The organism is Kiloniellales bacterium (assembly GCA_030064845.1).
Taxonomy (GTDB): domain Bacteria; phylum Pseudomonadota; class Alphaproteobacteria; order Kiloniellales; family JAKSDN01; genus JASJEC01.
Genome location: JASJEC010000090.1, coordinates 1 through 46,544 on the forward strand (window position 1 = coordinate 1; position 46,544 = coordinate 46,544).

Genomic DNA, 46,544 nt, shown 5'->3' on the forward strand with positions numbered 1-46,544 from the left:
GCGGCAGCGGGCCGATTTCGCCGGATCCCTTCGGGACGGGGCGCATTTGCGCCGGGGCGGCGTCGCGGAAGGCCTTGTGGGGCCCCACCCCACGGCGCCTCCCGCTCCTAGCCCCGGCGCAAATCCGCTCCCGCCAGGAGCGCGCCGTGAATGTCAACAGGCCCTAGAACGGATTCGCCGCTCCGGAACAAGTCCGGGCTAGTTCAGGCCGAGCATGGCGGCGCCCAGAACCCGTCCCTGGACGCCTTGCTGGACGATGACGGCGCAGCCATCACGGCCCTCGGCGGCGGATGCCGCCATATCGAGCGGGATTTCCATCGCCTCGCCGTTCCACGCGCCGATGCGGGTCATGCTCCGCACCACATTGTGGTACTTGAGGGTGCGGCCGGCGTTCTCGCCGCGCGGGATCGAGGTTTCGTGCGCGCTGTCGAAGGCGGCGAGCCACACCGTGGCACCGTCGGCCGGCGCCTGCCCCGCGGGGATCACCACGCTGCCGCGCTCCCGGTCGAAACGAACCTCGACGCCCTTGCGCTGCCGCGCCGACCTTTCGATCGTGTCGAGCACGGCGCTGCGCCTGAGACCGACGACGTCGTAGCGGCCGTCGACCACCATCTGGGGCGTGTAGACGTAGCGCAGTCCGAGACGTTTCGCGTAGTCGCGCTGCCGGCGCGTCAGATCGGGGTCGGCGTAGGGATCTTTCCAGCCGATGTAGTCCCAGTAGTCGACGTGCATGGAGAGCGCGAGCACACCGGGATGCTGGGCGAGCTCGCCCAGCAGCGCGTCGGCCGGCGGGCAGGAGCTGCAGCCCTGGGAGGTGAAAAGCTCGACGACGATCGGCGCGCCCGGCGACTCGAGCGGCAGGTCCACCTCGGCGACGGCGCGGCCGGGCAGGATCGCGTCGGGGGCGACCAGAAGGGCGATCGCCACGCCGATAAGCGCCGCCAGGCACCAGTGCTTCAATCTATTCATGGTGAGGAAGCTGCCCATGCGACCGATCAATAGCGAATCACTTTCGGGTGAGAGAGGAATCAGGAGCCGGCGGTAACCTTAACCTGGACCGCCATCTCGACGAAGTCGTCGGCGGCGCCGAAATAGCTCCCCTGAAGCGGCAGCGCCTGGGCCGGATCGCGCGCCACGGCGACGCGGATCAGGTTGGCGCCGCCGACCAGGCCGTTGGTCGGGTCGAACTCGACCCAGCCGGCGCCCGGCAGATAGACCTGAACCCAGGCGTGGGTCTCGCCGGCGCCCTTCAGGGCGCGGTCCTCCGGCGCGCTGTCCAGCGTGGGGTCGTAGAGGTAGCCCGAGACGAAACGCGCCGCGAGGCCGAGCGAACGCACCGCCTCCATCATCAGCAGCGTCAGGTCGCGGCAGGTGCCCGCACCGAGATCGAGGGTCTCGACCGGAGTCTGCACGCCGACGGCGTAGCGCCGGTTGTAGGCGAAGTCCTCGTTGATCGCCCGGGTCATGCAGGCCAGCAGGGCGGCGCTCTCCACCTCGCCCGCGCCGCCGTTCACGAAGCGCCTGGCCCAGGCGTCGACCTTGCCTTCGGGGTCCGGATAGTGGCGTTCGATCGTCCGGCCGAGGTCCGGCACCTCGTCGCTCGAGTAGCTGAAGGGATAGCGCCGCGCCGAGGCTTCGACCGGAAAGTCCGGATCGGAAAGCCCGTAGTGCTCGATCTCGATCTCGCTCTGGAAACGCAAAGTCTCGGCCTTGTCTTCGAAGCTGGCGATCGCGATGGAGTTGGAGAAGACGTCGTGCATCCAGCGGACCTGGGCCGAGGGCTCGATCACCAGCGTGGCGCTGAGGAGCCGCAGGTCGTGGGAATCCCGCGGCCGGAACATCAGACGATGCTCGCCGAACCCGACCGGCTGGCGATAGCGGTAGGTCGTGACGTGGCTGACGTGCAAGCGAGTCATGGCGGGGGTGTTATCGGGGATCCGCGGTTGCCCGAAACTTAACGTAGCGAAAACCCGCAACCCGAAACAGAGGCAAGCTTGTGGTAGCAAGCGGCGTGACAGTGTCCCGTGGCGGACCTATGCTCGCGCTCCCTTCGACCGGGACACCTGAAAGCCGCCGCCCCATGATCTACCTGCTGCGCCACGGCGAGACCCATTGGAACCGCGCCGGCCGCCTTCAGGGCCAGCAGGATTCGCCGCTCACCCTGAGAGGCATCGAGCAGGCGCGGGCCAACGGCGAGCGGCTTCGCGCCCTGCTCGGCGATCCGGAGGGCTACGAGATGGTCGCCAGCCCCCTGGGCCGCGCCTGGCAGAGCGCCGCCATCATCGCCGAGGTGCTCGGCCTGGCGGACGGGGCGATCCGCCGGGAACCGCGCCTCAAGGAGATCGGCTTCGGCGCCTGGGAGGGGCTCACCGTGGCCGAGATCGAGACGCGCCACGGCGGCGAATGGGCGCGGCGGCGCCGAGACCGGTGGAACCACGTGCCGCCGGGCGGCGAGAGCTTCGCCCGGCTGGCCGCGCGGTCGGGCGCCTGGCTGGCCGAGCTGAAGCCCCAGAGCCGGGTCATCGCGGTCTGCCACGGCGGCACGAGCCGCGTGCTGCGGGGCCGCTACGCCGGCCTGCCGCCCGAGGAGACGATCGACCTGGCTGACGATCACTCGAGCTTCTGGCGGCTCACCGAAGGGGTGGTGCAGGAATTCGACGACACCTCGGCTCCGCCTTGACCCTGGCGGGCCGGATCGCAATCTAGGAAGATCCCGTGAGCGTAGACTCGCCAACGCCAACAGAGACCCGCTTGCCGTTCATGTTCCGCCGTTTCGCTCCCGCCCTTCTTCTCACCCTGGTGAGCCTCGTGGTTCTCGCCCCGCCCGCGGCGGCGGAGCAGCCGGTGAGGCTGCTGGCCTTCGGCGACAGCCTGATCCACGGCTACGGCCTGCATCAGGGCGACACCTTCCCCGAGCAACTCGAGGCGGCGCTTCGCGCGCGCGGCCACGCGGTCGAGGTCATCAACGGCGGCAACTCCGGCGACACCACGGCGGCGGGCCGGGCGCGGCTCGACTGGGCTCTGGCGGATCGTCCGGACGTCGTCCTGGTCGAACTGGGCGGCAACGACATGCTGCGCGGGATCGACCCGGTCGAGACGCGGCGCAACCTCGATCATATCCTGGGCCGCCTGAAGGCCGAGGGGCTGCCCGTGCTCTTCGCCGGCATGCGCGCGCCGACCAACATGGGTCCGGCCTATATCGAGGCCTTCGACAGCATCTTCCCGGACCTCGCCGAGAAGTACGGCGTGGCGTTCTACCCCTTCTTTCTCGATGGGGTCGCCCTGGAGCGGGACCTCAACCTGCCCGACGGCCTGCATCCCAACGCGGCCGGTGTCGCGGTCATCGTCGAACGCATCCTGCCGGCCGTCGAAACCCTGATCCGACCGCTGTTGGCGGCCCGCAACGGCTGACGGCGCCATGACGGCGGACCAGGAGACCTTCAAGGCGGCCTGCGCGACCGGCGCGGATTGGACCGGCGCCGCGCAGCGTTGCATCGAGCGGCTCTTGCCCGCGCCACCGGGCGCGAACCTGGGCTTCCTCTACGCGACCAGCGAATTGGCCGACGACCTCGGCGAGCTCGTTGCATTCCTGCGCGAGCGCAGTGGGATCGCAAACTGGGTCGGTACGGTCGGCGCTGGCGTGGCGGCCAACGGGGTCGAGCATCATCACGAACCGGCGCTCTCGGTCCTGGTCGGCCGTTTTCCCGACGAGAGCTTCCGCGTCTTCGCGCCGGTCCATGACAGCCTGGAGGAGTTCCGGCGCGACCATAAAGCCTGGGTCGAGCGGGAGGCGCCCCTGTTCGGCGTGGTGCACGGCGACCCGCGCAATCCGCACCTGGTCGAGATCCTGGAAGGTGTCGCCGCCGAGGCCTCGGCCTTCCTGGTCGGCGGCCTCTCTGCCGCCGAAGGCAGCTTCCCGCAGATCGCGGGCGCCGTCACCGAAGGCGGCCTGTCGGGCGTCCTGTTCCAGGGCGCGCTGCCGGTCGCGGTCGGCCTGTCCCAGGGCTGCACGCCGATCGGCGCGGTGCGCGAGATCACCGAGGCGGAAGGCAACGTCATCAAGCAGATCGACGGGCGCCCGGCGCTCGAGGTCTTTAAGGAGGACATCGGCGAGCTCCTGGCCCGCGACCTGCGCCGGATCGGCGGCTACATCTACGTCGCCTTCCCCATCGCCGGCACGGACACGGGCGACTACCTGGTGCGCAACCTGACCGGGATCGACCCGGAGCGCGGCTGGATCGCGGTGGGCGAGATGGTCGAAGCCGGCCGGACCCTGATGTTCTGCCGGCGCGACCACGAGGCGGCGACCCAGGACCTGCGGCGTATGCTGAACGATCTCAAGCGGCGCGGCGGCGAGCATCCCAAGGCGGCGGTCTACTATTCCTGCATCGCCCGCGGCCCGAATCTCTTCGGCTCTGATTCCGAGGAGCTCAAGATCATCCGCGAGGAACTGGGCGACCTTCCCCTGGCCGGCTTCTACGCCAACGGCGAGATCTCGAACAACCGGCTCTACGGCTATACCGGCGTCCTGGCGCTGTTTCTCTGATCTTTATGAGCCGTCCGCTCCGGGACGGCTCTCGAAAATTCCTCGAGGGGGACCAATGGAATTCCGCAGGCTCGGCCGCACCGACATGACGGTCAGCACCATTTGCCTGGGCAGCATGACCTGGGGCGAGCAGAACACGCCGGAGGAGGGCTTCGCCCAGATGGACTACGCGCTCGACCAGGGCGTCAACTTCATCGACACGGCGGAGATGTACGCGGTGCCGCCGCGGGCCGAGACCTACGGCCGCAGCGAGGAGATCATCGGCGACTGGCTGGCGGCCCGCGGCGGCCGCGACAAGCTGGTGATCGCCACCAAGGTGGTCGGCCCGAGCGCGCGCTTCGCCTACATCAGGGACGGCGAGGCCAGGCTCGACAGGGCCAACATCACGGCCGCCCTCGAAGCCTCGCTCAAGCGGCTCAAGACCGACTACGTCGACCTCTACCAGCTGCACTGGCCGGAACGGCCGATGAACGTCTTCGGCGAGCTGAGCTACAGCCATCAGCCCGAGGCGCCGGGGGCCACGCCGATCGAAGAGACCCTGGCCGCGCTGGAGGACCTGGTGGCGGCCGGTAAGGTGCGGGCGATCGGCCTGTCCAACGAGACGCCCTGGGGCGCCATGAAGTTCCTCCAGCTGGCCGAGGCCGGACAGGGCCCGCGGGTCGCCTCGATCCAGAATCCCTACAGTCTGCTCAACCGCTCCTACGAGGCGCGCCTCGCCGAGGTCTCGCTGCGCGAGGACTGCGGGCTTCTGGCCTACGCGCCCCTCGCCGCCGGCACGCTGACCGGGAAGTACCTGGACGGCCGGAAGCCGGCCGGGGCGCGCCTGACCCTGTTTCCGCAGAACACCCGCTACAGCGGCCCGCGGGCCGACGCGGCGATCGCCGCCTACGTGGCGCTGGCCCGCGATCACGGCCTCGACCCCGCGCAGATGGCCCTCGCCTATGTGCTGTCGCGGCCCTTCCTGACCTCGGCGATCATCGGCGCAACCAGTCTCGAGCAGCTGCGCAACAATCTGCCGTCGAAGGACCTCCGCCTGACGGAGAGCGTCCTTGACGAACTGGAGCAAATCCACAAAAGCTACACCTACCCCTGTCCCTGAGCGGCGTCCCGCAGCCGAGAAGAACAAGGCGGGTCTGATCATGCGCCTCTTCGTCGCCATCGCGCTTCCCGAGCCGCTCCGCGCCGACCTGGCGATGCTGGCGAACGGCCTCCCCGGCGCGCGCTGGGTCAGCGAGGACAACTTTCATCTGACCCTGCGGTTCCTCGGCGAGCTCGATGGCGCCCAGGCGGCCGACGTAGACGAGGCGCTGGCCGGCCTGCGCATGCCGGCCTTCGATCTCGAGCTGGCCGGCGTCGACCAGTTTTCGGAGGGCCGCAAGGTGCGCAGCCTCTGGGCCGGGGTGCGCAGCAATCCCGCGCTGGTCCGGCTGCACGACAAGGTCGAGCAGGCGGTGATCCGGACCGGCCTGCCGCCGGACAAGCGCAAGTTCCGGCCCCACGTGACCCTGGCGCGCTTCAAGTCCGACCCCGGCACCAAGCTGCACGACTACCTGGCGCACCACGCCCTGTTCAAGGCGCCGAGCTTCTGCGTCGAGAAGTTCTGCCTATTCTCCAGCTTTCTTTCCGGCGAGGGCGCGATCTACCAGATCGAGGCCGAGTATCCCCTGGAAGGCGGGCCGGGTCTCTCCTGACCGGGCCGTGGCGGCGCAGGGTGGGCCATGGAACACGATGCGCGCAAGTTGACCCCCGACGAGGCGTTGCTGGCCCACTATCTGGCCGGAGCGCCCTGCGCGGGCTTTGCTCGTCCGGGCGCAGGTCCTATCATCGAACGGTCATGTCTCAACCGCACCGCTCGGATCATCCGAGCATCGTCATCCTGACCGGCGCCGGAATCTCCAAGGAGTCCGGCCTCGACACCTTCCGCGACGCCGACGGCATCTGGGCCCAGGTCGACCTGGAGGACGTCGCGACACCCCAGGGCTTTGCGCGCAACCCCGGCCTGGTGCACGACTTCTACAACGCACGGCGCGCCGGCCTGCTGGACCGGACAGTGGCGCCCAATGCCGCTCACCGGGCTCTGGCCCGGCTCGAGGAAGCCTGGCCGGGCGATGTCCTGCTGGTGACCCAGAACATCGACGACCTGCACGAGCGGGCCGGCTCGCGCCGCCTCCTGCACATGCACGGCGAGATCCTGAAAGCCCGCTGCATGGCCTGCGGCAACGTCTGCCATTGGGACGAGGACATGAGCCTGTCCAGCGTGTGCCTCGCCTGCGGCGAGATCGGCCGGCTGCGCGTCCACGTCGTCTGGTTCGGCGAGATCCCCTTCGAGATGGACCGGATCGAGGAGGCGCTGCTGCGATGCGGGCTCTTCGTCTCGGTCGGCACTTCGGGCAACGTCTATCCGGCCGCGGGTTTCGTCGAGCAGGCGCGCCTGCTCGGCCGGGCCCACACCGTCGAGCTCAACCTCGAGCCCTCGGAGGGCCACAGCCTCTTCGCCGAGCGGCTCTATGGGCCCGCCACCGAGGTGGTCCCGGGCTTCGTCGAGCGTATCCTGAACGAGGGATGGTAGCGGCGGACGACCTGGACGCGCTGCTGACCCGGGTACGGGAGTGCCGGACCTGCGAGGCCCACCTGCCGCTCGGGCCGCGCCCCGTTGTCCGCGCCGCGCCGAGCGCGCGCCTGCTGATCGTCGGCCAGGCGCCGGGCACGCGGGTGCACGAGACGGGCATCCCGTGGAACGACCGCAGCGGCGAGCGTCTGCGGGACTGGCTGGGGCTCGAGCGCGACCTCTTTTACGACCAGACCCGCGTCGCGATCGTGCCCATGGGCTTCTGCTATCCGGGGCGCGATCCGCGCGGCGGCGACAACCCGCCGCGGCCGGAATGCGCGCCGCTTTGGCACGACCCGATCTTGGAGGCCCTGCCCGATCTCGGGCTGACGCTGTTGGTCGGGCTCTACGCCCAGGCGCGCTATCTCGGCGACCGCCGCAAGGGGTCGCTGACCGAGACGGTGCGGGCCTGGCGCGACTACGCCCCGGCGTTCCTCCCCCTGCCGCACCCGAGCTGGCGCAACACCGCCTGGCTCAAGAAGAATCCCTGGTTCAAGAAGGACCTGCTGCCGGATCTGCGGCAGAGGGTGCGGGCGATGGTCACGCCCGCCCACTGACGCGGACGACCCGGGTCACCCCCTGTGGTTGGCCATGAACGAGACCAGCAGTTCGCTGATCCGCTCGGGTTGGTCTTCCATGGCGAAGTGGCCGCAGCGGGGCAGCACATGAAGCACGGAGCCCGGGATAGCCGCATGCAGCCGCCGCGCCCAATCGACGACCTGCCAGGCGTCGTTCTCGCCCCAGAGGATCTGCACCGGCAGGGCCGACAGTTCCGCCAGCCGGCCGCTGATCCCGGAGGTGTGCCGGTGATCGTAGTGCGCGACCTGGTGCTGAAACAGGCTGGCCTGACCGATCGGCCCGGAGATCAGGTCGAGATAGCTCTCCAGGGGACCGGACTCGAAGGCCTCCTTCTGCTCGACGGCGCTCAGGAGCCACGCACGGAAGTGGGCTCGATGCTCGGCATCGGGCTTCTTGATCAGGGCTTCAAGCCCGGCCCTCATCTGTTCGTTGGTTCGCTTCGACGGCCAGGAGTCGAAGCTCACGGTGTCGATCAGGGTGAGGCTCTTGACCAGCTTCGGATGAAAGAGGCTAAGGCGTTGCGCGACGGCGCCGCCGATATCATGGGCCACGATGTGAGCGCGCTCCAGCGCCCAGTGGGTCATCAAGTCCTTCAGGATCGGGACCTGGCCGGAGACGGAGGTGTCGACGGCTCGGTCGGAGGGGCGTTCCGAAGCGCCAAACCCCAAGAGGTCGAACAGGTGGACCTTGTGGCCCGCCTCCACCAGTCCCGGCACGACGTTACGCCAGATGTAGGACGAGGACGGCGTGCCGTGAACCAGCACCACGGGCTCTCCGGAACCGAAGGCGGCCCAGGCGATGCGCCGCCCGGCGACGAGCACGTTTTCAGTCGCGAGGCTGGCCTGCATTTCTCAACACTCCCCGGTTTCGCGAAGCAGTTTGAGCGCGGCCTCCCGCGCCGTGCAGATCGACTCGCCGCGGCCGGAATGCGCGCCGCTGCGGCACGACCAGATCCTGGAAGCCCTGCCCAATCTCGGGCTGACGCTGCTGGTCGGGCTCTATGCCCAGGCGCGCTATCTCGGCGACCGCCGCAAGGGGTCGCTGACCGAGACGGTGCGCGCCTGGCGCGACTACGCCCCGGCGTTCCTCCCCCTGCCGCACCCGAGCTGGCGCAACACCGCCTGGCTCAAGAAGAACCCCCGGTTCGAGACTGACCTGCTGCCGGACCTGCGGCGGAAGGCGCGGGCGATGGTCAAGCCCGCCAGCTAGAGGGCAAGAAGGCAAGGGAAAAGTCCCTGCTCGGCGGATGGGACCGGGCCCGATTCGAACCGCAATTCAGACGCTCTTCACAAGCCAGTGTAAGACCGTTCGACCTTCTTACAAATGCGATCTCACAAAATGCGATCCATCGGGGCCACTCCGGAGAAAGCTGGGTTATGACCTAGAGGGGTTTCATGTGGGCGGCGGAACGGGGATGTTTGCCAGAAGTCGCGGTTCAGCGAGGGCTAGTGGGATGTTGGGCGCTGGGCGCATTGGCATCCTGTGCCGCCAACCGGGCGACGAGCGGGTTTGCACTCAGCCCATGGGCGATGACACTGAGGGCGATCGCCAAGGTCGCCGTCGTCGCGATGATACCGCCGCCGGGCAGATCCTCGCCAAGCACGATGACCGCGAAGACGATACTCGCCAAGCCGCGCGGGCCAAACCAGCCGATGAAGAGCTTCTCCCCGGACTTGAGCCCCGTTCCTGTAAGAACAAGAACCACTGGCAGCATGCGGATCACGGTGAGGCTGAGGACCGCATAGAGCAGAGTGTCCCAGGTGAAGGTGTGCGCTTGGCGGCTAATCACGGCGGCACCGAAAGCGACCCAGGTTAGCAATGACAGAGTATCGCCCAGTCCTTCGCCAGCGAGCAGTAGCGAGTGTTTGTGCTTGCGCGTCATCCAGCCGAACAGCAGGCCACCAACGAAGGATGCAATGAAGCCGCTGCCGCCAAACGTCTGTGCCGCCGCAAAACAAGAAACAGCCAGCGAGAAAACAAGCATAAGACGCCAAGTCTCGGTGAGCCAGCCTTGGGCCGAACAGATCCGAAAAAGCCAGCTGCCGAATAGGGTCAGCCCGATGCCGACAAGGGCGCCGATGCCGATTTCCTCGGCCACCAGCTCCAGCGCTAAAATGGTCGGGCTGCCTTCTTGGTGGCCGGTGCTTGCTGCCAGGGCGAGAAAGACGAAGAGCACCGGCACGCAGATGCCGTCGTTTAGGCCGCTCTCGACGTTGAGCCCCTGGCGTATGTTGGCGGGCACCCGCCTGTCCGCGACCACAGCCTTGCCTAGGGCGGCATCGGTTGGTGCCAGCAAGGTCGCGAGAACGGCGACTTCCAGCAGCGTCAAGTCGTCGAAAATCAGAACACCAGCCGCGAAGCCAAGCAGAATGGTCAAGGGCAGGCCGATGAGCAAGAGTCGCTGGGGTATGCGAATGCTGCGTTTGAGGACAGCGAGATCGGCGTTCGAAGCGTCGGTGAAGAGCACGAGAGCCAGGGTCAATTCTGCAATGGTGCGAATGCCTTCCGCGTCGATCCTGAGGTTGAGGAATCCGAGTCCGAGTGGGCCAAAGGCGAGGCCGAAGGCGGCAAAGACGAACGCACCGTTGATCGGTGTGCGTTCCAGTCGGCCTGCAACGATGCTGTAGAGAAAGACAAACGCGGCCAGAATGAAGATGTTCTGATACATCATGTCTCCTCAGGTGAACCGCGCCGACTTGTAGCCCTATGAAAAGCGTCCGGCTTTCCACGCTTATCTATCGGACAGCCGCCGAGTCGGAGTATGCCAAGGGGGCCAGTTTGCAACAAATTGTTGCATTGAGACCAATGAGCGACAGATGGCGGCGTCGGCACACAGGGGGGAACGAGAGCCGAAGCTAGCCGCGGCGGTGATTGCTTTCATCCGGTCTGGGTGACCCGGTAGGCGCAGCGCCTGGCGCCGGCCAGGATATGGTCCGTGCGCTCGATACAGACGTCGGGGCCAAGGACGGCGCGGAAGACCGCCATCTCGGCGGCGCAGAGTCCCGTGCATGCCGCCGCCGCGCGGCAGATCGGGCAGTGGTTCTCGACCAGGAGGTAGCGGCCCGGGCCGAGCTTCTCGACCTCGGCCATGTAGCCCTCCTCGGTGCGGATCTCGGCCAGCGCGGCCAGCCGCTTGGGCAGGGAGGCCTGCTTGCCGATCCGCGCGCGGTAGGCCTCGGTCTGGGTCCGGCTGCGCTGCTCGAGGATCTTCTCCAGGCCCGCCGGGCCGAAGGCCGCCTTCATGTCTTCCACCAGGCCGAGGGTGAGCTCGGCATAGCCGTCGGGGAAGAAGCGCTCGGCCGCCGGCGTCAGGCGCCACAGCTTGGCCGGTCGTCCGAGCGGGCGCGGCGCCTCGTCGTAGCCGACCAGGCCCTCGGCCTGCATGGCATAGAGGTGCTGACGCACCGCCATGGCGGAAATGCCGAGCGGCTGCGATAATTGTTCCGCGTCCTGGGCCCCGCCGCGCTTCAGGAGATCGAGAACGGCCTCGCGGGTGCGCGTCTTGGCGGGGGAGCGGGGGTCGGCGGTCGCTGCGGGCATGGGAGATTTCTAAAGATTTTCCTTGAAAAACACAAGCGGCACGCCCTAGGCTTGGATTTGTAAAGAAGAGGGTTTCGAAACCCGGGAACCGGAGGCGCACGATGAAACCGCGGAGCGAGGGCGATTGGGTCAAGGTCGCGTCGCTGGGCGAGGTCCGGCGGTCGGGACGCAAGGTCATCAAGCTCGGCGCCAAGCAGATCGCCCTGTTCCATGGCGAGAAGGGCCTCTACGCCTGCAACAACCGCTGTCCCCACGAGGGCTACCCACTGATGGAGGGCTCGCTCGCCGAGGGCTGCGTCCTGACCTGCAACTGGCACAATTGGAAGTTCGACCTGGAGAGCGGCGAGACCCTGGTCGGCGGCGACAAGCTGCGCCGCTATCCCGTCGCCCTCGAGGGCGACGAGGTCTGGCTCGACGTGGCCGACCCGCCGGCCGACGAGCAGGCGGCGGCGGCGCTGGAGAACCTGCGCGATTCCTTCCGCCAGCACGAGTACGACCGCATGGGCCGGGAGATCTCCCGCCTGCAGAAGAGCGGCGCCGATCCGCTCGACGCGGTGCGCGCGGCGATCGTCTGGACCCACGACCGCATGGAGTTCGGCATGACCCATGCCCACGCCGCCGCGCCCGACTGGCTGACCCTGCGCGCCGCGCGCCGCAACGGCGACGAGGCGCTGCGTTTGGTGCCGTTGATGGAGATCGTCGGCCACCTCGCCTGGGACAGCCTGCGCGAGCCGGCCTACCCCTTCCCGGCGGGCGCGGCCTCCTTCGATCCGGTCCGCCTGGTGGCCGCGATCGAGGCGGAGGACGAGCCGGCGGCGGCGGCCCAGGTGCGCGGCGCCCTGGCCGAAGGCCTCGGCTTCGCCGAGCTCGAGGCGCCGCTCGCCGAGGCGGCTCTGGCGCACTACGCCGACTTTGGCCACTCGGCGATCTACGTCCTGAAAACAGGCCAGCTGATCGAACACCTGGGTCCCGAGGTCGCCGAGCCGCTCCTGCTCGCGCTGGTGCGGTCGCTGGTCTACGCCTCGCGCGAGGACCTGATTCCCGAGTTCCGCGACTATCGCCTGGCCGTCGAGGCCTGGGACGGCGAGGGTTCCGAGCCGGCGCGAGCAGAGGACTTCCGCCAGCTCGGCGTCCGGCAGGCGCTTCGGCGCACCCTCGAGTCCTCGGGCGACATTCCCGGCCTCTACGACGCCTTGCTCGATGCCAGCGCCTGGCAGATGCTGCATTTCGATCTGCCGCGGCAGGGCCGGACCGACATCCCGGTCTCGCAGAACGTCGGCTGGTTGGACTTCACCCACATGCTGACCTTCGGCAACGCGGCGCGGACCCTGTGCCAACGCCATCCGAAGCTCTGGCCTCAGGCCTTGCTGCAGATGGCCTGTTTCCTCGGCCGCAATGCCGGGCACGTCGACGCGGATCTCCCGGTCGGCGAATGGCGGGTGCCCGATGCGGAGCGCTTCTTTCGGAAAACCTTCGAGGCCGTGCTCGACCACAGCCAGTTCGAGTACATCGTCTCTTCGCACCTGATCAAGGTTGCCACGGCGGTGCGGGACGAGGTCGCGGCCGCGCCCCAGGCTCCCTGGGCGCCGACGATCCTGGCGGCGACCAACCGCTTCCTCCATTCGCCGCTGAAGCGCAAGCACACGCTGAGGACCGCGCGCCAGGCGCTCTCCTTCGTCGCAGCGGAGGGGTGAGCGTAGGGCAAAGGGGGTCCCCAACTCCTTCGGGTCATGGCCGGACTTGATCCGGCCATCCAGGGGCCAACGCCCGTTCCTTCCGGTGATACTGGATGCCCGGGTCAAGCCCGGGCATGACAGAAAAGGAAACGGATCTTACGCCGAGGCCTCGATCCGCTCCATATCGTCGTCGGACAGGCCGAAGTGGTGGCCGATCTCGTGGATCAGCACGTGGCGCACGAGATGCTCCAGGTCCTCGCCCTCGGCGCACCAGTAGTCGAGCAGGGGACGCCGGTAGAGAAAGATCATGTCCGGCGCATTTGGCGCGTCGAGCACGCTCTTGCTGGCGAGATCGACGCCCCGGTAGAGGCCGAGCAGGTCGAAGGGCGATTCCAGGTCGAGGTCCTCCAGGGTCTCGTCGTCGGGAAACTCCTCGACCTGGATGACGATATCCCGGGTGAAGCGCCGCAGCTCGCTTGGGATCCGGGCATAGGCCTCGCGCGCCACCGCCTCGAGGTCGGCCAGGCTGGGCGGCGTGCGGAAGCGCTCGATGTCGTGCTTCTGGGCCATGACTCCCTACTTGAGAGCGCCGGGCGCCTACTGCATGCGCATCGCGCCGTCGAGGCGGATGCATTCCGCGTTCAGCATGGGATTGGCGACGATGTGCATGACCAGCGCGGCGAATTCCTCGGTCTTGCCGAAGCGATGGGGGAAGGGCACCTGGGACGCCAAGTTGTCCTGCACCTCTTGCGGCATGTTGAGCAGCAGGGGCGTGGCGATCAGGCCCGGCGCGATGGTCAGCACCCGCACGCCGACCTTGGCGAACTCTCGGGCCGCCGGCAGCATCATGCCGTTGATGCCGGCCTTGGAGGCGGCGTAGGCGGCCTGGCCGAGCTGGCCCTCGCCCGCCGCGATCGAGGAGGTCGATACGATCACGCCCCGCTCGCCCTCGGCCAGGGGCTCGGCGCCGACCATGTCGGCCGCCGCGAGCCGCAGGAGATTGAAGCTGCCGACCAGGTTGACCCTGATCACGGTCTCGAAGTCCTCCAGCGGCATCGGCCCGTTGCGGCCGACGATCCGCTTGGCCGGGGCGATGCCGGCGCAGTTGACCAGGACGCGCGCCGGTCCGTGGGCCTCGCGGGCCTGGGCCATGGCCGCCTCGGCCTGCTCGGCGCTGGCCACGTCGCAGGCGATGCCGAGCCCGTCGACCTCGGCGCCCACGGCCGCCGCGGCATCCGCCGAGAGGTCCAGCACCGTGACCTTGGCGCCCGCCGCCGCCAGATGGCGCGCCGTTTCCGCCCCGAGCCCGGAGCCGCCCCCGGTCACGACCGCGCTCAATCCATTGACATCCATGTTCCCCATCCCTCGACTGCTGCGTCCTGAAACCGGCGCTCTATAGCAGACGGTTCCGGGGCTGGCGAGAGCCCTGTGCCGTGCGCGGGACCAGGGGTCCGATTGCAGATCCGCGCCGCCCTGCCCATATCTACGAAATGGCAGGCTCACCCCCAGGCAAGGACCTGGTTCCCGTCGACCAGGCCCGCTACCGGCGCGACCGGGCGCGGGTCGAAAAGGGGTTCTGGGACAAGGTCAGGCAGGTCATCGACCAGGTGCCCTTCGTCGAGGACGCCGTGGCTGCCTACCATTGCGCCCGCGACCCCCTGACACCATTCCACGTCAAGGCGGTGCTGTTCGGCGCCCTAGCCTACTTCGTCCTGCCGACGGACACGGTCCCGGATTTCATGGCGGGACTGGGCTTTACCGACGACGCGGCCGTCATGGCGATCGCCATCCGGACGGTCGCCTCGGCGATCACCGACGAGCATCGCGAGAGGGCCCGCGAGTCGCTCAAACGGCCACCGGCCGCCTAGTCCCCCCCGACGGTCTGGACCGCCGACTGGGTGCCGCTTGACACAGCTTTGCCCCAGACCCGGCCCGAGAACTTAAAGAGCCCTTAACTCTCGCCCTCCTATTCTGGCGGCCAACTCGGCGAACTAAAGCCGGATTTCTTGTCGGAGGAGCGATGCGCCTCGGTTTCCTGGCGTTGGGCATTCTGTCACTCACCCTGGGCTCCGCCCCGGTCGCCTTCGCGCAGCCGGAACTCTACAGCGGACTCAACGAGGGCGAAGCGGTCCTTAAGACCATCAAGGATGAGCAGAGGCTGTCCGGCGAAGGACTCGGCGCGGCCACCTTTCCCGGTCACCTGCTGAGCGGCGCCGCCGGCGTCGATCTCGGCCCCCTGCGTTTCGAGGGAGAACTGCTCTACAACCGCGCGATGGTCGACAACCTCTCGCTGACCGAGCCGGCCGGCGGCGCCTCCAGCGTCTCGACCCTGGCCGGGATGGCCAACGCCCTGGTCGAGCTGCCGGCCACGGAGGGAATCACGCCCTTCATCGGCGGCGGTCTCGGGTACGGCGTGCCGACCAGCGGCAACATGACCCTGCGCAACCTCGATTTCTCGAGCCGCGACGAGGGCACCATGATCTATCAGGTGCGCGCCGGCCTGGACTTTAGTTTGATGCCCGAGTCGAAGATGTCCCTGGGCTACCGCTACCTCATGGCCCGAGACATGGAGACCGGCGCCTCGTCGCGCCGCCGCATCGACGCCAACCAGACCGCTTCCCACGTGATCGAGCTCGGCTTCCGCTTCGCCTTCTAGCTTATCGATCTTTCAAGGTCGCCCCTCGGCGGCGTGGCTTGCCGCCTTGCTGGCCGTCCGCTCGCGCGCGACCTGCGCCTCGCGGCGGGCGATGTAGATCGCCGAGGCCGTGATGACGCCGGCCCCGACCCAGGTCCAGAGGTCGGGCTGCTCGCCGAACAAGAAGTAGGCGAAAATCGCGACGAAGGGCAGGCGCGCGTAGTCGAAGGGGACCACCGCCGAGGCGTCAGCCTTCTGGTAGGAGCGGGTCAGCGCCAGGTGCGCCAGGGTCGCCAGCAGCCCCACTGCCAATAGCAGCAGGAGCGCCTCACCGTCGGGCCAGCGCCAGACGAAGAGCGCCGGCACCAGCGACAGCGGCGTCAGGAAGAGGTTCATGTAGAACACCACGACCTGAGGCGAATCGCTTCGCGACAGCGACTTCACGACCAACACCGAGATGGCCATGAAGAGCGCGGCCGCGACCGGCAGGGCGGTGACCGGCGTGAGCTCGGCGAAGCCGGGGCGCAGGATGATAAGGACGCCGAGGAAGCCGATCGCGGTCGCGCTCCAGCGCCGGGCGCGCACCACCTCGCCGAGGAAGAGCGCCGCGCCGGCGGTGGCGAAGAGCGGCACGGTGAAGTTCAGTGCGACCGCCTCGGCCAACGGCAGCAGCGCGACCGAGTAGAACCAGCAGACCATGGCCAGCATGGCGATGCCCGCGCGCAGCATGTGGTGCTTCAGGCGCTCGGTCTTGATTCCGGCAAGTCCGGCGCTGGCCAGCCAGGGCAGCATGAACATGAGGGCGAAGAGGTTGCGGAAGAAGGCAATCTGCAGCGGGTCCATGCCTTCCGAGACCGCGCGGATCGCGATGTTCATCCAGGAAAAGGCGAAGGCGGCCGCCGTCATGTAGAGCGCGCCCTGAACCGGCGCCGGCAGGTTGCGCGCCCGCGCGAGCAGAGTGGAGGAAATCGCCATGAATGGCCGATCTTAGGGGCAAGCCCGAAGCGGCGCCACCCGGGGGTGCGCCGGCAGCGGTTGAAGCGGCCAGCGCTTGGCCACATAGTGGTTGCAACGCCGACGACACCATCACGACACCGGATCCCAACGCCATGACATCACCGCTGTGGCAGCCCTCGGCCGAGCGCATCGCCGGCACGCGGCTGACCGCGTTCCGCAAGAAGCTGGAACAAGACTGGGACGTGACCTTCCCGGACCACGACACACTGCACCGCTGGTCCTGCGCCCAGATGGAGAAGTTCTGGCTGTCGTTCTGGGACTTCGCCGGGGTGATCGCAGAGACGCGGGGCGACACGGTGCTGGCCGACGGCGACCGGATGCCCGGCGCGAAGTTCTTTCCCGACGCGCGGCTGAACTTCGCCAAGAACCTGATGCGCGGTACCGGCTCCGGCGACGCCCTGGTGTTCTGGGGCGAGGACAAGGTGAAGTACCGCGTCTCCCACGACGGGCTGCGCGAGACCGTCTCACGCCTGGCCCAGGCGCTGGCCGCCGAGGGCGTCGGCGAGGGCGACCGGGTGGCCGGCTTCATGCCCAACATGCCGGAGACCGTGATCGCCATGCTGGCGACCGCCTCGCTCGGCGCGGTCTGGTCGTCCTGCTCGCCCGACTTCGGCCCCCAGGGCGTGCTCGACCGCTTCGGCCAGATCGAGCCCAAGGTGCTGTTCTGCCCCGACGGCTATCACTACAACGGCAAGTCCCACGACTCCCTGAAGCGGGTCGCCGAGTTCTCGGCCCGGCTGCCCAGCCTGCGGCGCATCGTCGTGGTGCCCTACATCGGCGACGCCGCCGACCTCGGCGCCCTGGCGAACGCGCGGCGGATCGACGACTTCCTGGCGCCCTTCCAGGCGGGTCCGATCGCCTTCCGCCAGGTGCCCTTCAACAGCCCGCTCTACATAATGTATTCCTCGGGCACGACGGGGAAGCCGAAGTGCATCGTCCACGGCGTCGGCGGCACGCTCCTGAAGCAGCTCGCCGAGCACCACCTGATGACCGACACGCGGGCCGGCGACCGGGCCTTCTATTTCACGACCTGCGGCTGGATGATGTGGAACTGGCTGGTCGCCGCCCTGGGCTGCGAGGCCACGCTCCTGCTCTACGACGGCTCGCCCTTCTATCCCGACGGCAACATCCTGTTCGACTTCATGCAGGCGGAGAAGGGCACGCTGTTCGGCACCTCGGCCAAGTTCATCGACGCCGCCAAGAAGGCCGGCGTGGCGCCGGCCCGGGACCACGACCTGGAGAGCCTTCGCACCATCGCCTCGACCGGCTCGCCGCTGGTCGCCGAGAGCTTCGACTACGTCTACCAGGACATCAAGAAGGACGTCTGCCTCGCCTCGATTTCCGGCGGCACGGACATCATCGGCTGCTTCGTCGGCGGCAACCCCAACGGCCCGGTCTGGCGCGGCGAGATCCAGGCCCCGGTGCTGGCCATGGCGGTCGAGGTCTTCGACGAGAACGGCCAGCCGGTGCGCGGCCAGAAGGGCGAGCTGGTCTGCACCCAGCCCTTCCCCTCCATGCCGATCAGCTTCTGGGACGACCCGGACGGCGCGCGCTACAAGGCGGCCTACTTCGAGCGCTTTCCCGGCGTCTGGTGCCACGGCGACTACGTCGAGCTGACCGAGCACGGCGGCTTCATCATCTTCGGCCGCTCGGACGCCACGCTGAACCCGGGAGGCGTCCGGATCGGCACGGCCGAGATCTACCGTCAGGTCGAGAAGCTGGCGGAGATCGAGGAGGCCCTGGTGATCGGCCAGGACTGGGAGGGCGACGTCCGCGTCGTGCTCTTCGTCCGCCTGCGCCCCGGGGTCGCCCTGGACGAGGACCTGACCTCCCGCATCAAGGCGGAGATCCGCGCCGGCGCGACGCCGCGCCACGTGCCCGCCAAGGTGGTCTCCGTCGCCGACATCCCGCGCACCAGGAGCGGCAAGATCGTCGAGCTGGCGGTGCGCGACGTGGTCCACGGCCGGCCGATCAAGAACAAGGAGGCGCTCGCCAATCCCGAGGCGCTGGAGATGTTCCGGGACCGTTCGGAGCTGCGGAGCTGAGTGTTCGCGTCGGGCGCGGGGGGAGCCGCCTAACCTAGCGGCGTCTGGAGAATCTCGACGTCCTTGATCCAGAGGCGCCCGGCACCCTTGCAGACGACGTTGAGCTTCAGGAGGTCCGGGCTCTGGCCCTTCTTGAGATAGAAGGGCACCTCGTAGGAAGCCCAGTCGTTGGTCCCGGTCACGGCGTGATCGAGACCCTTGGAGAAGAACTCGCCGCGGCCGGGAAAGCGGCACCAGAGCTCGAGATAGGCGTCTCCCCGCAGGTCCTCGGTCTTGATCTGCGCCCGATAGGTGATCATGCAGCGCTCCAGGACCGGCGGCTGAAACTCGAACAGGCGGAGGTTCTGGGCGCCGGAGACTTCGGCGCACCAGCCTTGCCCCTCGACCTCGAGCGGTCCACCGGTGATCGTCGGATCGGCGGCGGTGAAGGCCTTGAGGATCTGGGACGGCCCGGACGGCTGCGGCACGGAGACGAAGGCACGGAGCCAGGCGAACATGGCGAAGAAACCCTTACGACTTCTGGTCTTCGCAGCCTAGCATCGTGAAGCTTAAAGCGAAGCTAGTGTGGCCCCAGTTAAGCGGCGAGGGGTGGCATGCGTCCCTTGCCTCGTGCCGCCGGACGTGCCACCTAACCGCCCATGCCCGACGACCTAATCACGGCCGCGCCCTTCCCGGCGCCGCTCAGACCCGAGATCGAAGCGCTGGAGACCTCCGGGATCGCCCAGGTCTTCGAGCTGGGGCTGGGGCGCGACGACATCGTGCGGCTCTGGGTCGGCGAGGGCGACCTGCCGACCCCCGCCTTCATCGGCGAGGCGGCGACCCGGGCGCTGAAGGACGGAAAGACCTTCTACAACCGCAAGCGCGGCATCCCCGAGCTATGCGAGGCCCTGGCGCGCTATTCCAACGAGCTCTACGGCGTGTCGCTCGACCCGGAACGCTTCACGGTGACCTCGTCGGGCATGACCGGGATTCTGCTGACGCTGCAGACCATGGTGAGGCCCGGCGACAAGGTCGTGGTCGTGAGCCCCGTCTGGCCGAACATCGTCTCGGCGGTCCAGGTGGCCGGCGGGCTGGTCGAGGAGATCGTGCTGGACCGCCTTCCGGAAGGCGGCTTTCGGCTCGACCTGGACCGTCTGATGGCGGTCTGCGACGGCACTACCCGGGCGGTCTTCGTCAACTCGCCGGGGAACCCCAGCGGCTGGGTCATGCCCCGGGAGGAGCAGCAGGCCCTGCTCGATTTCTGTCGCCGGCGCGGCCTCTGGCTCATCTCCGACGAGGTCTACAGCCGCTTCGTCTACGACCGGCCGGCCAGCGAGCGGCCGACCGCGCCCTCCTTCCTCACCCTGATCGAGCCGGAAGACCCGGTGATCGTGGTCAACTCCTTCTCCAAGACCTGGGCCATGACCGGATGGCGGATGGGTTGGGTGATCCACCCGCCATCACTGGCCGAGACCTTCGACCGCCTGGTCGAATTCTGCACCTCGGGGGCGCCCCACTTCCTGCAGTACGGCTGCATCGCCGCTCTGGAGCAGGGCGAGCCCTTCGCCCAGGAGATGATCGAGCGGTGCCGGCGGGGCGGCGAGCTGGTTTATCAGAGGCTCTCGCCGTTGCCGCGGGTACGAATCGCCCGGCCCAAGGGCTCCTTCTACGCCTTCTTCGCGGTCGACGGCCTGACCGACAGCCTCGCCTTCGCCAAGGACCTGGTCGACCGCGCCGCGGTCGGCCTGGCGCCTGGATCGGCCTTCGGCGCGGGGGGCGAGGGGCACCTGAGGCTGTGCTTCGCCAGCTCGCTGGAGGGCCTCTCCGAGGGCCTCGACCGGCTGGAGGACGCGCTTAAGTAAACGCTATCGGCGGGCATGCAGTTTTCGCATGGCGCCCGCGCAAAACCGGCATTGGCGAGGCGCGCGCCGGGCGCCTATTTCACCTCATGACGTAGAGCGCAACCCGGCCGCTTGGCAGAACGCCCCGGCCTAAGCATGAAGGAGGAAACCCATGACCATCTTCGCCTTCGTCGCTGACACCACGATTCCAGGGCTCTCTGCCAAGGATCTCGTGCGCCGGGCCAGTGATCAGATCGCGGCTGTCTCGCCCAAGTCTTCAGCCCAGCGGCGCGCCTTCGCCCGCTATGACCGCGAGATCCTCCGCGACGTCGGCCTCGACCGCGGCGCCTGCTGACCGAGCCAGTGTCATAGAGCGATTTTAAGGGCGGCACCCGGCGGTGCCGCTCTTTCTCTTTTCGGCCGCCGCATGAGCAGAACTAATGGGGCCCGAGAAGATAATCTCGTTCGTCAAGGGCTGCGCCCGGGTCTAAGCTCAAACGCTTGGCGCAGGGAGGCACGACCCGCTTGAAGCTCTACGATTTCCACGAGTCCGGCAACGGCTACAAGGTGCGGCTGCTCCTAAGCCACCTCGCCATGGCCCACGAACGGGTCGAACTGGACATTCTCGAGGGCGAGACCCGCACGCCTAAGTTCCTGGCCAAGAATCCCAACGGGCGCATTCCGGCGCTGGAGCTGGACAGCGGCGAGGTGCTCTGCGAATCCAACGCCATCCTGTTCTACCTGGCCGAAGGCACCCCCTACTTGCCTGCCGACCGCCTGGACCGGGCGCGAGCACTGCAGTGGATGTTCTTTGAGCAGTACAGCCACGAGCCCTACATCGCCGTGCTGCGGTTCTGGCACTTTTCCGGGCAGGCCGAGACCTACCGGGACCAGATCCCGGAGAAGCAGCGGCGCGGCCATCAGGCAATGGGCGTGATGGAGCACCACCTGACGTCGCGCGACTTCTTCGTCGGCGGGCGCTACTCCATCGCCGACATCGCGCTCTTCGCCTACACCCACGTCGCCGAGGAAGGCGGCTTCGCGCTCTCCGCCTATCCGGCGGTTTCCGCCTGGATCGAACGGGTCCAGAGCCAGCCCGGCCACCGAAAGATCACCGATCTATAGGAGGCCTGCGCCGTCGGACCGTGGAGCGGCCGAACTTTCGCATTGGTCCTGCCATCGCGGGTTTGCTATGTAGGGCGACCATGTTCGCGTTTCTCAGCATCGCGGCGTCTCTTTCCCTTCTGGCGTGGCTTTACCTGATCCTGCTCCGGGGGCGCTTCTGGACAGCCGATCAGGAAATCGACCCGGATACCGAAGACCTCGCCCATTGGCCCAGCGTGGTGGCCCTGGTCCCGGCCCGCGACGAGGCGGATACCATCGGGCAGACCCTGGACAGCCTCTTGATGCAGGACTATCCGGGCGAATTCCACGTGGTTCTGATCGACGACCACTCGACCGACGGCACGGCGGAGCGCGCGCTCGCGATCGCCAAGGGTTGCGAGCAGACGGAGCGGCTAGCCGTGATCCAGGCCGGCGAGCTGCCCGAGGGCTGGTCGGGCAAGCTCTGGGCGCTCAACGAGGGTTGGACCGAGGCGCGCCGCCGCTGGCCCGATACCCGCTACTTCTGGCTGAGCGATGCCGACATCGCCCACTGGCTTCAGAACCTTCGCCTCCTGGTGGCGAAGGCGCACCGCGAGCATCTCGACCTGGTATCCGTGATGGCCACCTTGTCGTGCCACGGTTTCTGGGAGCGGGTCCTGATCCCGCCCTTCGTTTACTTCTTCCAGAAGCTCTATCCGTTCCGCTGGGTCAACAATCCGGACAAGGCGACGGCGGCGGCGGCGGGCGGCTGCGTCCTGGTCAACGCCAAGGCGCTCGAGGAGGCGGGCGGCTTCGACGCGATCAAGGGCGAGATCATCGACGACTGCGCCCTGGCGGCCCGCATCAAGGAGGTCGCGCGGAGTCACCAGCGCGGCATCTGGCTTGGCCTGGGCGAGGAGGTCACCAGCGTGCGCCCCTACGACGATCTCGATTCGATCTGGCACATGGTGACGCGCACCGCCTACACCCAGCTGAACCACTCGCCGCTCTACCTGGCCGCCACGGTCCTGGGCATGATCCTGATCTATCTCGTCCCGCCCTTCGCAGCGCTGTTCGGTGCGCTCGGTGGGCTCTTCAGCGATGTCGAGAACATAGGCGCGGCGACCATGATCATGCTGACCGGCGCCGCGACCTGGGGTCTCATGGTGATGGCCGCGGCGCCGACGCTTCAGCTCTACCGGCAGCCGCTCTGGGTCGGCTTTCTCATGCCTCTGGCAGCCATGCTCTACACCGCCATGACCGTCGACTCGGCGCGCCGCTACATGGCGGGGCAGGGCGGGCTCTGGAAAGGCCGCGTGCAAGCCGCCAAGAAGTCCCCCTGAGCGCCGCCATGACCGCCCTAGAAAGCAATCCCCGGGAAGCGGCCGCCGCCGGGACCCAGGTCGAGACCCCCTCGGGCAAGGGGAGCGGCGACGAGAACTTTCCGGTCGGGTCCTGGCTGCTGCCCGCCCGGCTGCGGCCGCATGTGGCGGTCTACTATGCCTTCGCACGCGCCATCGATGACGTCGCCGACAACCCCGACCTGGCGCCCGAGGAGAAGATCGACCGGCTGCAGCGTTTCGAGGACGCGGTGACCGGCCGCGAGACCGGCGACGCGGCGCTCGAGAAGGCCCATCGGCTCCGGCGGACCCTCGGCGAGAAGGAGATCCCGGCGCGCCACGCCACCGACCTCATCGCCGCCTTCAAGCAGGACGCGGTGAAGTCGCGGTACGACGACTGGGACGATCTCCTGGGCTACTGCGAACGCTCGGCCAATCCGGTCGGACGCTTCCTGCTCGACCTGCACGGCGAGGACCCGGCGGGCTACCGATCGTCCGACGCCCTGTGCAGCGCCCTGCAGGTGATCAACCACCTGCAGGACTGCGGCGACGACTACCGCAACCTGGACCGCGTCTATCTGCCCGGCGACTGGATGGCCACCGCCGGGGTAAACGTCGGCGCGCTCGAGGCGCCCGCCACCTCGGCCGGTCTGCGCGAGGTCATGGACCGCTGTCTCGCCGGCGTCGACGAACTGCTGACCGTGGCCCGGAAACTGCCTCAAGGCTTGAGATCACGGCACTTGGCGCTAGAGTCCGCCGTCATCGTCAGGCTGGCCGAGCGCCTGAGCCGGGAACTCAAGCGCCGCGACCCCCTAGCGGAGCGCGTCGAACTGTCGAAGCCCCAGGTCCTGGCCTGCGCGATCCAGGGCGTCGTCGGCACCTCGTGGCGCCGCGCGCTCGGCGGCGGCCGTCCCGCCGAAAGCACGAACAACTCGGAACCAAGCCGTTGAGCCAAGCCAGCGTCACGATCGCAAGCCCGGTCACCGCCGACCAGCACGCCGAGGCGGTGGTGCGCAGTTCCGGCACCTCCTTCCTCTGGGGCATGCGGATCCTTCCGGAGCCCCGGCGCCGCGCCATGTTCGCGATCTACGCCTTCTGCCGCGAGGTCGACGACGTGGCGGACGAACCGGGCCAGCAGCAGGCCAAGCTCGAGGCTCTGGACGAGTGGCGTCGCGAGATCGACCGCCTCTACGACGGCCGGCCCGGCCTGCCGACGACCCAGGCCCTGGCCGGCCCGGTCCGCGAGTTCGCGTTGCCCAAAGAGGAGTTCCTCGCCATCGTCGACGGCATGGAGATGGACGCGCGGGAACTCATGGTGGCACCGCCGCTCGACGAGCTGATGCTCTATTGCCGCCGGGTCGCGGGCGCGGTCGGCATGCTGTCGATCCGGGCCTTCGGCGCCGAAGAGCCGGAGGCGCGCGACCTCGCGGTCTGTCTGGGCGAGGCCCTGCAGCTGACCAACATCCTGCGCGACCTGGCCGAGGACGCCGACCGCGGCCGGCTCTACCTGCCGCAAGAAAGCCTGGAGGCCGCCGGCGCGCAGGGCCTGGAACCGGCGGCAGTGCTGAGTCATCCCGGGCTGGTGCCGGTCTCCGTGGAAATGGCCGCCATGGCGCGCGAGCGCTTCGAGCGCACGCGCCGGCTCATGGCGCGCTGCGACCGCCGGCCGCTGAAGCCCTGCGTCCTGATGATGCAGGTCTACGAACGCATTCTCGACCGGCTCGAGCGGCGCGGCTGGGACCGGCCGCGCACGCCGGTCAAGGTATCCCGGGCGGAGAAGCTCTGGATCGCACTGCGTTACGGCCTGGTCTAGCCTTGCCGCCCCTCGCCGCCGGTCGCGTGCCGTGAGCACGGTTCACGTCGTGGGCGCCGGCATGGCCGGGCTCGCCGCCGCCGTGCGCCTCGCCAAGGCCGGCCGGCGGGTGACGCTGCACGAGGCGGCGGCGCGCGCCGGCGGCCGCTGCCGGTCCTTCGTCGACGCCAAGCTCGGCTGCCTGATCGACAACGGCAACCATATCCTGCTCAGCGCCAACGAGGCGGCGCTTTCCTATCTGGACGAGATCGACGCCCGCGACCGCTTCGTCGGCCCATCGCGCGCGGCCTTCCCCTTCGTTGACCTCAAGAGCGGCGAGCGTTGGACCCTGGAGCCCAGCGCCGGCGCGATCCCCTGGTGGATCCTGGACCGCCGCAAGCGCATTCCCGGCACTCGGCTGGGCGCCTATCTGGCCGGTCTGCGTCTCGCCTTCGCCGGGCCGGAGGATACCGTCGCCCAGTGCCTGCGCTCGGACGATCCCCTGTGGGAGCGCTTCTGGGTGCCGCTCACCGTCGCTGCGCTGAACACGGCGCCGCACGAGGCCTCCGCCCGGATGCTCTGGCTGGTCGTGAAGGAGAGCTTCGCCAAGGGCGAGAAGGCCTGCCGCCCGCTGATCGCCCGCGAGGGTCTGGGTCCCGGGCTGGTGGAGCCGGCCCTCGACCGGCTGCGGGAGGCCGGCGTCGAGGTCGGCTTCAATAACCGCCTGCGGGCGGTCGAACTGGGGCCGGAGCGCGCGGAGCAACTGCACTTCTCGTCGGGGACGGTCCCGCTGGATCCGGACGACACGGTGGTGCTCGCCCTGCCGCCGGCGGTCACCGGCGACCTCCTGCCCGACCTGCCCGTGCCGGAAGACAGCCGGCCGATCGTGAACGCCCACATCCGCCTGCCCCGGCCGCCGAGCCTGCCGGCCGACCTGCCCTTCGTCGGGCTGGTCGGGGGCCACGCCGATTGGATCTTCCTGCGCGGGGACATCGCCAGCCTGACCGTGAGCGCCGCCGAGGGCCTGGCCGAGGAGCCGAACGAGATGGTCGCCGAGAAAATGTGGCACGACACGGCGCGCGCCTTCGGGCTCGATCCCGCGGAGCGGCCGCTGGTGCGCGTCATCAAGGAGAAGCGCGCCACCTTCGCCCAGACCCCGGCGGCCCTGAAACGCCGCGCGGCGCCCCGCACCTCCTGGTCCAACCTGCTGCTCGCCGGCGACTGGACCGATACCGGCTATCCCGCGACGATCGAGGGCGCCGTGCGCTCGGGCCGGGCCGCCGCGTCGATCCTGCTCGGCGGCGCGCGCGAAGGCGGGTGACCGGCCGCCGCCTCAAATCATGGGTTGAATCGCCCCGCCAGCAGCGGGCCCGCAGCCCCGGCGAAGCCGTCCGTGATCGAGCGCCGCCGCCCCGCCAGGACGCTGCTCGGCCTTTATGTCAAAGGCTTCAGTTTCGTGACACAAGAAGGTTACTGGCCCTGTCTTGCAACGCCTGCTAACAGCGATTAGTTTGCGCAAGGTACGTCAGTAATGCACACCTATCCTGGGGGCTGGCCGGGGGTCGCAATGGGGCCCGGCCGACCAATCATACAGACGAGGGCGAAGAATGAGCGTGTTGGCGGCTGATTCCGGTTTCGGAGGCGAACTGGATGCCCTGATTCTCGATAGTCGCGAGGCGCTGAAGGCGCGCCAGAAGGACGACGGACACTGGGTCTTCGAGTTCGAGGCGGATGCCACCATTCCCGCGGAATACGTGCTTCTGCAGCACTTCCTCGGCGACCTGAAGAGCGAGTTCGTCGACGACATCCAGCCGAAGATCGCCAACTACCTGCGCGACCGCCAGGCCGAGCACGGCGGCTGGCCTCTGTTTCACGGCGGCGAGCTGGACATCAGCGCCACGATCAAGGCCTACTACGCATTGAAGCTGGCCGGCGACGATCCCGACGCGCCGCACATGGTGCGCGCCCGGGAAGCCATTCTGAAGCGCGGCGGCGCGGCCCAGTGCAACGTCTTCACCAGGATCGCACTGGCCCTCTTCGGCCAGGTGCCCTGGCGCGCCGTGCCCGTCATGCCGGTCGAGATCACCCTGCTGCCGCGCTGGTTCCCCTTCCACCTGGAAAAGGTCTCCTACTGGTCGCGCACGGTGATCGTGCCGCTGTTGATCTTGATGGCGCTCAAGCCCAAGGCCAAGAACCCGCTCGGCGTCGATGTCCGCGAGCTCTTCCTGGTGCCGCCCGAGGAGACCGAGTTCCCGATGAACGCGACCGGCACCGCCCTGGGCGCGGCCTTCGCCAGCCTGGACCGGGTGCTGCGTTCGATCGAGCCGAGCTTCCCGAAGAAGCAGCGCGAGAAGGCGATCCGCAAGGCGCTCGACTTCATCGGCCCGCGCCTCAACGGCGAGGACGGCCTGGGCGGCATCTTTCCGGCCATGGCCAACGCCGTCATGGCTTACGAGGCGCTGGGCACGCCGCGCGACGACGAGAGCTTCCGCGTCGCCCGCCAGGCGGTCGACAAGCTGCTGAAGATTCACGGCGATCAGGCCTACTGCCAGCCCTGCCTGTCGCCGATCTGGGATACCTGTCTCGCCCTCCACGCCCTGCTGGAGGCCAACGAGGATCCCAAGGGTCCGGTCATCCAGAAGGCGATCGACTGGCTGCTGGAGCGCGAAATCACCGGAACCTACGGCGACTGGGTCTGGCGCCGGCCGGGTCTCAAGCCGAGCGGCTGGGCCTTCCAGTACCGCAACGACCACTATCCCGACGTGGACGACACGGCCGTCGTGGTCATGGCCCTGGACCGGACCGGTGACCCGCGCTGCCGGCCCGCGATAGAGCGGGCGACCCACTGGATCATCGGCATGCAGAGCAGCAATGGCGGCTGGGGCTCGTTCGATCCGGAGAACCAGTACAGCTATCTGAACCACATCCCCTTCGCCGACCACGGCGCCCTGCTCGACCCGCCGACCGTGGACGTTTCGGCCCGCTGCCTCTCGATGCTGGCCCAGCTCGGCTACGAACGGGACCATCCGGCGGTCAAGAAGGCGATCAACTTCATCAAGGACGACCAGGAGCAGGACGGCTCCTGGCATGGCCGCTGGGGCGTCAACTACGTCTACGGCACCTGGTCAGCCCTCTCCGCGCTGAACGCCGTCGGCGAGGACATGTCGGCCCCCGCGGTCCGCAAGGCGGTCGACTGGCTGAAGAACTTCCAGCAGGCCGACGGCGGCTGGGGCGAGGACTGCGCGACCTACTGGCACGAGCGCCGCGGCGAGGCCAAGGGCAGCACGCCCTCCCAGACCGCCTGGGCGCTGCTCGGCCTGATGGCGGCCGGCGAGACGGAGAGCGAGTCGGTCGCCGGGGGCGTGAGCTACCTGGAGACGGCGCCCCGGGACGGCGCCAAATGGGAAGAGCGGCTCTATACCGGCATCGGCTTCCCGCGAGTCTTCTATCTGCGCTACGACGGCTACAGCGCCTACTTCCCGCTCTGGGCCCTGGCGCGCTACCGCAACCTCATGGCCAGCAACGAACGCAAGGTCGGCTTCGGCATGTGACCGGTGTCGGCTTCGTCACCGGGCTGGCCGCGGAAGCGGCGCTCCTTTCACGACTAGACGAGGGCTCCGGGCCTTCGGCGCCCCGGGTCGCCTGCGCCGGGGCGGATAGCGCGCGCGCCGCCGCGGCCGCCGAAGCACTGATCGCCGGGGGCGCCGATGCCCTGGTCTCTTTCGGTGTCGCCGGCGGACTGGACCCCGCGCTGGGGCCGGGCGCCCTGCTGCTCTCGGAACAGGTCATCGCACCCGACGGGACCGCGACCGCGGCCGACGCGGGCTGGCGCCGAGCCGTGCTCCGCCTGGCCGAGCCGGCCGGCCTGACGCTCGCGGGCGGCGCGCTGGCCGGGTCCGACGCGGCCGTCACCGGGGTCGGCGACAAGCTGGCCCTGCACCGGGACCGGGGTGCCCTGGCGGTCGATATGGAGAGCCACGCCGTGGGCCGCGTGGCCGAGGCGGCGGGACTGCCTTTCCTGGTTCTGCGCGCGGTGGCCGACCCGGCGGGGCGGGCGCTGCCGGCCCTTGTCGAGGGCAGCATCGCCGCGGACGGACGGCCGCGCGTCGGGCTCGTGCTCGGGCGCCTCGCCCTGGCGCCCTGGCACCTGGGCACGCTGCTGCGACTGCGGCGCGACTCCGAGGCCGGGCTGGCCGCCCTAGCGCGGGCGCTGGACTGTCTGGGACCGGCGCTGGCCAGTCATCCGGAAGAGGCTTGAGGCGCTATTCCGCCGCGTCGTGCATCTTGGACACGGCGTCGTCGACCAGCGAATCGAAGACGAAGTCCGCCGGTCGCTGCTTGTCCAGGGAGATCTCGGGCGCCATGGGCGCCTCCGTCTCGATGCCGCCGACCCATGTCTTGAGCGCCTTCAGCGGGTTCTTGACCGTGTCGGCGACGGCGGTGCCCTCGTAGCCGCAATGCACCATGCAATCGGCGCACTTCTCGTAGTTGCCCGTGCCGTAGGCGTCCCAGGCGGTTTCCTCCATCAGCTCGGTGAAGCTCTTGGCGTAGCCTTCGTTGAGCAGATAGCAGGGCCGCTGCCAGCCGAAGATGTTGCGCGTCGGGTTGCTCCAGGGCGTGCAGCGGTAGGTCTGGTTGCCGGCCAGGAAATCGAGGAACAGGGTCGACTGGCTGAACTTCCACTTCCTGCCCTTGCCGCGCCGGAAGACGTCGCGGAACAGGTTCTTGGTGTGCTGGCGGGTCAGGAAATGCTGCTGGTCGGGCGCACGCTCGTAGGCGTAGCCGGGCGAGACGGTGATGCCCTCGACGCCGAGGCTGGTGGCGAAATCGAAGAACTCGGCGACCTGTTCCGGCTCGGCGTTGTTGAACAGCGTGCAGTTGATGTTGACCCGGAAGCCCTTGGCGCGGACCGCCTCGATCGCCTTGACGGCGCGCTTGAACACGCCTTTCTGGTCGACCGCCCGGTCGTGCTCCTCCTCGAGGCCGTCCAGATGGACCGAGAAGGTCAGGTAGGTGCTGGGCTTGAAGAGGTGCAGCTTCTTCTCCAACAGGAGCGCGTTGGTGCAGAGGTAGACGAAGCGCTTGCGCTTGACGATCTCCTCCACGATCGTGCCGATCTCCTTGTGGAGCAGCGGCTCGCCGCCCGGGATCGAGACGATGGGGGCGCCGCATTCCTCGACCGCCTCGATGCAATCCGCGACCGACAGCCGCTTGTTCAGGATGGAGTCGGGATAGTCGATCTTGCCGCAGCCGGGGCAGGCCAGGTTGCACCGGAACAGGGGCTCCAGCATCAGAACCAGCGGATAGCGCTCGCGCTTGGCGAGGCGCTGCTTCATGATGTAGGCGCCAACCTTGAACTGTTGCTTCACGGGGACGGCCACCGGGGCGCTCCTCTTGTTTGGTATTTCTGGTTGAACCCGGCGGTCGCCGGAAAGGCTATCCCTATCGCCTTTGGCCGTTGGAGCCAAGAGGCTTCGTGCGCCGATTACAGAAATGGCACATCACAAGCGCGTGGCTGTCTCGAGGCGTCAATCCAGATAGCCGCCGGCCCGGAACCAGTCGACCGCGTCGCGCAGCGCCTCGACCGGAGGCCGGCTCTCGTAGCCGAGCTCCCGTTCCGCCTTGCGGCTGGAGAAGTACATCAGCTTCTTCGCCATGCGGATGCCGTCGACGGTGGCGAAGGGCTCGCCCTTGCCGCGCAGACGGGCCCAGGCCTCGGCGCCGTAGGCGAGCGGCATGATCAGGTCGTGGGGCAGCTTGACCTTGGGGGCCTTGCGGCCGACCAGGGCCGCGATCTCGGCCAGGATCTCGGCCAGGGTCATGTCCGAGCCGCCCAGAACATAGCGCTCTCCCGGGATCCCCTTCTCGAAGGCGAGCAGGTGGCCGCGGGCGACGTCGTCGACGTGCACGATGTTGAGGCCGGTGTCGACGAAGGCCGGCATGCGCCCGGCCGCCGCCTCCACGATCATGCGGCCGGTTGGCGTCGGCTTGACGTCGCGCGGGCCGATCGGGGTCGAGGGATTGACGATCACGATCGGCAGGTCCTCTTCGACGATGAGCTCGCGGACCGCCTCCTCGGCCAGGAACTTCGAGCGCTTGTAGTGGCCGATCATGTGCTCGAGAGCCACCGGGGTCTCCTCGTCCGAGGGCGTGCCGTCACGGTTGAGCCCCAGCACCGCCACGCTGCTGGTATAGACCATGCGCTCGACCCCCGCGTCGGCAGCCGCCAACAGGAGGTCGCGGCTGCCCTCCACATTGGTGCGATAGATCTCCTCGGGGTCCGGCACCCAGAGCCGGTAGTCGGCGGCGACGTGGTAGAGCGCGGTGCAGCCCTGGACGGCGCGGGCGACCGCCGCCCGGTCGCGCAGATCGCCGGTCGCGATCTCGACCTTCAAGCCTTCGATGTTGCGCCGGTCGCTGCCCTCGCGGGTGAAGACCCGCACGGTGCCGCCCTTTTCGAGCAGATGGCGCACGACCGCGGCGCCGACAAATCCCGTCGCGCCGGTGACCAGGGTCGTCATGGTCTCTCCAATCCTACACGCCGCCTTCCCGCCCGCCGGAGGCGCGAGACTGATCGTTTTTCGGTTGTCATGCAATTGCCGAATTTGCTGTATATGCCCTTGGAGGGACGCGAGCGCGCCGCCGCTCGTAACGTCATGGGCAGCCCGCTGTGCCGCAACACCACGCCCTTCCCAGGAAGCTACCGAGATAAAGCATGTTCAGGTTTCGGACCAAACGCGTCATCGGCGCCTTCGCCGCCACCGCCCTGCTCGCGGCAGGGATCGCTGCAGCGGTGCCGAATGAGGCGCGCGCGGCCGATACCAGCGATCCCGGCGTCGTGGCGCAGATCCTGGACGACGCCTTGCTCGAGACCATGCGCCGGAGCGACGAACTGGGGTATGCCGGACGCTACGAAGCGCTCGATCCGGTCCTACGCAAGACCTTCAACTTTCCCTTCATGGCCCGGGTCGCGGTCGGCCGCCATTGGCGCGACCTTAGCGGAGATGAACAGCGCCGCCTGATCGACGCCTTCGCGCGGCTGAGCGTGGCCAGCTTCGCCAGCCGCTTCAACGGCTACAGCGGCGAGCGTTTCGAGATCAAGGGCACGAAAGAGCAGCCCCGAGGGGCGATCCTGGTGCTCAACAACCTGATCAAGGCCGACGGCGAGCCGATCGCCATCAACTACCTGATGCGGCGTGCAGGCAATCCCGGGCACTGGCGGGTGATCGACGTCTATCTGGACGCCAAGTACAGCGAGTTGGCCACCAAGAGATCGGAGTTCACCTCGGCGATCAGGCGCGAGGGCGTGGATGGGCTTCTGGCCATGATCGAAGGGAAGATCGCGGGCTTGGCGAAGCAGGCCGGGGCCGCCGCCAACTGATTGGCCTCGCGCAGGCCGCCCCCGCGGCCGCGACCGGCGGAGCGCCGATGCGCGCATGGCGCGAGCACAGCGTTAAAGCCGATTTATCTCAATATTTTAGTTTAACAGAGCTTTTACTTCGGAGGACAACACTTGTCCTCCGGCCGGGTTCGGGATTTCCTTTGCGACGCGCGGGAGATCAAAGCAAACTAGTCCGAATTTAGCGCGGATTTTACACCATTAAGTAGCAATTCACCGACAATCCAACTGACAGTTTGTCTATGGCGAGCGAGAAGCGACTGCAAGGCGCACAAAGCCTGATAGACGAGGCGCTGAAACGCTCGCTGGCGGCGCGCCGCGGTCTGCTGGATTCGGTGAGGGGCTACCTGGAAGGGGGCTCCAGCACGCTCACAGACCGCGAGAAGACCCTTTACGACGGGATCCTCAGCCACCTGATCGGCGAGATCGAGGGGGTGCTTAGACTGCGGCTCGCCGAGAGCCTGTCGGGACGGCCCGGCGTGCCGGGCGATCTCGTGATGGCTCTATCGGATTCCTCGGTCGAGATCGCCAAGCCCCTGCTCCTGGGGCGCGCGCTGCTCTCCGACGAGGCTCTGATCGAGATTGTCTACTACCGCCTCATGGCACACCAGGTGGCCGCCGCGCAGCCCTGCTTCGGCGGCTACGGGGAGGACGGCGGCCGCGAGGACCCCCTGCGCGATCTGCTGCACAGGGCCGAACCCGAGGTCTCCGAGGCGGCCAAGGCCTACCTGATCCACGAGGCCGGCAGGCTCGACAGCTTTCAGGACCCGGTGCTGTGCCGCGACGAGCTCGACCCGGCGCTGGATGCCCGTCTCGCCTGGCATATCGCCGCCGCCCTGCGCCATCACGTGCTGACCGGCTTCGAGGCCGACGCCGCCCAGATCGACCAAGACCTGGAAGCGGCGGTCCTGGAGCTGACCGGACGAGAGCGCGCCGGCGCCTCGGCGGCGACGAACGGGCCGGCGGGTGCACTCGCCGACGAGCTCCTGACCCGCAGCCAGATCAATCCGGACACCATGGCGGCGATCCTGCGCCGAGGCGAGGCGCCGCTGTTCGAGGCCCTCTTCTCCCGCCTGCTGGGCATCAACGCGCGCCGCGTGCGGTTCATCCTCTATGCGCCGGACGACAGCGACTTCGCCATCGCCTGCCGGGCGCTCGATCTCGCCGCCGCCGAGTTCGTGGTACTGCGCGGACTGCTGTGGCGCGGTCGCCCCGGCGCGCCCGAGGATCCGGAGAGCGGGTCCCGGGCCTTCGAGCGCTACGAAGCGATCGACCCGGAGGCCGCGCGCGACGTGCTCGCGTTCTGGCAGCGGCACGGGTGCTATTTGGACGCCATCCAGAACGTCGAGAGCGCCGCCCCGCCGCAGCCCTAGAGCAGATCCGGGTTTGCCGGAACCGCGAAGCGTTTCCGTCAAAACATGATCCGCTCTAGGCCGCTGGAGGAGCCGGACCGGCCTTCGGCCCGCCGGACCCAAAAAGAGCCATTCTCCACGGCCCCCGGTCTGTGGCATAAGCGCGCGAAACCCTCCTGGAGTGGCGCGGTCATGCTGTCTGTGGTTCTGACGTCCTGGGCCCTGTTCCTGGGCATCGCGCTGATGATGCTCGGCAACGGCCTGCAGGCCAGCCTGCTCGGCCTGCGCGCCGCCTCGGAGGGTTTCGCCACGGGCACCACCGGCTTGGTGATGTCCTGCTATTTCCTCGGGTTCCTGGCCGGCTCGACCCTGGTGCCGCGGATCGTGCAGAACGTGGGCCATGTCCGCGTATTCTCGGCGCTCGCCTCGCTCGCATCGATCTCGGCCCTGATCCACGGCGTCTTCATCGAGCCGCTGACCTGGGCGGCAATGCGCCTCCTGACCGGGTTCTGCTACGCCGGCCTCTACATCGTGGCGGAAAGCTGGATCAACGACCGGGCGACCAACGAGACCCGCGGCCAGCTGCTGTCCTTCTACATGGTGACCATCCTGGGCGGCCTGGCCTGCGGCCAGCTGCTGCTCAACGTGGCGACCCCCGAGGGCATTCTGCTGTTCGTGCTCAGCTCGGTGCTGGTATCGCTCGCCCTGGTGCCGATCTCGCTGACCGCCGGCCCGGCGCCCGCCTTCGACGCACCCAGCAAGGTGAGCCTGATCGAGCTCTACCGCATGTCGCCGCTCGGCATTCTGGGGGCGGGCGCCACCGGCATGGCGCACGGCATCATGTTCGGCATGGGGGCCGTCTACGCCGGGCGCATCGGTCTATCGGTCACCGAGGTCTCGCTCTTCATGGGCGTGGCGATCCTTGGCGGTATCCTCTTTCAATGGCCGATCGGCCGCCTCTCCGATGTCTTCGACCGGCGCCACGTCCTGACCGTGGTGACCTTCCTCGCGTCCGGCGCCGCGGCGCTCGCGATCCTGGTCTCGAGCCAGTCGCACGCTCTCCTGCTACTGGCGGTCTTCCTGTTCGGCGGGACGACCCTGCCGATGTACTCGCTCTGCATTGCCCACGCCAACGACCACCTGGAGCCGAGACAGATCGTCGCCGCGAGCAGCTCCCTGGTCCTGATCGGCGGCATCGGCGCCAGCATCGGCCCGACGCTGGCGGCGACGGTCATGGCGGCGGTCGGTTCCGTCGGCTTCTTCGTCACCCTCGGCCTGGTCCATCTCGCGGTCGGCGTCTTCGCGATCTACCGCATGGGCAAGAGCGCGGCGGTGCCGCTGTCCGACCAGGGGCCGACCGTGCCCGTCGTCAGCGGCGCGGTGACCGGCACGGGCCAGCTGTCCGCCAAGACGATCCGCAACCACATGGACCGGGACCTCGCGGCCATGAGCCGGACGAGAATGCGCCGGCGTTGAGCCCCCTCAACGGTCCGGCTCGTCGTTCGCCGGCAGAACCAGGCGCGCGCGTAGGCCCGGGCGGTTGTCCTCCAGGACCAGCCGGCCGCCGTGCAGCTCGGCCACGGCGGCCACCAGGCTCAGACCGAGGCCCGAGCCCGGCGTCGAGCGGCTGCTCTCCAGCCGGTAGAAGCGCTCCAGCGTCTTGTCACGCAGCGCCGCCGGGATTCCCGGCCCCGAATCGGCGACGGCGAGGGCGTAGCCGCCGGCTTCCCGGGCGAGGCTCACGGCAACGCTCCCGCCCTCGGGCGTGAACTTGATGGCGTTGTCGACCAGGTTGGCGACCGCCTGGGACAAGAGGTCCCGGCCGCCGAGCACCGCGGCGCCCGCCGCCAGCTCGGGATCGACAGCCAGGGTCAGGCTCTGGCCGCGCGCCTCGGCCAGGGGTTCGTAGAGCTCCGCCACGTCGGTCAGCAGCGGCGCCAGCTTGAAGCGGGCGAAGTCGCGCCGCGCCGCGCCCGCTTCGATCCGGGCGATGCCGAGCAGGGCGTTGAAGACCTGCAGCAGTCGATCGGCCTCGGTGATCGTCTCCCGGATCGCCGCGCGGCTGGCCTCCAGGTCGCCGCTCCCCATGAGCGCGATCTCGAGGCGGCCGCGCATCCTGGTGAGCGGGCTGCGCAGATCGTGCGCGATGTTGTCGCCGACCTGCTTGAGGCTGTTCAGCAGCTGCTCGATGCGGGCCAGCATGGCGTTGAGGTTGTCGGCCAGCTGGTCGAACTCGTCGCTGCCGCCGCCGGTCGGCACGCGGCGGGTCAGGTCGCCCGCCATGATCTCGCGACTGGTCCGGTTGATCGCCTCGATGCGGGCCAGCAGCCGCCGGCTCATCAGGATGCCGCCGAGCAGGGAGACGCCGATGGTCAAGACGATCCCGAGCACCAGCGTCTCCCGGATGTGGGCCGAGACCAGGACACGCTCGCGCACGTCGTGGCCGACCAGAAGCAACAAGCTGCCGAGGCGGAAGACCCGGGCGCGTCCGAAATTGATCCCGCCGCCGTCGCTGGAGGCGTAGTCCAGGGGAAAGGTGATCCAGCCCTGCTTGTCGGGCGCGACGTCGGGCCAGCGGCCCAGGTTTCCGGCCAGCGGCACCTGTCTCGCGTCGGCCAGCAGGTAGAGCCCGCCGATCCCTTGGGCCCGGTCGGACCGCCGCTCGATGGCGCTCACCAGGCCGGGCAGGCCGCGCTGATCGAACTGTTCGGCCAGCGCCGTGATCTCGGCGTCGATGGTGGCGTCGATCTGGCGGGTCAGCGACCCGGTCGCGACCCAGTAGATCGTGCCCACCACGCCGAGAACGCTGGCGCTGAACAGACAGAGATAGACCAGGGTCAGCCGGAAGATCGACGAGCGGAACAGACTGGGAGGGTTCGGGCTGAGGCGGTCCGGGCCCGGCCGCGGCACCGACCCGTGGGACGGTGCTTCAGGAGGCACGAAGCGAGTACCCGGCGCCGCGCACCGTCTGCAGCAGCGGCCGATCGAAGCCGCGGTCGATCTTCTGCCGCAGGCGCGAGATATGCACGTCGATCACGTTGGTCTGGGGATCGAAGTGATAGCCCCAGACCTGTTCCAGCAGCATGGTCCGGGTAACGACGCGCCCGGCGTTGCGCAGCAGGCATTCGAGCAGATTGAACTCGCGGGGCTGCAGCTGGATCTCGACGCCGCCGCGTTTGACCGTGCGCGCCAGGAGATCCATTTCCAGGTCGCCTTCGCGCAGCACCGTGGTCGCGGCGGTCTCACCCGGCCGGCGCAGAAGCGCCTCGATTCGCGCCAGGAGCTCGGAGAAGGCGAAGGGCTTGACCAGGTAGTCGTCGCCGCCGGCGCGCAGGCCCCGAACCCGCTCGTCGACCTCGCCCAGCGCGCTCAGGAAGAGAACCGGCGTCGTCTTGCCCGCCTTGCGCAGGGCCTCGACCAGGGAGATGCCGTCCAGGGAAGGCAGCATACGGTCGACGATGGCGACGTCGTAGTCGTCACCGAGAGCCCGCAGCAGGCCCTCCTTGCCGTCGGCCTCGTGATCCACCGGATAGCCGGACTCGCCGAGGCCCTTGGCGACGAAGCCGGCGGTTTCCTGGTCGTCTTCGACGAGCAGTATGCGCATGATCGGCGACCTCTTTATCAGACTGCACCCCGGCGTCCGGTCCGGACGTTAACACGGCAAGAAGCGCCCGGGCTGCATTCCTTGCGGCCCGGGCGCGCGCTCCTGCCGATCTTATCAGGCGTCGGCTAGGCGCAAGGGGTAGAAGCCCTGCCGGCCCTCGCGGGAGACCATGAGGGGCACGACCTCGCGGCCGGCGTCACGCAGGCTGTCGAGACGCTCGACCGCCTGGTCCAGGCTTTCGACGGGAACCAAGTCGACGCTGAGGATGACGTCTCCGCGCCGTAGTCCCTGGTCGCCCGCCGGCGAGCCGTCTTCGACCTTGGTGATCAGGACACCGGAGACCGCCGGATCGACCGCGAAGCGGCTGCGCAGCTCCGGCGTCAGCTCGGACAGGGTCAGCCCGGTGCCCGGAACGCTGGAGGCCCCGGCGGCCGGCTGCTCGACGGCCGGCGCCGCGGCGACCTGCTCGGCCGTCGGCATGGTGCCGGTCTCGACCGAGAGCCCGCGCTCCGCACGGTCGCGCCACAGCTGCACCGAGACGCGGTCGCCCGGCTTGGTCGCCGCGACCTGTTGCGCCAGATCGCGCGGATCCTCAACGGCGGCGCCGTTCCAGGAAAGCACCACGTCGCCCGCCTGGACCCCTGCCTTGGCGGCCGGGCTGTCCGGCTCGACAACGGCGATCAGGGCGCCGCGCGCGTCGTCGAGGCCGAAGCCCTCGGCGATCTCCGGGGTGACCGGCTGGATCTGCACACCGAACCAGCCGCGCTCGACCCGGCCGTCGTCCTTGAGATCGGCGACGATCTGGGCCGCCATGTTGGACGGGATGGCGAATCCGATGCCGACGCTGCCGCCGTTGGGCGTGAAGATGGCCGTGTTGATGCCGACCACCTCGCCGGCGTCGTTGAAGGCCGGGCCGCCGGAATTGCCCTGGTTGATCGCGGCGTCGATCTGGAGGAAATCGACCAGGGCGCCGCTGATGTCCCGGCCCCGGGCCGAGACGATGCCGGCCGTGACCGTGCCGCCGAGACCGAAGGGATTGCCGACCGCCATGACCCAGTCGCCGACCCGCACCTTGTCGGAGTCGCCGAAGGTCACGAAGGGGAGCCGCTCGTCGCTGTCGATCTTGAGGACCGCCAGGTCGCTTTTCTCGTCCCGACCGAGCAGCGCGGCCTCGAAGGTCTCGCCGTCCTTCAGGGTCACGGTGATCGACGAGGCGCCGGCCACGACGTGGCTGTTGGTCACCACCGTGCCTTCGCCGTCCAGGATGAAGCCGGAGCCGAGGGCCTGGGCGCGATGCTCCCGGCCGCGCGGTGCCTCACGGTCCATTTGGTCGCGGTCGAAGAAGCGGTCGAAGAACTCGCGAAAGCGCGAGTCCGGCGGCAGCGGCATGTCGGGCGTCGCCTGCGGCGCGCTCTCCGCGGCCGTCTTGCGCTCGGTGGCTACCGTGACCACCGCCGGCGCGACCTTCTCGACCAGATCGGCGAAGCTCTGCGGCGCCGGACGGGCGAAGGCGGGGGATCCGACGACGGCCGCGCCGGCCAGGGCCAGCGCCAGAACGGCGAGCGCGGGTCTCGGCCGGACCCTGCCGCTGGGCGCGGCCGGCGTATCGGGCGCGCTGGGAGAGAGATGATGCATCGGGCTTACCTCCTGGGATGTGTCGATACGCACCGGCGCGCTGAGCGACGGCTGCATCTCATCATCTGTGGTCCCGGTGTGAACACCGCCTTTCGCCGGGATTACTTTTCGGTAATGTCGCGGCGGTGTGCCGCTTTGAGAGCCGGCACCGATGGCGTAGGCTCGTTCTCGGACCATTGGAGGACACCACGCCCGTGGCAGAGGAGCCGGACTACGCGGCCTTCGAGGCCAGGCTCAAGGCGCGCCGGGCCGAGCTGCTGCGTCTCGGCGAGACCAGCGCGGAAGGGCGCCGGCCGGTGGAGCTCGATCAGACCCGGGTCGGCCGCCTGTCGCGCATGGACGCCCTGCAGGATCAGGCCATGTCCCTGGAGACCGAGCGGCGGCGGCAGATCGAGCTGAAACGCATCGAGGCCACGCTGCAGCGCCTGGCGGAGGGCGAGTTCGGATATTGCGTCCAATGCGGCGAGGCGATCGCCCTCAAGCGGCTCGACCTCGACCCGACCGCGCCACTGTGCATCGACTGCGCGGCCTTGGCCTGATGGTGACTTCCGCCCTGGAACCGGAGCGGGAGACGGACCCGCCGCGGCGGCGCTACGTCATCGGGATCGCCATGATCCTGGCCGGAGGCGTCTGCCTCAGTTTCGGCGGGCTGATCCTGCGGCAGGTCCAGGATGCCGGGATCTGGCAGGTGATCTTCTACCGCTTTCTCTTCATGACCCTGCTGCTTCTGGCCTTCCTCGCGCTGCGTTACGGCCGCCGCCTGCCGGCCGCCTTCGTCGCCACGGGCCGGGGCGGCCTCCTGATCGCGGCCGCCTTCGGCGGCGGGTCGGTGTTCTATGTTCTGGCGCTCGACCTGACCACGGTGGCCAACGCCATGTTCGTCCTGAGCGCGGCGCCGATCGTGACCGCCGTGCTCGGCTGGGCGGTCCTCGGCGAACGGGTGCCGCCGGTTACCTGGATCGCCATGGCCGGGGCCGCCGCCGGCATCCTCGTCATGGTGATCGAGGGCCTAGGCGCGGGCCGGCTCGCCGGCAACCTGGCGGCCCTGGGCACCGTGCTCAGCTTCGCCACCATGCTGATGGTGATTCGGCGCGCCAAGACGGTGGACATGGTGCCCGCGACCTGCGGGGGAGGCATCCTGGGCGGCGCCGTGGTGGCAATCTGGGTCGGCGGCGACCTGGCGATCGGCGCCAACGATCTGCTGCTCTGCCTGCTCATGGGAACCGGCCAGGTCGGCGCGGGATTCCTCCTGATCACCACGGGCGCGCGTTTCGTGCCGGCCGCCGAGGTCGCGCTGCTGGCGCTGATCGAGGTCGGGCTCGCGCCGCTCTGGGTCTGGCTATGGATCGACGAGGCGCCGAGCGGCGCCACCCTGGCTGGCGGCGCGATCGTGCTGGCGGCTGTCCTGCTGCTGCTGCTCCACCGGCTGCAGAGGGAACGCGCCGCACCGTCCTGACTTGTCGTCGTCACCATCCGTCACCAGCTAGGGGCTGGCAAACAGCGGAGGCGTTCCATGACGGGGTTCGAGGCCAAGTTCCACGTCGGCCAGTTGATCCACCACAAGTTGTTCGACTACCGGGGCGTGGTCGTCGACGTCGACGCCACCTTCCAGGGCAGCGAAGAGTGGTACGAGAAGGTGGCGCGCAGCCGGCCGCCCAAGGATCGGCCGTGGTACCACGTGCTGGTCGACGACGCGGACCACAGCACCTACGTCAGCGAACGGAACCTGGAGCCGGACACCTCGGGCGCGCCGATCCGCCATCCGGCCGTCGACCGCTTCTTCGGCGCCCTGGAGAACGGAATTTATCGCCGCCGCGACGGGACGCACTGATCCGGCCGGTTTCCCGGCGCGTAGACGCTCGGGTTTCTAATCCGTTAAGGCGTCTTTGATTTTTTCGCATGCCCCGGCTGTGGATTCGGCAGTGGTGTCCGGAACACACCGGCGGTATGTGAGCCCTCTAGACAACCGGTGCCGCTTGACCCGATGCAGGGTGGCGGCCTTGCTGCAAGGACACATGTCATGGCTTACGTCTCTACGCTGCCTACGACAGAGAACCGCTCCAGGCCGCTCTTCGGGCGCCGGTTGAACCTGCGCGAGTCCCTGGCCCTCTGGTTCGGGTCCGGCAGTTCGCTGTCGGAAGACCGCCGCTCGCTCGCTTACGAGCGCGCGCTCCGGGATCTCGACCGCCGGCAACTCAACGACATCGGCATCTATCGCGACGCCTGCTGATCGCCCGGCGGGCCGCCGCCGGTGGCGCCGCCGGGATCAGGCCGGGCCCGCGACCCGCGCGTGGATCAAAGAGCCGGGCGGCGGCCCGCCGTCGCCGATGGTGACCGCGCGTTTGAGCGCGGCGGCCGCCGCCAGAGCGGCGTCCCGGTCGCGGGCGTGGACCAGCGCGAGGGGGCGGTCGGGCCCCACGGCCTCGCCTGGACCGGCGACCTCGCTCAGCCCGACGGCGGGATCGACCGCATCCTCCGCGCGCCGCCGCCCGCCGCCCAAGGCCATCACGGCGAGGCCGACCGCCCGCGTGTCTAGCGCGGCGACGCGCCCGGGCCGGTCGGGCGCCACGGGCAAGACGGTCTCGGCCGCCGGCAGGTAGGCCCCGGACCGCTCCAGAAGGTCGGTCGGCCCGCCGAGGGCCGCCACCATGCGGGCGAAGCGCTCGGCGGCGGCGCCGCTGCTAAGGACCGTTTCGACCCGGTCGCGCGCCTCGACCTCGCCACCCGCCAGGCCGGCGAGGCCGAGCATCTCGGCGGCCAGGGCGACAACCACCTCCCGCAGGCGCAGTTCCGCCGGCGCGCCGGTCAGGAAGTCGAGGCACTCCGCGACCTCCAGGGCGTTGCCCGCGGTGCGGCCGAGCACCTGGTTCATGTCGGTGATCAGCGCGGTGGTCGGCAGGCCCGCCTGGGCGGCGACCTCGACGATGCTGTCGGCCAGGGCGCGCGCCTCTTCGATGCCGGTCATGAAGGCGCCGCTGCCGACCTTGACGTCCATCACCAGGCTCCCGAGACCGGCGGCCAGCTTCTTCGACAGGATCGAGGCGGTGATCAGGGGGACCGATTCGACCGTCGCGGTGACGTCGCGAATGGCGTAGAGCCTGCGGTCGGCCGGGGCGAGTTCGTCGGTCTGGCCGATGATCGCGCAGCCGACGTCGGCGACCACGGCCTTGAAACGCGCCAGGCCTGGCACGGCGCCGTAGCCGGGGATCGATTCGAGCTTGTCCAGCGTCCCGCCGGTATGGCCCAGGCCGCGGCCGGAGATCATCGGCACGGCGGCGCCGCAGGCGGCCACGATGGGCGCCAGCACCAGGCTGACCTTGTCCCCGACCCCACCGGTCGAGTGCTTGTCGACGACCGGCCGGTCGATTTCCCGCCAGTCGAGCGTGACGCCGGAGGCGGTCATCGCCCGGGTCAGTGCGGCGCACTCCGGCCCGGCCATACCTTGGAAGTACACCGCCATGGCGAAGGCGGCGACCTGGCCTTCGGTGATCGTGCCGTCGGCGAGACCGCGGACCAGGAACGCGATCTCGTCCCCGGTAAGCGCGGCGCCGTCGCGCTTGCGGCGGATGATCTCCTGGGGGAAGAAGGCCGCCTCGGGCATCAGGCCTCCAGCGTGGCGAGGACGTCGTCCAGCAGGCTCGAGGCGCCGATGCGGAAGGTGCCGGCGCTGGCCCAGTCGGGCCCCAGAATGCGGTCGGCCAGCGCCAGGTACTCGCCGGCCTGGGCGGTCGTGCGGATGCCGCCCGAGGCCTTGAAGCCGACGGACCGGTCGTGGGCCTCGATCGTCGCGAGAACGGCCCGGGCCGCGTCCAGGGTCGCGCCGGGCTGCCGCTTGCCGGTCGAGGTCTTGAGGAAGTCGGCGCCCGCCTCGATCGCCGCGCGCCCTGCAGCCTCGATGGTCTTGGCGGCGCCGAGCGCACCGGTCTCCAGGATCACCTTGAGCAGACCGCTCTCGCCCATCGCCCGCCGGACCTCGGACACCACGGCGATCGCGGCCGCCCGGTCGCCGGCCAGCCAGGTCTCGAACGGCAGTACGAGGTCGATCTCGTCCGCGCCGGCGTCGAGCGCCCGCCCAGCCGCCAGGGCCGAACGTGGCGGGTCGCAGGCGCCCGCGGGGAAGTTGATCACCGTGGCGATGGCGACACCGCTGCCGTCCAGGCGCGCGCGGGCCTCGCCGACGTGCTCGGGCCAGAGGCAGACCGCGGCCACGGGACCTCGCGGCGTCACCGCCATGGCGCAGAGCCCGGCGACGTCGTCGTCCCGGCCGTCGTTGAGCGACGTCAGATCGATCAGCGGCAGCACACGCCCGGCCATGGCTTTCAGGTTATCCGCCATGGCCGCTCCGCTCGAAGGTGAAACCGTGGGGCAGGAGTTCGCCCAGGCTGAAGCTGGCCCTGAGGCCGTCCGGCCCGCAGACGTGGACCGGCGTCTCGGGCCCGGCGAACTCGGCGAGCCGCTGGCGGCAACCGCCGCAGGGGGTGCACAGCGGCTCGCCCCCGGCCAGGACGACCACTTCGGCGATCCGGCGCTCGCCGGCGGCGACCATGGCGCCGATGGCGCCGGCCTCGGCGCATTGGCCCTGGGGATAGGCGACGTTCTCGACGTTGCAGCCGGCATAGAGGCCTCCGCCCGCCCCGCGCAGGCAGGCGCCGACCCGGAAGCCGGAATAGGGCGCGTGGGCGTTCTCCCGGGCCCGCGCCGCCGCCGCGATCATGTCTTCGAGCTGGCTCATCGTTCCTTCACGTAGGGGATGCCGCTGGCCTTGGGCGCCACGGCCCGGCCGACGAAGCCGGCCAAGAGTACCACGGTCAGGACATAGGGCAGCGCCTGGATGACCTGCACCGGAATTTCGCCGACCCCGGGGATCTCGACGCCCTGGAGACGGATCTGCAGCGCCTCGGCGAAGGCGAAGAGCAGGCAGGCGAGCACCGTCGGCACGGGCCGCCACTTGCCGAAGATCATGGCCGCCAGCGCCAGGTAGCCCTTGCCGGCGGTCATGTCGCGCACGAAACCGGCGGCGTGGGCCGTGGAGAGATAGGCGCCGGCGATCCCGCAGAGCGCGCCGCAGAGGATCATCGCCCGGTAGCGCAGGAAGGCGACCGAGATCCCGGCCGTGTCGACCGCCTGGGGGTTCTCGCCCACAGCGCGCAGCCGCAGCCCGAAGCGGGTGCGGTAGATCAGGACCGCCAGCAGCGGCACCAGGGCGATGGTCAGATAGACCAAGGAGTTGTGCCCGCTCACCAGCTCGGCGTAGAGCGGGCCGAACAGGGGCACGGTTTCCAGCGTCTCGGACAACGGCAGGGCCCAGCCGACGAAGCGCGCCCCGCCTTCCAAGGCGGGCGTCTGGCCGGCCAGGCCGAACCAGGCGATCGCCAGCGTCGGCCCCAGGCCGGCGACCAGAATATTGATCGCCATCCCCGAGACCACCTGGTTGCCGTTGTGGGTGACGCAGGCGTAGGCGTGGACCAGCGCGAAGGCCGTGGAGACCAAGACGGCCGCGAGCATGCCGACCCAGGCCGAGCCTGAGACCGCCGCCGCCGCCGCCGCGGCGAAGGCGCCGGCCAGCATCTTGCCCTCGAGCCCGATGTCGATCACGCCCGAGCGCTCGGCGATCATGCCTGCGAAGGCCGCAAGCACCAGAGGCGTCGCCAGGCGCACCGTGGCGTCGGCCAGCAGCAGGAGAATCAGCAGGGCCTCGCCCATCACGCGCTCCCCGGGGCGGCGGCAAAGAGCGCTTCGATCGGGCGCCGGAAGATGTTCTCGAGGGCGCCGCAGAACAGGATCACCAGGCCCTGAATGACCACCACCATGTCGCTCGTGAAGGTGGGGATGTCGAAGGCGAGTTCCGAGCCGCCCTGGTAGAGCGCGCCGAACAGCAGCGCGGCGAAGATAACGCCCACCGGGTGGTTGCGGCCCATGAGGGCGACCGCGATCCCGGTGAAGCCGAAACCCGCGGTGAAGCCGAGCATCAGCCGGTGCTGCACCCCCATGATCTCGTTCACGCCCATCATGCCGGCGAGGGCGCCCGAGATAACCATGGCGAGCACGATGTTGCGCCCGGGCGAGATGCCGGCGAAGACCGCCGCCCGCTCGTTCGCCCCGACGGCGCGCAGCGCGTAGCCCCAGCGGCTGCGCCAGAGGAACAGCCAGATCAGGAGGCAGCAGGCGAGCGCCCAGAGGAAGGTGATGTTGAGCGGCGAGCGGCCGGTCTCGAGGCCGAGCGCCTGCAGCAGCTCGTGGGCATAGGGCAGGAAGGTCGACTCGTCGAAGCGCACCGTCTGCGGCGATTGCTGGCCCGGCGCGATCAGGACCTCGACCAGGAGATAGTTGAGCAGGATCGCGGCCAGGAAGTTGAACATGATGGTCGTGATGACCGTATGGCTGCCGCGCGCCGCCTGGAGGTAGCCGGGCAGGAAGGCCCAGGCGCCGCCGAAGGCCGCCGCCGCGAGGATCGCCAGGGGCAGCACCACGGGCCAAGGCCAGCCGCCGAGCGCCAGACAGAGCAGCGTGACGCCGAGCCCGCCCAGCATGGCCTGTCCTTCGCCGCCGATGTTGAACAGGCCGCAGTGGAAGGCGATGGCGACGGCCAGCCCGGTGAAGATGAAGTTGGTCGTGTAGTAGAGCGTGAAGCCGAACTGCTCCCACGACCCCACGGCGCCCAGCACCAGCGCGCGCAGCGCGATCCAGGGCGACTCGCCGACCGCGATCACGACCAGCCCGCTGAGCACCAGCGCGGCCAGCAGATTGATCAGCGGGATGAGCGCCAGATCGACCCAGCGCGGCACGGCCAGCCGGGTCACGCCGCCGCGCCCTCGACGCCGGCCATCATCAGGCCGATTTCGCGGGGGTCGGCGGTCCGGGGATCGATCGGTCCCTGGATCCGGCCGTCGCACATGACCAGCAGCCGATCCGACAGGCTGAGCACCTCCTCGAGCTCGGCCGAGACGAGCACCACCGCCTTACCCGCGTCGCGCAGCGCGACCAGCCGCCGGTGGATGAACTCGATGGCGCCGATGTCGACGCCGCGGGTCGGCTGGCCGACCAGCACCACCGAGGGGTCGCGCTCCAGCTCCCTGGCCAGGACCAGCTTCTGCTGGTTGCCGCCGGAGAAGGAGCCGGTGCGCAAGACGGGGTCGGCCGGCCGCACGTCGAAGGCCGCCATCAGGCCGCGGCAGTGGCCGAGAATGTCCGGGCGGCGGCTGAGCAGCGGACCGTTGAAGTCCGGCAGGTCGTGGTAGCCGAGCACGGCGGTCTCGCTGGCGTCGAAGGAGGCGATCATGCCCATGCGGTGCCGGTCCTCGGGAACGTGGGCGAGGCCGAGGCGGCGCAGCGTGCGCGGCCTGCCGGACCCGCGCAGCGCCGCCAGGTCGCGGCCGTGCAGAAGGATGCGCCCGGAAGACGCGTCGCGCAGGCCGGCCAAGGCCTCGAGCAGTTCGCTCTGGCCGTTGCCCGAGACCCCGGCGACGCCGACGATCTCGCCGGCCCGGACCTCGAAGCTGACGTCCTTGACCCGCGCCACCCCGGCCCGGTCGACGACGCTCAACTGCTCGACCTGGAGCAGCGCCTCCCCGGGTTCCGCCGGAGCCTTCTCGACTCGCAGCAGGACCTTACGGCCGACCATCATCTCCGCGAGCTCCTCCTTGGAGGTCTCCTCGGTCCGCTTGGTGCCGACCACCGCGCCCGTCCGCATCACGGTCACCCGGTCGGTGACGTCCATGATCTCCTGGAGCTTGTGGGTGATCAGAAGGACGGTCTTGCCCTCCTCCTTGAGGCGGCGGAGGATCCGGAAGAGGTAGTCGGTCTCCTGGGGCGTCAGGACGGCGGTCGGCTCGTCGAGGATCAGCGTCTCGGCGCCGCGATAGAGCACTTTGAG

The 46,544-nt window shown here is 69.1% G+C and carries 48 protein-coding genes; 28 read left to right on the plus strand and 20 right to left on the minus strand.

Annotated features, from left to right (window positions below):
* Nucleotides 1-198: 198 nt before the first annotated feature.
* Together QNJ67_21730 and QNJ67_21735 are read right to left on the minus strand one after the other, a co-directional pair.
* Nucleotides 199-969 (minus strand): DUF1223 domain-containing protein, encoded by a 771-nt coding sequence (locus tag QNJ67_21730; GenBank protein MDJ0611609.1) that lies wholly within the window; start codon nucleotides 967-969, stop codon nucleotides 199-201.
* 59 nt (nucleotides 970-1,028) lie between these two features.
* Nucleotides 1,029-1,916, minus strand: a complete 888-nt coding sequence (locus tag QNJ67_21735; protein ID MDJ0611610.1) for a transglutaminase family protein — start codon at nucleotides 1,914-1,916, stop codon at nucleotides 1,029-1,031.
* A gap of 164 nt (nucleotides 1,917-2,080) precedes the next feature.
* Here QNJ67_21735 and QNJ67_21740 point away from each other — a divergent pair, with 164 nt between their 5' ends.
* From QNJ67_21740 to QNJ67_21770, 7 genes are read left to right on the plus strand one after another with little or no spacing between them, the layout of a single operon-like run.
* Nucleotides 2,081-2,680, plus strand: a complete 600-nt coding sequence (locus QNJ67_21740; protein ID MDJ0611611.1) for a histidine phosphatase family protein — start codon at nucleotides 2,081-2,083, stop codon at nucleotides 2,678-2,680.
* A gap of 35 nt (nucleotides 2,681-2,715) precedes the next feature.
* Nucleotides 2,716-3,411 (plus strand): arylesterase, encoded by a 696-nt coding sequence (locus tag QNJ67_21745; protein MDJ0611612.1) that lies wholly within the window; start codon nucleotides 2,716-2,718, stop codon nucleotides 3,409-3,411.
* 7 nt (nucleotides 3,412-3,418) lie between these two features.
* Complete coding sequence (locus QNJ67_21750; protein ID MDJ0611613.1) at nucleotides 3,419-4,546, plus strand: FIST C-terminal domain-containing protein; 1,128 nt, start codon at nucleotides 3,419-3,421, stop codon at nucleotides 4,544-4,546.
* Between the two features lie 55 nt (nucleotides 4,547-4,601).
* Nucleotides 4,602-5,645: an NADP(H)-dependent aldo-keto reductase gene (locus QNJ67_21755; protein ID MDJ0611614.1), complete on the plus strand. Its 1,044-nt coding sequence runs from the start codon at nucleotides 4,602-4,604 to the stop codon at nucleotides 5,643-5,645.
* Nucleotides 5,646-5,685: 40 nt separating this feature from the next.
* Nucleotides 5,686-6,237: an RNA 2',3'-cyclic phosphodiesterase gene (thpR, locus tag QNJ67_21760; protein MDJ0611615.1), complete on the plus strand. Its 552-nt coding sequence runs from the start codon at nucleotides 5,686-5,688 to the stop codon at nucleotides 6,235-6,237.
* Nucleotides 6,238-6,257: 20 nt separating this feature from the next.
* Nucleotides 6,258-7,115: an NAD-dependent protein deacylase gene (cobB, locus tag QNJ67_21765; GenBank protein ID MDJ0611616.1), complete on the plus strand. Its 858-nt coding sequence runs from the start codon at nucleotides 6,258-6,260 to the stop codon at nucleotides 7,113-7,115.
* Complete coding sequence (locus QNJ67_21770) at nucleotides 7,109-7,711, plus strand: uracil-DNA glycosylase family protein (protein MDJ0611617.1); 603 nt, start codon at nucleotides 7,109-7,111, stop codon at nucleotides 7,709-7,711. The genes cobB and QNJ67_21770 overlap by 7 nt, the downstream gene beginning before the upstream one ends.
* Nucleotides 7,712-7,726: 15 nt before the next feature.
* Here the strand turns inward: QNJ67_21770 and QNJ67_21775 are convergent, their stop codons facing one another.
* Nucleotides 7,727-8,581, minus strand: a complete 855-nt coding sequence (locus tag QNJ67_21775) for an alpha/beta hydrolase (GenBank protein MDJ0611618.1) — start codon at nucleotides 8,579-8,581, stop codon at nucleotides 7,727-7,729.
* A 31-nt stretch (nucleotides 8,582-8,612) separates the two neighbouring features.
* Between QNJ67_21775 and QNJ67_21780 the strand changes: the two genes are divergently transcribed.
* Nucleotides 8,613-8,942, plus strand: coding sequence for a uracil-DNA glycosylase family protein (locus QNJ67_21780; GenBank protein ID MDJ0611619.1), 330 nt, complete (start codon nucleotides 8,613-8,615; stop codon nucleotides 8,940-8,942).
* A 226-nt stretch (nucleotides 8,943-9,168) separates the two neighbouring features.
* On the opposite strand, the gene QNJ67_21785 is transcribed toward QNJ67_21780, so the two are convergent.
* Nucleotides 9,169-10,401: a cation:proton antiporter gene (locus QNJ67_21785; GenBank protein ID MDJ0611620.1), complete on the minus strand. Its 1,233-nt coding sequence runs from the start codon at nucleotides 10,399-10,401 to the stop codon at nucleotides 9,169-9,171.
* Between the two features lie 209 nt (nucleotides 10,402-10,610).
* Entirely contained in the window at nucleotides 10,611-11,273 is a 663-nt protein-coding gene (locus QNJ67_21790) for a transcriptional regulator (protein ID MDJ0611621.1), read from the minus strand.
* Nucleotides 11,274-11,374: 101 nt separating this feature from the next.
* On the opposite strand from QNJ67_21790, the gene QNJ67_21795 reads away from it, so the two are divergent.
* Nucleotides 11,375-12,967, plus strand: a complete 1,593-nt coding sequence (locus QNJ67_21795) for a Rieske 2Fe-2S domain-containing protein (GenBank protein ID MDJ0611622.1) — start codon at nucleotides 11,375-11,377, stop codon at nucleotides 12,965-12,967.
* A gap of 138 nt (nucleotides 12,968-13,105) precedes the next feature.
* Here QNJ67_21795 and QNJ67_21800 read toward each other — a convergent pair whose 3' ends face one another.
* Together QNJ67_21800 and QNJ67_21805 are read right to left on the minus strand one after the other, a co-directional pair.
* Nucleotides 13,106-13,519 (minus strand): metallopeptidase family protein, encoded by a 414-nt coding sequence (locus tag QNJ67_21800; protein MDJ0611623.1) that lies wholly within the window; start codon nucleotides 13,517-13,519, stop codon nucleotides 13,106-13,108.
* A 27-nt stretch (nucleotides 13,520-13,546) separates the two neighbouring features.
* Nucleotides 13,547-14,302, minus strand: a complete 756-nt coding sequence (locus tag QNJ67_21805) for an SDR family NAD(P)-dependent oxidoreductase (protein MDJ0611624.1) — start codon at nucleotides 14,300-14,302, stop codon at nucleotides 13,547-13,549.
* Nucleotides 14,303-14,439: 137 nt separating this feature from the next.
* Between QNJ67_21805 and QNJ67_21810 the strand changes: the two genes are divergently transcribed.
* Both QNJ67_21810 and QNJ67_21815 read left to right on the plus strand, forming a co-directional pair.
* Nucleotides 14,440-14,817 carry a YkvA family protein gene (locus QNJ67_21810; protein ID MDJ0611625.1) on the plus strand — a complete coding sequence of 126 codons (378 nt, stop codon included), beginning with the start codon at nucleotides 14,440-14,442 and terminating at the stop codon, nucleotides 14,815-14,817.
* Nucleotides 14,818-14,969: 152 nt separating this feature from the next.
* Nucleotides 14,970-15,605, plus strand: a complete 636-nt coding sequence (locus QNJ67_21815; protein ID MDJ0611626.1) for a hypothetical protein — start codon at nucleotides 14,970-14,972, stop codon at nucleotides 15,603-15,605.
* A 12-nt stretch (nucleotides 15,606-15,617) separates the two neighbouring features.
* On the opposite strand, the gene QNJ67_21820 is transcribed toward QNJ67_21815, so the two are convergent.
* Nucleotides 15,618-16,559: a DMT family transporter gene (locus QNJ67_21820; GenBank protein ID MDJ0611627.1), complete on the minus strand. Its 942-nt coding sequence runs from the start codon at nucleotides 16,557-16,559 to the stop codon at nucleotides 15,618-15,620.
* A 134-nt stretch (nucleotides 16,560-16,693) separates the two neighbouring features.
* Here QNJ67_21820 and QNJ67_21825 point away from each other — a divergent pair, with 134 nt between their 5' ends.
* Entirely contained in the window at nucleotides 16,694-18,646 is a 1,953-nt protein-coding gene (locus tag QNJ67_21825) for an acetoacetate--CoA ligase (GenBank protein MDJ0611628.1), read from the plus strand.
* A 29-nt stretch (nucleotides 18,647-18,675) separates the two neighbouring features.
* Here the strand turns inward: QNJ67_21825 and QNJ67_21830 are convergent, their stop codons facing one another.
* A complete protein-coding gene (locus QNJ67_21830; protein MDJ0611629.1) occupies nucleotides 18,676-19,143 on the minus strand; it encodes a hypothetical protein in 468 nt (155 codons plus the stop codon).
* Between the two features lie 141 nt (nucleotides 19,144-19,284).
* Between QNJ67_21830 and QNJ67_21835 the strand changes: the two genes are divergently transcribed.
* The 9 genes from QNJ67_21835 to QNJ67_21875 all read left to right on the plus strand — a co-directional run bounded on the left by QNJ67_21835 (nucleotide 19,285) and on the right by QNJ67_21875 (nucleotide 28,939).
* Entirely contained in the window at nucleotides 19,285-20,487 is a 1,203-nt protein-coding gene (locus QNJ67_21835; GenBank protein MDJ0611630.1) for a pyridoxal phosphate-dependent aminotransferase, read from the plus strand.
* A 151-nt stretch (nucleotides 20,488-20,638) separates the two neighbouring features.
* Entirely contained in the window at nucleotides 20,639-20,821 is a 183-nt protein-coding gene (locus QNJ67_21840) for a hypothetical protein (GenBank protein ID MDJ0611631.1), read from the plus strand.
* Nucleotides 20,822-20,991: 170 nt separating this feature from the next.
* Nucleotides 20,992-21,591, plus strand: coding sequence for a glutathione S-transferase family protein (locus QNJ67_21845; protein ID MDJ0611632.1), 600 nt, complete (start codon nucleotides 20,992-20,994; stop codon nucleotides 21,589-21,591).
* 80 nt (nucleotides 21,592-21,671) lie between these two features.
* Nucleotides 21,672-22,892 (plus strand): glycosyltransferase, encoded by a 1,221-nt coding sequence (locus QNJ67_21850; protein ID MDJ0611633.1) that lies wholly within the window; start codon nucleotides 21,672-21,674, stop codon nucleotides 22,890-22,892.
* An 8-nt stretch (nucleotides 22,893-22,900) separates the two neighbouring features.
* A complete protein-coding gene (hpnC, locus tag QNJ67_21855) occupies nucleotides 22,901-23,839 on the plus strand; it encodes a squalene synthase HpnC (GenBank protein ID MDJ0611634.1) in 939 nt (312 codons plus the stop codon).
* Nucleotides 23,836-24,702, plus strand: a complete 867-nt coding sequence (gene hpnD, locus QNJ67_21860) for a presqualene diphosphate synthase HpnD (protein ID MDJ0611635.1) — start codon at nucleotides 23,836-23,838, stop codon at nucleotides 24,700-24,702. Before hpnC ends, hpnD begins: the two co-directional genes overlap by 4 nt.
* 31 nt (nucleotides 24,703-24,733) lie before the next feature.
* The gene (hpnE, locus tag QNJ67_21865; GenBank protein MDJ0611636.1) at nucleotides 24,734-26,002 is read left to right on the plus strand and encodes a hydroxysqualene dehydroxylase HpnE; all 1,269 of its coding nucleotides are present in this window, start codon (nucleotides 24,734-24,736) and stop codon (nucleotides 26,000-26,002) included.
* A 286-nt stretch (nucleotides 26,003-26,288) separates the two neighbouring features.
* Entirely contained in the window at nucleotides 26,289-28,232 is a 1,944-nt protein-coding gene (shc, locus tag QNJ67_21870) for a squalene--hopene cyclase (protein ID MDJ0611637.1), read from the plus strand.
* Nucleotides 28,229-28,939, plus strand: coding sequence for a hypothetical protein (locus QNJ67_21875; protein MDJ0611638.1), 711 nt, complete (start codon nucleotides 28,229-28,231; stop codon nucleotides 28,937-28,939). The genes shc and QNJ67_21875 overlap by 4 nt, the downstream gene beginning before the upstream one ends.
* Nucleotides 28,940-28,943: 4 nt before the next feature.
* Here QNJ67_21875 and hpnH read toward each other — a convergent pair whose 3' ends face one another.
* Together hpnH and QNJ67_21885 are read right to left on the minus strand one after the other, a co-directional pair.
* A complete protein-coding gene (gene hpnH / locus QNJ67_21880; protein ID MDJ0611639.1) occupies nucleotides 28,944-30,062 on the minus strand; it encodes an adenosyl-hopene transferase HpnH in 1,119 nt (372 codons plus the stop codon).
* A 147-nt stretch (nucleotides 30,063-30,209) separates the two neighbouring features.
* Nucleotides 30,210-31,202 (minus strand): NAD-dependent epimerase/dehydratase family protein, encoded by a 993-nt coding sequence (locus QNJ67_21885; GenBank protein ID MDJ0611640.1) that lies wholly within the window; start codon nucleotides 31,200-31,202, stop codon nucleotides 30,210-30,212.
* A 194-nt stretch (nucleotides 31,203-31,396) separates the two neighbouring features.
* On the opposite strand from QNJ67_21885, the gene QNJ67_21890 reads away from it, so the two are divergent.
* The 3 genes from QNJ67_21890 (at nucleotide 31,397) to QNJ67_21900 (ending at nucleotide 34,908) form a co-directional block, all read left to right on the plus strand.
* Complete coding sequence (locus tag QNJ67_21890) at nucleotides 31,397-32,062, plus strand: ABC transporter substrate-binding protein (GenBank protein ID MDJ0611641.1); 666 nt, start codon at nucleotides 31,397-31,399, stop codon at nucleotides 32,060-32,062.
* A 260-nt stretch (nucleotides 32,063-32,322) separates the two neighbouring features.
* Nucleotides 32,323-33,453, plus strand: a complete 1,131-nt coding sequence (locus QNJ67_21895) for a DUF2336 domain-containing protein (protein ID MDJ0611642.1) — start codon at nucleotides 32,323-32,325, stop codon at nucleotides 33,451-33,453.
* A 171-nt stretch (nucleotides 33,454-33,624) separates the two neighbouring features.
* Complete coding sequence (locus tag QNJ67_21900) at nucleotides 33,625-34,908, plus strand: MFS transporter (protein ID MDJ0611643.1); 1,284 nt, start codon at nucleotides 33,625-33,627, stop codon at nucleotides 34,906-34,908.
* 6 nt (nucleotides 34,909-34,914) lie between these two features.
* Here the strand turns inward: QNJ67_21900 and QNJ67_21905 are convergent, their stop codons facing one another.
* The 3 genes from QNJ67_21905 to QNJ67_21915 form a co-directional block, all read right to left on the minus strand.
* The gene (locus tag QNJ67_21905; protein MDJ0611644.1) at nucleotides 34,915-36,372 is read right to left on the minus strand and encodes an ATP-binding protein; all 1,458 of its coding nucleotides are present in this window, start codon (nucleotides 36,370-36,372) and stop codon (nucleotides 34,915-34,917) included.
* The gene (locus QNJ67_21910; GenBank protein ID MDJ0611645.1) at nucleotides 36,362-37,036 is read right to left on the minus strand and encodes a response regulator transcription factor; all 675 of its coding nucleotides are present in this window, start codon (nucleotides 37,034-37,036) and stop codon (nucleotides 36,362-36,364) included. The genes QNJ67_21905 and QNJ67_21910 overlap by 11 nt, the downstream gene beginning before the upstream one ends.
* A 114-nt stretch (nucleotides 37,037-37,150) precedes the next feature.
* A complete protein-coding gene (locus QNJ67_21915) occupies nucleotides 37,151-38,671 on the minus strand; it encodes a DegQ family serine endoprotease (protein MDJ0611646.1) in 1,521 nt (506 codons plus the stop codon).
* Between the two features lie 194 nt (nucleotides 38,672-38,865).
* Here QNJ67_21915 and QNJ67_21920 point away from each other — a divergent pair, with 194 nt between their 5' ends.
* From QNJ67_21920 to QNJ67_21935, 4 genes are all read left to right on the plus strand, one after another.
* Entirely contained in the window at nucleotides 38,866-39,210 is a 345-nt protein-coding gene (locus QNJ67_21920; GenBank protein ID MDJ0611647.1) for a TraR/DksA C4-type zinc finger protein, read from the plus strand.
* Nucleotides 39,210-40,127 carry a DMT family transporter gene (locus QNJ67_21925; protein MDJ0611648.1) on the plus strand — a complete coding sequence of 306 codons (918 nt, stop codon included), beginning with the start codon at nucleotides 39,210-39,212 and terminating at the stop codon, nucleotides 40,125-40,127. Before QNJ67_21920 ends, QNJ67_21925 begins: the two co-directional genes overlap by 1 nt.
* Before the next feature lie 57 nt (nucleotides 40,128-40,184).
* Nucleotides 40,185-40,502 (plus strand): heat shock protein HspQ, encoded by a 318-nt coding sequence (hspQ, locus tag QNJ67_21930; protein ID MDJ0611649.1) that lies wholly within the window; start codon nucleotides 40,185-40,187, stop codon nucleotides 40,500-40,502.
* Between the two features lie 189 nt (nucleotides 40,503-40,691).
* Nucleotides 40,692-40,901, plus strand: a complete 210-nt coding sequence (locus tag QNJ67_21935) for a hypothetical protein (protein MDJ0611650.1) — start codon at nucleotides 40,692-40,694, stop codon at nucleotides 40,899-40,901.
* Between the two features lie 36 nt (nucleotides 40,902-40,937).
* Here the strand turns inward: QNJ67_21935 and deoA are convergent, their stop codons facing one another.
* From deoA to QNJ67_21965, 6 genes are all read right to left on the minus strand, one after another.
* A complete protein-coding gene (gene deoA, locus QNJ67_21940) occupies nucleotides 40,938-42,272 on the minus strand; it encodes a thymidine phosphorylase (protein MDJ0611651.1) in 1,335 nt (444 codons plus the stop codon).
* Entirely contained in the window at nucleotides 42,272-43,006 is a 735-nt protein-coding gene (gene deoC / locus QNJ67_21945; GenBank protein ID MDJ0611652.1) for a deoxyribose-phosphate aldolase, read from the minus strand. Before deoC ends, deoA begins: the two co-directional genes overlap by 1 nt.
* On the minus strand, nucleotides 42,996-43,403 hold the full coding sequence (locus QNJ67_21950; GenBank protein ID MDJ0611653.1) for a cytidine deaminase: 408 nt from the start codon (nucleotides 43,401-43,403) through the stop codon (nucleotides 42,996-42,998). Before QNJ67_21950 ends, deoC begins: the two co-directional genes overlap by 11 nt.
* The gene (locus QNJ67_21955) at nucleotides 43,400-44,374 is read right to left on the minus strand and encodes an ABC transporter permease (GenBank protein MDJ0611654.1); all 975 of its coding nucleotides are present in this window, start codon (nucleotides 44,372-44,374) and stop codon (nucleotides 43,400-43,402) included. Before QNJ67_21955 ends, QNJ67_21950 begins: the two co-directional genes overlap by 4 nt.
* Nucleotides 44,374-45,471: an ABC transporter permease gene (locus QNJ67_21960; GenBank protein MDJ0611655.1), complete on the minus strand. Its 1,098-nt coding sequence runs from the start codon at nucleotides 45,469-45,471 to the stop codon at nucleotides 44,374-44,376. The genes QNJ67_21955 and QNJ67_21960 overlap by 1 nt, the downstream gene beginning before the upstream one ends.
* A partial coding sequence (locus QNJ67_21965; GenBank protein ID MDJ0611656.1) for an ATP-binding cassette domain-containing protein occupies nucleotides 45,468-46,544 on the minus strand: 1,077 nt, incomplete at its 5' end. The genes QNJ67_21965 and QNJ67_21960, both read right to left, overlap by 4 nt.

Bases quoted from the DNA above. Each gene is read 5' to 3' on its own strand.
- QNJ67_21730 (MDJ0611609.1), bottom strand. From the start codon at position 969: ATGAATAGATTGAAGCACTGGTGCCTGGCGGCGCTTATCGGCGTGGCG.
- QNJ67_21735 (MDJ0611610.1), bottom strand. From the start codon at position 1,916: ATGACTCGCTTGCACGTCAGCCACGTCACGACCTACCGCTATCGCCAG.
- QNJ67_21740 (MDJ0611611.1), top strand. From the start codon at position 2,081: ATGATCTACCTGCTGCGCCACGGCGAGACCCATTGGAACCGCGCCGGC.
- QNJ67_21750 (MDJ0611613.1), top strand. From the start codon at position 3,419: ATGACGGCGGACCAGGAGACCTTCAAGGCGGCCTGCGCGACCGGCGCG.
- QNJ67_21755 (MDJ0611614.1), top strand. From the start codon at position 4,602: ATGGAATTCCGCAGGCTCGGCCGCACCGACATGACGGTCAGCACCATT.
- thpR (MDJ0611615.1), top strand. From the start codon at position 5,686: ATGCGCCTCTTCGTCGCCATCGCGCTTCCCGAGCCGCTCCGCGCCGAC.
- QNJ67_21770 (MDJ0611617.1), top strand. From the start codon at position 7,109: ATGGTAGCGGCGGACGACCTGGACGCGCTGCTGACCCGGGTACGGGAG.
- QNJ67_21775 (MDJ0611618.1), bottom strand. From the start codon at position 8,581: ATGCAGGCCAGCCTCGCGACTGAAAACGTGCTCGTCGCCGGGCGGCGC.
- QNJ67_21785 (MDJ0611620.1), bottom strand. From the start codon at position 10,401: ATGTATCAGAACATCTTCATTCTGGCCGCGTTTGTCTTTCTCTACAGC.
- QNJ67_21790 (MDJ0611621.1), bottom strand. From the start codon at position 11,273: ATGCCCGCAGCGACCGCCGACCCCCGCTCCCCCGCCAAGACGCGCACC.
- QNJ67_21795 (MDJ0611622.1), top strand. From the start codon at position 11,375: ATGAAACCGCGGAGCGAGGGCGATTGGGTCAAGGTCGCGTCGCTGGGC.
- QNJ67_21800 (MDJ0611623.1), bottom strand. From the start codon at position 13,519: ATGGCCCAGAAGCACGACATCGAGCGCTTCCGCACGCCGCCCAGCCTG.
- QNJ67_21805 (MDJ0611624.1), bottom strand. From the start codon at position 14,302: ATGGATGTCAATGGATTGAGCGCGGTCGTGACCGGGGGCGGCTCCGGG.
- QNJ67_21810 (MDJ0611625.1), top strand. From the start codon at position 14,440: ATGGCAGGCTCACCCCCAGGCAAGGACCTGGTTCCCGTCGACCAGGCC.
- QNJ67_21815 (MDJ0611626.1), top strand. From the start codon at position 14,970: ATGCGCCTCGGTTTCCTGGCGTTGGGCATTCTGTCACTCACCCTGGGC.
- QNJ67_21820 (MDJ0611627.1), bottom strand. From the start codon at position 16,559: ATGGCGATTTCCTCCACTCTGCTCGCGCGGGCGCGCAACCTGCCGGCG.
- QNJ67_21825 (MDJ0611628.1), top strand. From the start codon at position 16,694: ATGACATCACCGCTGTGGCAGCCCTCGGCCGAGCGCATCGCCGGCACG.
- QNJ67_21830 (MDJ0611629.1), bottom strand. From the start codon at position 19,143: ATGTTCGCCTGGCTCCGTGCCTTCGTCTCCGTGCCGCAGCCGTCCGGG.
- QNJ67_21835 (MDJ0611630.1), top strand. From the start codon at position 19,285: ATGCCCGACGACCTAATCACGGCCGCGCCCTTCCCGGCGCCGCTCAGA.
- QNJ67_21840 (MDJ0611631.1), top strand. From the start codon at position 20,639: ATGACCATCTTCGCCTTCGTCGCTGACACCACGATTCCAGGGCTCTCT.
- QNJ67_21850 (MDJ0611633.1), top strand. From the start codon at position 21,672: ATGTTCGCGTTTCTCAGCATCGCGGCGTCTCTTTCCCTTCTGGCGTGG.
- hpnC (MDJ0611634.1), top strand. From the start codon at position 22,901: ATGACCGCCCTAGAAAGCAATCCCCGGGAAGCGGCCGCCGCCGGGACC.
- shc (MDJ0611637.1), top strand. From the start codon at position 26,289: ATGAGCGTGTTGGCGGCTGATTCCGGTTTCGGAGGCGAACTGGATGCC.
- QNJ67_21885 (MDJ0611640.1), bottom strand. From the start codon at position 31,202: ATGACGACCCTGGTCACCGGCGCGACGGGATTTGTCGGCGCCGCGGTC.
- QNJ67_21890 (MDJ0611641.1), top strand. From the start codon at position 31,397: ATGTTCAGGTTTCGGACCAAACGCGTCATCGGCGCCTTCGCCGCCACC.
- QNJ67_21895 (MDJ0611642.1), top strand. From the start codon at position 32,323: ATGGCGAGCGAGAAGCGACTGCAAGGCGCACAAAGCCTGATAGACGAG.
- QNJ67_21900 (MDJ0611643.1), top strand. From the start codon at position 33,625: ATGCTGTCTGTGGTTCTGACGTCCTGGGCCCTGTTCCTGGGCATCGCG.
- QNJ67_21910 (MDJ0611645.1), bottom strand. From the start codon at position 37,036: ATGCGCATACTGCTCGTCGAAGACGACCAGGAAACCGCCGGCTTCGTC.
- QNJ67_21915 (MDJ0611646.1), bottom strand. From the start codon at position 38,671: ATGCATCATCTCTCTCCCAGCGCGCCCGATACGCCGGCCGCGCCCAGC.
- QNJ67_21925 (MDJ0611648.1), top strand. From the start codon at position 39,210: ATGGTGACTTCCGCCCTGGAACCGGAGCGGGAGACGGACCCGCCGCGG.
- hspQ (MDJ0611649.1), top strand. From the start codon at position 40,185: ATGACGGGGTTCGAGGCCAAGTTCCACGTCGGCCAGTTGATCCACCAC.
- QNJ67_21935 (MDJ0611650.1), top strand. From the start codon at position 40,692: ATGGCTTACGTCTCTACGCTGCCTACGACAGAGAACCGCTCCAGGCCG.
- deoA (MDJ0611651.1), bottom strand. From the start codon at position 42,272: ATGCCCGAGGCGGCCTTCTTCCCCCAGGAGATCATCCGCCGCAAGCGC.
- deoC (MDJ0611652.1), bottom strand. From the start codon at position 43,006: ATGGCGGATAACCTGAAAGCCATGGCCGGGCGTGTGCTGCCGCTGATC.
- QNJ67_21950 (MDJ0611653.1), bottom strand. From the start codon at position 43,403: ATGAGCCAGCTCGAAGACATGATCGCGGCGGCGGCGCGGGCCCGGGAG.
- QNJ67_21955 (MDJ0611654.1), bottom strand. From the start codon at position 44,374: ATGGGCGAGGCCCTGCTGATTCTCCTGCTGCTGGCCGACGCCACGGTG.